Origin of the sequence: Sphingobacterium sp. 40-24, from assembly GCF_001899705.1 — a bacterium.
In the GTDB taxonomy this organism is placed as follows: Bacteria; Bacteroidota; Bacteroidia; order Sphingobacteriales; family Sphingobacteriaceae; genus Sphingobacterium; species Sphingobacterium multivorum.
This window is the reverse complement of record NZ_MKWH01000037.1, coordinates 1-57671: the sequence shown is the minus strand read 5'-3', so window position 1 is coordinate 57671 and position 57671 is coordinate 1. Positions and strand designations below refer to the sequence as shown.

The 57671-nt window shown below is 40.8% G+C and carries 54 protein-coding genes and 1 other RNA gene (1 of these 55 running past the window's edge); 20 read left to right on the top strand and 35 right to left on the bottom strand.

The features are described 5' to 3' along the window. The 5 genes from BGP15_RS15020 to BGP15_RS15000 form a co-directional block, all read right to left on the bottom strand. Positions 1–1087: the start of an efflux RND transporter permease subunit gene (locus BGP15_RS15020; protein ID WP_201638576.1), read on the bottom strand. The gene continues 2021 nt to the left of window position 1, outside the view; 1087 of the gene's 3108 nt are visible here — the first part of the coding sequence; its start codon is at positions 1085–1087; the stop codon falls past the left edge of the window. Between the two features lie 21 nt (positions 1088–1108). After that, the gene (locus BGP15_RS15015) at positions 1109–2200 is read right to left on the bottom strand and encodes an efflux RND transporter periplasmic adaptor subunit (RefSeq protein WP_286753152.1); all 1092 of its coding nucleotides are present in this window, start codon (positions 2198–2200) and stop codon (positions 1109–1111) included. Next, positions 2190–3524, bottom strand: coding sequence for a TolC family protein (locus BGP15_RS15010; protein ID WP_286769986.1), 1335 nt, complete (start codon positions 3522–3524; stop codon positions 2190–2192). The genes BGP15_RS15015 and BGP15_RS15010 overlap by 11 nt, the downstream gene beginning before the upstream one ends. 175 nt (positions 3525–3699) lie before the next feature. Further along, positions 3700–5079 carry a HAMP domain-containing sensor histidine kinase gene (locus tag BGP15_RS15005; protein WP_070562859.1) on the bottom strand — a complete coding sequence of 460 codons (1380 nt, stop codon included), beginning with the start codon at positions 5077–5079 and terminating at the stop codon, positions 3700–3702. Then, on the bottom strand, positions 5076–5762 hold the full coding sequence (locus tag BGP15_RS15000; protein ID WP_204990845.1) for a response regulator transcription factor: 687 nt from the start codon (positions 5760–5762) through the stop codon (positions 5076–5078). Before BGP15_RS15000 ends, BGP15_RS15005 begins: the two co-directional genes overlap by 4 nt. Positions 5763–5922: 160 nt before the next feature. Here BGP15_RS15000 and BGP15_RS14995 point away from each other — a divergent pair, with 160 nt between their 5' ends. Continuing rightward, complete coding sequence (locus BGP15_RS14995) at positions 5923–8436, top strand: phosphocholine-specific phospholipase C (RefSeq protein WP_286769984.1); 2514 nt, start codon at positions 5923–5925, stop codon at positions 8434–8436. Positions 8437–8533: 97 nt separating this feature from the next. Here BGP15_RS14995 and bioD read toward each other — a convergent pair whose 3' ends face one another. Genes bioD through bioB form a run of 6 tightly spaced genes read right to left on the bottom strand, consistent with a single transcriptional unit; the run spans position 8534 to position 14234 of the window. Further along, complete coding sequence (bioD, locus tag BGP15_RS14990; protein ID WP_286769983.1) at positions 8534–9166, bottom strand: dethiobiotin synthase; 633 nt, start codon at positions 9164–9166, stop codon at positions 8534–8536. Positions 9167–9213: 47 nt separating this feature from the next. Further along, a complete protein-coding gene (gene bioC / locus BGP15_RS14985) occupies positions 9214–9972 on the bottom strand; it encodes a malonyl-ACP O-methyltransferase BioC (protein ID WP_286769982.1) in 759 nt (252 codons plus the stop codon). 5 nt (positions 9973–9977) lie between these two features. Then, positions 9978–10676 (bottom strand): DUF452 family protein, encoded by a 699-nt coding sequence (locus BGP15_RS14980; RefSeq protein WP_286769981.1) that lies wholly within the window; start codon positions 10674–10676, stop codon positions 9978–9980. After that, on the bottom strand, positions 10673–11833 hold the full coding sequence (locus tag BGP15_RS14975; protein ID WP_286769980.1) for an 8-amino-7-oxononanoate synthase: 1161 nt from the start codon (positions 11831–11833) through the stop codon (positions 10673–10675). Before BGP15_RS14975 ends, BGP15_RS14980 begins: the two co-directional genes overlap by 4 nt. Then, positions 11830–13146, bottom strand: a complete 1317-nt coding sequence (bioA, locus tag BGP15_RS14970; protein WP_286769979.1) for an adenosylmethionine--8-amino-7-oxononanoate transaminase — start codon at positions 13144–13146, stop codon at positions 11830–11832. Before bioA ends, BGP15_RS14975 begins: the two co-directional genes overlap by 4 nt. Positions 13147–13154: 8 nt before the next feature. Beyond that, the gene (bioB, locus tag BGP15_RS14965) at positions 13155–14234 is read right to left on the bottom strand and encodes a biotin synthase BioB (RefSeq protein WP_286769978.1); all 1080 of its coding nucleotides are present in this window, start codon (positions 14232–14234) and stop codon (positions 13155–13157) included. A 142-nt stretch (positions 14235–14376) separates the two neighbouring features. Between bioB and BGP15_RS14960 the strand changes: the two genes are divergently transcribed. After that, a complete protein-coding gene (locus tag BGP15_RS14960; protein ID WP_286769977.1) occupies positions 14377–15861 on the top strand; it encodes an aminotransferase-like domain-containing protein in 1485 nt (494 codons plus the stop codon). Here BGP15_RS14960 and BGP15_RS14955 read toward each other — a convergent pair. From BGP15_RS14955 to BGP15_RS14935, 5 genes are all read right to left on the bottom strand, one after another. Next, complete coding sequence (locus tag BGP15_RS14955) at positions 15858–16391, bottom strand: MepB family protein (RefSeq protein ID WP_286769976.1); 534 nt, start codon at positions 16389–16391, stop codon at positions 15858–15860. The genes BGP15_RS14960 and BGP15_RS14955 overlap by 4 nt on opposite strands. Next, positions 16381–16932 (bottom strand): dihydrofolate reductase family protein, encoded by a 552-nt coding sequence (locus BGP15_RS14950; RefSeq protein WP_286769975.1) that lies wholly within the window; start codon positions 16930–16932, stop codon positions 16381–16383. Before BGP15_RS14950 ends, BGP15_RS14955 begins: the two co-directional genes overlap by 11 nt. A 391-nt stretch (positions 16933–17323) precedes the next feature. Next, positions 17324–19294 (bottom strand): DUF3858 domain-containing protein, encoded by a 1971-nt coding sequence (locus tag BGP15_RS14945; protein ID WP_286769974.1) that lies wholly within the window; start codon positions 19292–19294, stop codon positions 17324–17326. Between the two features lie 180 nt (positions 19295–19474). Then, positions 19475–20746 (bottom strand): TonB family protein, encoded by a 1272-nt coding sequence (locus BGP15_RS14940; RefSeq protein WP_286769973.1) that lies wholly within the window; start codon positions 20744–20746, stop codon positions 19475–19477. Next, positions 20733–21311: an RNA polymerase sigma factor gene (locus BGP15_RS14935; protein WP_070565798.1), complete on the bottom strand. Its 579-nt coding sequence runs from the start codon at positions 21309–21311 to the stop codon at positions 20733–20735. Before BGP15_RS14935 ends, BGP15_RS14940 begins: the two co-directional genes overlap by 14 nt. 80 nt (positions 21312–21391) lie before the next feature. Between BGP15_RS14935 and BGP15_RS14930 the strand changes: the two genes are divergently transcribed. Genes BGP15_RS14930 through BGP15_RS14920 form a run of 3 tightly spaced genes read left to right on the top strand, consistent with a single transcriptional unit; the run spans position 21392 to position 23898 of the window. Beyond that, complete coding sequence (locus tag BGP15_RS14930; RefSeq protein WP_286769972.1) at positions 21392–23254, top strand: vWA domain-containing protein; 1863 nt, start codon at positions 21392–21394, stop codon at positions 23252–23254. A gap of 16 nt (positions 23255–23270) precedes the next feature. After that, positions 23271–23432 carry a hypothetical protein gene (locus tag BGP15_RS14925; protein ID WP_286769971.1) on the top strand — a complete coding sequence of 54 codons (162 nt, stop codon included), beginning with the start codon at positions 23271–23273 and terminating at the stop codon, positions 23430–23432. Between the two features lie 55 nt (positions 23433–23487). Next, entirely contained in the window at positions 23488–23898 is a 411-nt protein-coding gene (locus BGP15_RS14920) for a hypothetical protein (RefSeq protein WP_070565800.1), read from the top strand. A gap of 241 nt (positions 23899–24139) precedes the next feature. Here the strand turns inward: BGP15_RS14920 and BGP15_RS14915 are convergent, their stop codons facing one another. Both BGP15_RS14915 and BGP15_RS14910 read right to left on the bottom strand, forming a co-directional pair. Next, positions 24140–24559 (bottom strand): DUF6266 family protein, encoded by a 420-nt coding sequence (locus BGP15_RS14915; protein ID WP_286769970.1) that lies wholly within the window; start codon positions 24557–24559, stop codon positions 24140–24142. A gap of 284 nt (positions 24560–24843) precedes the next feature. Beyond that, complete coding sequence (locus BGP15_RS14910) at positions 24844–25338, bottom strand: hypothetical protein (RefSeq protein ID WP_112375554.1); 495 nt, start codon at positions 25336–25338, stop codon at positions 24844–24846. A 179-nt stretch (positions 25339–25517) separates the two neighbouring features. On the opposite strand from BGP15_RS14910, the gene BGP15_RS14905 reads away from it, so the two are divergent. Then, a complete protein-coding gene (locus BGP15_RS14905) occupies positions 25518–26570 on the top strand; it encodes a hypothetical protein (RefSeq protein ID WP_286769969.1) in 1053 nt (350 codons plus the stop codon). Here BGP15_RS14905 and BGP15_RS14900 read toward each other — a convergent pair. Together BGP15_RS14900 and BGP15_RS14895 are read right to left on the bottom strand one after the other, a co-directional pair. Then, positions 26567–27055 carry a helix-turn-helix domain-containing protein gene (locus tag BGP15_RS14900; protein ID WP_286769968.1) on the bottom strand — a complete coding sequence of 163 codons (489 nt, stop codon included), beginning with the start codon at positions 27053–27055 and terminating at the stop codon, positions 26567–26569. The two genes, BGP15_RS14905 and BGP15_RS14900, sit on opposite strands and share 4 nt — an antisense overlap. 439 nt (positions 27056–27494) lie before the next feature. Then, entirely contained in the window at positions 27495–27677 is a 183-nt protein-coding gene (locus BGP15_RS14895) for a hypothetical protein (protein ID WP_070565808.1), read from the bottom strand. A 263-nt stretch (positions 27678–27940) separates the two neighbouring features. Here BGP15_RS14895 and BGP15_RS14890 point away from each other — a divergent pair, with 263 nt between their 5' ends. Together BGP15_RS14890 and BGP15_RS14885 are read left to right on the top strand one after the other, a co-directional pair. Next, positions 27941–28828: a sugar phosphate isomerase/epimerase family protein gene (locus tag BGP15_RS14890; protein ID WP_286769967.1), complete on the top strand. Its 888-nt coding sequence runs from the start codon at positions 27941–27943 to the stop codon at positions 28826–28828. A 117-nt stretch (positions 28829–28945) separates the two neighbouring features. Further along, positions 28946–29764 carry a universal stress protein gene (locus BGP15_RS14885; RefSeq protein ID WP_070565812.1) on the top strand — a complete coding sequence of 273 codons (819 nt, stop codon included), beginning with the start codon at positions 28946–28948 and terminating at the stop codon, positions 29762–29764. Positions 29765–29822: 58 nt separating this feature from the next. Here the strand turns inward: BGP15_RS14885 and BGP15_RS14880 are convergent, their stop codons facing one another. Together BGP15_RS14880 and BGP15_RS14875 are read right to left on the bottom strand one after the other, a co-directional pair. Next, positions 29823–30266 carry a hypothetical protein gene (locus BGP15_RS14880; protein WP_286769966.1) on the bottom strand — a complete coding sequence of 148 codons (444 nt, stop codon included), beginning with the start codon at positions 30264–30266 and terminating at the stop codon, positions 29823–29825. 84 nt (positions 30267–30350) lie between these two features. After that, a complete protein-coding gene (locus BGP15_RS14875; RefSeq protein WP_286769965.1) occupies positions 30351–30854 on the bottom strand; it encodes a GNAT family N-acetyltransferase in 504 nt (167 codons plus the stop codon). Between the two features lie 565 nt (positions 30855–31419). On the opposite strand from BGP15_RS14875, the gene BGP15_RS14870 reads away from it, so the two are divergent. Both BGP15_RS14870 and BGP15_RS14865 read left to right on the top strand, forming a co-directional pair. Beyond that, positions 31420–32613: a DUF5009 domain-containing protein gene (locus BGP15_RS14870; protein ID WP_286769964.1), complete on the top strand. Its 1194-nt coding sequence runs from the start codon at positions 31420–31422 to the stop codon at positions 32611–32613. An 86-nt stretch (positions 32614–32699) separates the two neighbouring features. Beyond that, positions 32700–33731, top strand: a complete 1032-nt coding sequence (locus tag BGP15_RS14865; protein ID WP_286769963.1) for a glycoside hydrolase family 18 protein — start codon at positions 32700–32702, stop codon at positions 33729–33731. A gap of 35 nt (positions 33732–33766) precedes the next feature. Here BGP15_RS14865 and ssrA read toward each other — a convergent pair. The 3 genes from ssrA to BGP15_RS14850 all read right to left on the bottom strand — a co-directional run bounded on the left by ssrA (position 33767) and on the right by BGP15_RS14850 (position 37850). Continuing rightward, positions 33767–34134: a transfer-messenger RNA gene (gene ssrA / locus BGP15_RS14860) on the bottom strand. A 305-nt stretch (positions 34135–34439) separates the two neighbouring features. Next, positions 34440–36473, bottom strand: coding sequence for a M3 family metallopeptidase (locus BGP15_RS14855; protein WP_286769962.1), 2034 nt, complete (start codon positions 36471–36473; stop codon positions 34440–34442). A 171-nt stretch (positions 36474–36644) separates the two neighbouring features. After that, a complete protein-coding gene (locus tag BGP15_RS14850) occupies positions 36645–37850 on the bottom strand; it encodes a pyridoxal phosphate-dependent aminotransferase (protein ID WP_236560274.1) in 1206 nt (401 codons plus the stop codon). 267 nt (positions 37851–38117) lie between these two features. Between BGP15_RS14850 and BGP15_RS14845 the strand changes: the two genes are divergently transcribed. The 4 genes from BGP15_RS14845 (at position 38118) to BGP15_RS14830 (ending at position 42625) form a co-directional block, all read left to right on the top strand. Then, complete coding sequence (locus BGP15_RS14845; protein WP_286769961.1) at positions 38118–39107, top strand: cation diffusion facilitator family transporter; 990 nt, start codon at positions 38118–38120, stop codon at positions 39105–39107. A 146-nt stretch (positions 39108–39253) separates the two neighbouring features. Beyond that, complete coding sequence (gene lepA / locus BGP15_RS14840; protein ID WP_046672392.1) at positions 39254–41044, top strand: translation elongation factor 4; 1791 nt, start codon at positions 39254–39256, stop codon at positions 41042–41044. Between the two features lie 64 nt (positions 41045–41108). Beyond that, positions 41109–41996, top strand: a complete 888-nt coding sequence (locus tag BGP15_RS14835) for a bifunctional 5,10-methylenetetrahydrofolate dehydrogenase/5,10-methenyltetrahydrofolate cyclohydrolase (protein WP_046672391.1) — start codon at positions 41109–41111, stop codon at positions 41994–41996. Between the two features lie 86 nt (positions 41997–42082). After that, positions 42083–42625 (top strand): hypothetical protein, encoded by a 543-nt coding sequence (locus BGP15_RS14830; protein ID WP_070566155.1) that lies wholly within the window; start codon positions 42083–42085, stop codon positions 42623–42625. A gap of 95 nt (positions 42626–42720) precedes the next feature. Here BGP15_RS14830 and BGP15_RS14825 read toward each other — a convergent pair whose 3' ends face one another. Then, the gene (locus BGP15_RS14825) at positions 42721–43590 is read right to left on the bottom strand and encodes a serine hydrolase (protein WP_286769960.1); all 870 of its coding nucleotides are present in this window, start codon (positions 43588–43590) and stop codon (positions 42721–42723) included. Between the two features lie 156 nt (positions 43591–43746). Here BGP15_RS14825 and BGP15_RS14820 point away from each other — a divergent pair, with 156 nt between their 5' ends. Then, positions 43747–44289 (top strand): DUF1543 domain-containing protein, encoded by a 543-nt coding sequence (locus BGP15_RS14820; protein WP_286769959.1) that lies wholly within the window; start codon positions 43747–43749, stop codon positions 44287–44289. A gap of 75 nt (positions 44290–44364) precedes the next feature. Here the strand turns inward: BGP15_RS14820 and BGP15_RS14815 are convergent, their stop codons facing one another. From BGP15_RS14815 to BGP15_RS14790, 6 genes are all read right to left on the bottom strand, one after another. Further along, entirely contained in the window at positions 44365–45840 is a 1476-nt protein-coding gene (locus tag BGP15_RS14815; protein ID WP_046672387.1) for an amino acid permease, read from the bottom strand. A gap of 132 nt (positions 45841–45972) precedes the next feature. Continuing rightward, positions 45973–46620, bottom strand: a complete 648-nt coding sequence (locus tag BGP15_RS14810; RefSeq protein WP_046672386.1) for an NAD(P)-dependent oxidoreductase — start codon at positions 46618–46620, stop codon at positions 45973–45975. A gap of 7 nt (positions 46621–46627) precedes the next feature. Further along, positions 46628–47041, bottom strand: a complete 414-nt coding sequence (locus tag BGP15_RS14805; protein WP_112375580.1) for an RrF2 family transcriptional regulator — start codon at positions 47039–47041, stop codon at positions 46628–46630. Between the two features lie 115 nt (positions 47042–47156). After that, positions 47157–47843 carry a peptidase associated/transthyretin-like domain-containing protein gene (locus tag BGP15_RS14800; RefSeq protein WP_053003519.1) on the bottom strand — a complete coding sequence of 229 codons (687 nt, stop codon included), beginning with the start codon at positions 47841–47843 and terminating at the stop codon, positions 47157–47159. Between the two features lie 121 nt (positions 47844–47964). Then, positions 47965–49911: a M1 family metallopeptidase gene (locus BGP15_RS14795; protein WP_239468752.1), complete on the bottom strand. Its 1947-nt coding sequence runs from the start codon at positions 49909–49911 to the stop codon at positions 47965–47967. A 169-nt stretch (positions 49912–50080) separates the two neighbouring features. Continuing rightward, on the bottom strand, positions 50081–50428 hold the full coding sequence (locus BGP15_RS14790) for an ArsC family reductase (RefSeq protein WP_070566141.1): 348 nt from the start codon (positions 50426–50428) through the stop codon (positions 50081–50083). A 328-nt stretch (positions 50429–50756) separates the two neighbouring features. On the opposite strand from BGP15_RS14790, the gene fbaA reads away from it, so the two are divergent. The 3 genes from fbaA to BGP15_RS14775 all read left to right on the top strand — a co-directional run bounded on the left by fbaA (position 50757) and on the right by BGP15_RS14775 (position 53571). Further along, on the top strand, positions 50757–51836 hold the full coding sequence (gene fbaA, locus BGP15_RS14785) for a class II fructose-bisphosphate aldolase (protein WP_046672381.1): 1080 nt from the start codon (positions 50757–50759) through the stop codon (positions 51834–51836). Between the two features lie 158 nt (positions 51837–51994). Then, the gene (locus tag BGP15_RS14780) at positions 51995–52669 is read left to right on the top strand and encodes a head GIN domain-containing protein (protein WP_286753175.1); all 675 of its coding nucleotides are present in this window, start codon (positions 51995–51997) and stop codon (positions 52667–52669) included. Between the two features lie 233 nt (positions 52670–52902). Next, positions 52903–53571, top strand: a complete 669-nt coding sequence (locus tag BGP15_RS14775) for a sterol desaturase family protein (protein WP_236585996.1) — start codon at positions 52903–52905, stop codon at positions 53569–53571. 104 nt (positions 53572–53675) lie between these two features. Here the strand turns inward: BGP15_RS14775 and BGP15_RS14770 are convergent, their stop codons facing one another. Next, on the bottom strand, positions 53676–54089 hold the full coding sequence (locus tag BGP15_RS14770) for a group III truncated hemoglobin (protein ID WP_286769958.1): 414 nt from the start codon (positions 54087–54089) through the stop codon (positions 53676–53678). 167 nt (positions 54090–54256) lie between these two features. Here BGP15_RS14770 and BGP15_RS14765 point away from each other — a divergent pair, with 167 nt between their 5' ends. Further along, complete coding sequence (locus tag BGP15_RS14765; RefSeq protein ID WP_286769957.1) at positions 54257–54823, top strand: hypothetical protein; 567 nt, start codon at positions 54257–54259, stop codon at positions 54821–54823. 188 nt (positions 54824–55011) lie between these two features. On the opposite strand, the gene BGP15_RS14760 is transcribed toward BGP15_RS14765, so the two are convergent. Further along, the gene (locus tag BGP15_RS14760; protein ID WP_286769956.1) at positions 55012–55548 is read right to left on the bottom strand and encodes an ExbD/TolR family protein; all 537 of its coding nucleotides are present in this window, start codon (positions 55546–55548) and stop codon (positions 55012–55014) included. Between the two features lie 388 nt (positions 55549–55936). After that, complete coding sequence (locus tag BGP15_RS14755; RefSeq protein ID WP_286769955.1) at positions 55937–56479, bottom strand: hypothetical protein; 543 nt, start codon at positions 56477–56479, stop codon at positions 55937–55939. 171 nt (positions 56480–56650) lie between these two features. Here BGP15_RS14755 and BGP15_RS14750 point away from each other — a divergent pair, with 171 nt between their 5' ends. Then, a complete protein-coding gene (locus tag BGP15_RS14750) occupies positions 56651–57541 on the top strand; it encodes a winged helix-turn-helix domain-containing protein (RefSeq protein WP_286769954.1) in 891 nt (296 codons plus the stop codon). Positions 57542–57671: the final 130 nt, after the last annotated feature.

Here is a 57671-nt window from a genome sequence, read left to right as displayed (position 1 = left end):
CCGTCGTGCGCCAGTCTGCCATAAAGAGCAATACCATCAAGGTGACGAGGACAATACCTTCAATCAAGTTGTGCATAACGGTATGGGTCGTGAAATCCATGAGATTGTCACGGTCATAGAAGGTTTGCATTTTGACATCTTTGGGAAGGATTTTGTTGTTGAGCTCGTCTATTTTCGCTTTTACAGCGGTCAAGACCTCTCTTGGATTTTCGCCTTTCCGCATCACGATGGTTCCTGCTACCACATCATCATTCTTACCAAAACCAGCTTGGCCCACCCGAGGCATTGCGCTTTCTCTTACCTCGGCTACATTTTTAACAAAGACCGGATTTCCCTTTTGGTTGATTACCGTGATGTTTTCGATATCATTGATCGAGTTGACCAAACCAATACCGCGTACGACGTAGGACTGGCCACTTTTTTCGATGACATCTCCACCGACGTTCAGGTTACTTTTGCTGACAGCATCAAATACCTGTAACGGGGTCAGATTAAATTTGTCGAGTTTGATGGGGTCGGTACTTATTTCGTAAACCAAATCCTGTCCACCAAAAACGTTGATATCGGCTACACCAGGGACACCACGCAAAGCGCGGTCAATGACCCAGGTCTGCAAAGTAAGGAGGTCGCGCGAATTGCGTTGATCGCTATGCAATGTATAACGGAAGATTTCGCCTGTAGGGCCGTAGGGGGGCTGTACTTCAGGGTCGACATTGTCTGGCAGGCTCACAGACCGCATGAGGTTGTTGACCTGATTGCGGGCAAAAGTGTCGTCGACACCATCATCAAAGATGATTTTAACAATAGAAAGGCCAAACATGGTCGTGCTCCGTATGCTGGTTCTCTTTTGGACTGGACTCATGCCCAGTTCGATTGGTGTCGTTACGAAGCGTTCGACTTCCTCCGCACTCCTTCCGTTCCACTGGGTAATGATGGTTATTTGTGTATTGGTCACATCGGGAAATGCCTCAATGGGCATGCTTTTGAAGCTAATGAAACCAGCAATAGCCAAAATACCGACCCAAATAAAGGTAAACGCTTTATTTTTAATGGAAAAGGCGATGATATTTTTAATGAATTTGTTCATTCGTGTAAATGCTAAGACCGATTAATTATTCAATGCTCTATAGATCAAAAGTTTATTGTTGACAACAACTTTTTCACCTTCCTGTAGCCCCGTAGCCATGTAAGTTGTTCCTTCGTTTTGTTTGATCGGCAGTATTTCGCGAATCTTAATATCATTTTGGGATTTATAGATCAATACGAAATATTTGTTTTGATCGAAAATGACCGCATCAGAAGGAACTGCGAGCGCTTCCGTATTGGAGCGATGCAACACTTTAATGGTCGCTTTACTATCCGGAATAAGTAAACCATCCTTATTGTCTAGCACCACGCGTGCCTGCATTGAATTCGTTTGGGGGTCGATGATCTTAAAGATTTTATCAATACTGCCCTGGAATTTTTTGTCCGGGTAGCTCAGGGTAGACACAATAGCCGGCATGCCCATACTAATCTTGTCGATATCCGTTTCGTTGACGTTAAGAATTGCCCATACATCTTTTGTATTGGCCACATCAAAGATGTTGTCGCTGCGGTCACTACGCAACTGCATGTCCTTATTGATGTTCTTTTGGACGATGTAGCCATCGATTGGAGATACGACCGAATAAATATTACCTGTACGCACATTGTAGATCTGACTGACGGCCTCTGAACGACGTAGTTGCTCTTTGGCTTTGGTTAATTGCCCCTTTGCTTCCAGCATGTCTTTGTCTGTACTCAGTTTACCATTATACATGTCTTCGGCCACACGGTAGTTTTTCTCGGCGAGTAACACATCGGTTCTGGCATCGGAAAGATCCTTTTGTATACCGGCAACTTCCGTACTTCTGATTGTTGCCAATACCTGACCTTTATGGACATAATCACCCAGAGAAACATTAACGGAGACCACATTCCCCCCAACGAGCGGGAAAATATCAATGTAATTGTTTTGATCGGCCGATATCTTTCCAAAGAAGTTGAGTTCTTCGGTCACATTTTCTTTTTTTACCGTAGCAAAACTTGTCGATTTAAGCATCGTCTCACTAATTTCGAAACCTTTGACAATGGCTGCATTATCTGTTTCTTTATGGTTTTGGCAAGAGTAAAGTAGTACTACTGCCACAGCGGCTATAAGAAGTTTTTTAGTTGACATGAGTTGAATTAAATATAGAAGTTTGAGCCAGGTAGTTTAATTGTTCGGCGTTGAGAATAATTTCCTTTTTCATATCGTATAGCTTAAGAATGGATATGCGATAGCTGTCCATAAAATCCGTGAACTCAACTAGAGAAATATTCCCTTTTTTAAAATTATTGAATATGCCATCATAGACCACAGCGATGTTATGCAGGTCGTCTGGTGTGATGGTAAAATATTGGGTATATTGATTTTCCCAGGACTGATAGTTTGAACGGATCTGTGATTCCAGCAGCTGCCGTTGGACTTCAATATTTTTCTTTGCCTCTTCTTCGGCGTATTTCGCTTTGATCACATTTCCTTTATTTTGTTTCCACAACGGGATCGGAATGGCGGCTGTGACATTGAGCTCATTGCGAAATACACCTCCATTTTGGCTGTAGGAAAGGCCAAGGTTGATATCCGGTGTGTTTAAAGACTGTTGCCATCTGGTAAATAACTGTGAGCTTTCAGAGGTCTTTAAGGCAAATTGATAATCGGCATTGTTTTCCAAGGCCAATTGATAGATTTTGTCCAAAGCCATTGTTGGCTTTACGGCAAGTTCCTGATCTGCTTCTTGATCTGTTAACTTCGGTAATACATCTTCCTGACTGGAAATAAGCACACGTAATTGTTGCTGTAGATTGATGCTATTATTGATCGCTGTCGTTTTTTCGTTGTTGAGATCGATGGCCATTGTTTGAAGACGAACCTGATCTTTTAAAGAAACGTTTCCTTTTTTTCCTTGCTCTTTATAAGCCGCAAGCAGATTGTTGAGGTAATCCAACTGAATTTTAATATCGGCCAACTTATGTTGCTCAAAGTAAAGGGAGTAGAAGGTTGTACGCAGTTGCGCACGAAGGCTTGCCAGTAATTGACTGAATTGCAACTTAGCAAGTTCAACATTTGATTTAGCAAATTCAACTTCATTCTTCTTTTTTCCACCGAGATAAATCAATTGGGATACGCTTGCTTCCTTGGATTGACCAATATGAAATGCTTTTTTGTTCTGTGGGTCGTAAGCATTGGCCGATAGCTGCAATTGTGGTAGATCCCATATTTTGGCTTGTATGACGTCAGCCTCGGCTTGGCTGATATCATATTGCTGTGCGAGTAGGGAGAGATTACTTTTAATAAAGGCTTCTTCGCATTCTTGAAGCGTCATCTTTTTTCCCGAGATCTCACTTTGCTTTATTCCAAATGTACTTTCATGAATGCTCAAGTAATCTGCCTGTGGTGGTTTTTGTTGAGCAAAAGCCATGCTATTGCAAAGCAATAAAAATATAAGGGGTGTCTTTGTCATGTGTTTCAAAACTTATGTAACAAAATAACTGGTCGAAGATTAAAGACCCCTTAATAAATGCTTAAAAAAAGCTTAAAAAAGCATGTTTTTCAGATCGGCGGATAGCTATGGATAGGTATAATAATATATGCGTTTATTGCTCATAGACTTGACATTGTCTACCGCACTTAAGCAACTATACTTCCCGGTTCGGAAACAATTTAAATAGTAATACAAAAGTATGCGTAGATTGTTTTAGATCGGCCTGATATGCTATTGTTGCTTGATGCGATTGCATGATACGCTGAACGATACGTAACCCTAGGCCCGATCCTGTTGTTTCACTTGCGTTTTCACCGCGGCTGAATGCATCAAAAATTCGTTTTTGGTCGATTGTACTCAAGGCCGGGCCAGTATTGCTGACAAGCACTTTAAGTTCCCACGTTGATTCTACAATCATTACTTTTACCTCCTTGGTATCGGAATAAAGCGCGGCATTTTTAAATAAATTCACAAAAGCGATTTCAATCAATTGAGCAGAACAGAAAATACTCAGTTTGGGATCTTCAATTCCGCCAATTGAAAAATCCAGTTGTAGGTCGGGGAATACCTTGGCTACCTTTTCATAAGCCGTAAAGATAATTTCATCAATTCTTTCCTCCGCATAAGTCATTTTCAAACGCTCGGAGTCGAATTTTGAAAGTAACATCAACGAATCGGTTACCTCCGAAAGATGTAAGGTTTCTTTGGATATATTACGCAATACCTGCCTTACTTCTTCGCTCAACTGATTCTGATGATAAAGGTTCTCCAGCTGGAAGGACATTCGGGCAAGCGGTGTTCGCAATTCATGAGAGGCGCTGGAATTAAATTCTTTCTGCGATTCGAAAGCAGCCGAAAGCCGTAGCAGCATGGTGTTAAATGCTCGGGTTAGTACAGCAATCTCATCTGTTTTACCGGTATACTCGACAGGTTTGGTCAGTTTGCTGGCATTGATCTGGGTGATATTATCTTTTAATTTATCGAGTGGGATCAATAAACGTTGGATAAGGTTATAACTGAATATCCAGACCAGCACAGCGCTCAGTACAAATAATATGGTTAGGACGAGCGCCAGATGATCCATTTTTTCATTCCCGGAGTAATCCTGTGCTTTTACGATAATATAATAAGGTAAACCGTTGATGCGGTAATATTTGGCCAAGGTTTCGTATTGATCCTGATAGTAGAAAATCTGTTTTTCCTGATTTAGCCGATTGACAATCGAGGCATTCCAGGTAATGGTCTGATCCTTTACGGTGCTGAAGACCAGTTGTTTGTTTTTGTCAAGGATGATCACATCTTCATAGAAGAGGCCATCTTCGTCATCGTGGAAATAGTTTTTGTAAGACTGACGGTTGAAATAAGGATTACTGGCGATGTAATGGGAGATATTATCCAATTTATCAATCAGTCGCTGGCGAAATTGATCTTTCCGAAAATCGAAACTAGCATAGTAGATAATCAACATCGCCATACCGAAAAGGACGGAGAATGCAATGCTAAAGCTAATCGCTATCTTCTTTTTTAAATTCATTTTTCTGCCGATAGGTAATAACCAAATCCAGGTCTTGTATGGATTAGTTTATTTTCAAAGTTTTTATCAATTTTCTTTCGTAAAAAGTTGATGTAAACTTCAATTGTATTCTGTGTTGTTTGAAATTGGTTTTGCCATACTTCCTCCGAAATATGTTGCTTGGATAAGGTGCGGCCCTTTGCCTGCGCTAAGATAAGCAGCAGTTGAAATTCTTTTTGAGTAAGATTAATTTCTTCATTTGCACGTAGTACACGGGCCTCATCAGGATAAATGATCAGATCATCGACTACCCATGTTTTTGTTTCATTGCTTTCGCTATGTTGTTGTCGACGCAGCAATGAATAGATCCGCATCAGTAACTCATCTAAAACAAAAGGTTTGACCAAATAGTCATCCGCGGCCCGGAGAAATGCCTCCTTTTTATCATCTATATCGTCGTATGCTGAGAGAATAATAATTGGGGTAAAGGCGTCATGGCTTCTTATCTTTTTACAGATCTCCAGTCCATTGATTTTGGGCACGTTGATATCCAATAGATAAAAACCATATTTTTTCTGGTGCGTTTTGGCCAAAAACTCAATACCGTCAAAGGCTTGATCACAGGTAAAACCCTGGCTTAACAGAAAAGAGCGAATCTCCTTAGAGAGTACCTTGTCGTCTTCGAGCAGCAAAATGTCCACCATATGTATATCTGTTGTGTTTTCGTAAAAATAAACAAATTTTTGTCATCCTATCATGGAGATATTTTCTTAGCGCTTAATTTGGTAACATAAGATTTACATGAAGAAATATGAAACAAAAAGAAATCTAAGTAGATTCAAATCGAAATTATAAATAAGTATTATGGAAAGCAGAAGAGAATTCCTCCGAAAGACCCTACTATTTTCGGGAGCAGCAGGTATTGCCAGCTTTATGCCCGCATCGATCCAGAAAGCCTTTGCGATAGACCCTGCCCCAGGAAGCAGTTTTTTAGATGCCGAGCATATTGTCATCCTGATGCAGGAGAACCGCTCCTTTGACCATACGCTAGGTAGTCTTTCGGGAGTTCGGGGGTTTAATGATCCCCGTTCGATACGTTTACCAAACGGTTTACCCGTCTGGTATCAAACGGATAAAGCGGGAAAAACTTATGCTCCTTTTCGATTAAATCTGAAAGAAAGTAAAGTGACCTGGATGGGTTCGCTTCCACATAGTCGAGCAAGCCAGGTGGATGCCTTTAACCAAGGACGTTACGATCATTGGCTGTTATCGAAGCAATCAGGGAATAAACAATATGCGGCGATGCCACTGACATTGGGATACTTTACACGGGAAGATCTACCTTTTCATTATGCCTTAGCGGATGCTTTCACAGTATGTGATCAGAATTTTTGCTCGGGCATGACAAGCACGACGCCTAACCGTTCCTTTTTCTGGACGGGTAAGATTACAGAGATGAAAGATGGTCTGCAAAAAGTGAATATTCGGAACGATGACTTTGGCTATGGTAAAATGACCTGGGAAACTTTTCCGGAATTGCTTGAAAAGAACGGCATTAACTGGCGTTTCTATCAAAATGAGACCAGCTGTGGCGGAGGTTTTTCTGGACAGGAAAGAGCATGGTTATCCAATTTTGGGTGTAATCTACTGGAGTTTTTTCAGGCTTATCAAGTTAAATTTAAGGAGAACTATATCAGAAGCCTGGAAACACAGGTTCGGGATTTGCCCATGCAGATTTCTAAGTTGGAAGAGAAGTCACCTTCTTCCGAGGAACAAGCAGAAAAGATACGCGCTGATATTCGCAAAAAAAGTGAAGCACTGGAGCGAGCTGAGACCGAACTAAAGGAATTCAATGCAAACAATTATAACAAGCTAAGTGATTTTACGAAATCATTAAATGAGCGGGCGTTTACGGTAAACAAGGGGGATAAAAATTACAGATCGCTTGATACCTTACGTTTTAAGACACAGGGAAAAAAAAGCACGCTGGAAGTCCCTAAAGGAGATATTCTTTATCAATTCCGTAAAGACGTTGATACCGGGAAACTGCCTGCCGTATCCTGGTTGGCCGGTCCGCAGAATTTTTCGGACCACCCGAGTGCGCCCTGGTATGGAGCTTGGTATGTATCTGAAGTCTTAGATATCTTAACGAAGAACCCCGAAGTTTGGAAAAAAACAATTTTTATCATTACCTATGATGAAAACGATGGTTACTACGACCATGTTAAACCTTTTCTGGTGCCAGATTTAAAGAAGAAAGATACAGGTGCATGTTCTCCAGGGATCGATACGGAGGTGGAGATGGTTCGTTTAGAAAATGAGCTAAAACAGGGGATTCCTAAAAAACAGGCACGCGAAGGGGCTGTGGGCCTAGGTTTTCGTGTTCCCATGTATATTGCGTCGCCTTGGTCGCGCGGTGGTAAGGTCTGCTCTCAGGTATTTGATCATACCTCTACTTTGCAATTTTTGGAATCTTTCTTTAATAAAAAGCTGAACAAGAATCTGCATTTGGAAAACATCAGTGCATGGCGTAGAACAATCTGTGGGGATTTAACAAGCGCCTTTACACCTTTTACGCAGCAAAAGGAACAACTTCCTTTTCTTGATCGGGATCAATATATCGAAACGATATACAATGCGCAGTTCAAAGAAGACCCGCGAGGCTTTGTTGAGGTTAAGGATCCTGATCTAGCAACTAAAAACGGATGGATTCCGGGATTTGACCGAATACAGGAGCGGGGGATTCGTAAATCCCTGCAATTGCCTTATGCGCATGATGCGGTGGGCTATGTGAAAGATGGACAGTTTCATCTGGCGATGACTGTAGACAACGAGTTTTTCGGAAAAAAGACTTCCGGTACAGCTTTCAACGTGTATAGTCCGTTGGAATATCGTGATGAACAGGGGCAAAGTGAAACCTACCGCAATTGGAATTTTGCGGTGAAGGCCGGTGATCGTTTGACATATCAGTGGGATCTGGAACGATTTGAAGGAGATCGCTATGCTTTTGAATTACATGGTCCAAATGGTTTTTATCGAAAATTTTCTGGACAGAAAGGAGCTGTGGCGCTAGCGGCAGCCGTTTCTCCCGAACTCAAAGCGCTGACTCAGGCGGCAACAGGAAAATTGCAATTGAAACTCAGGAACAATAGCGACCAGCGGGTAACCGTAGTTGTCGAGAGCCTTAGCTATGGAAAATATGCCGTAACGAAAGAAATCGCTCCCGCCGAAGAAGTGCCACTGATCCTCGATGTTGAAAGGCAAGGGAATTGGTATGATATTGCTGTACGACTCAAGGAAGACAGCAGCTTCCTCATTCAGCTCGCAGGGCGATTGGAAACAGGTGTCGAGTGTACAACTGATCCATTATTAGCATAACCTATACTTGTTTCCGCAGGAATGGCGGCCAATTCTTTTTGACTGGTCTACCTGCTGTTGCTCTATCGGTCTAACAATCGTATCCGGTTGACCTTATTTACAAGCGGACAAATAAGGCCTCCGGATGGTGTTTTTCTATATAACGACGAAGATATAATTCCGTATCAGAACTTATGGTGCGGTCTTTATGAACGGGGAACGTGTTGTAAACCAGGGTGTGTAGATCGATCTTGCGCTTGGCGATAGCTTCCAGACTTAGTAAGGTGTGATTGATACTCCCTAATTTTCCCGATGTGACAAAAATAAGAGGATATTGCATTTCTTGGATGTAATCAATAATCAGATAATCTTCTTTTAATGGAACCATCAATCCACCTGCGCCCTCAATAAGCACAGCATCGTAGCGATGGCTTAATGTCAAGCTTGCCTGTCTGATCTTGGTAAAATCAATTTCACGATTATCTAGGCGCGCTGCCAGATGCGGGGAGGCCGGGTAGGTGAAAATCTCCGGCATGGTGATTTTTTGATGATCTTCCACCGTTAATGGGATTTCCATGAGTTGGCGATGCAGGACGATATCTTCGGAAATAGCTGTATTTCCAGTTTGTACCAGCTTTTGAGTAATGGTGCGTATACCACTTGTATTCCATTGTTTCGCGAGGAGGCCAGTAGCATAACTTTTTCCGATCCCGGTGTCTATGCCGGAAACAAAATAGATATTTTCATTCATTGCTATGTTTCTTTTGTTGGTTGTCCGATTGTTGGTGATTGGCGTGTTCAGCTGATGTTTTTTTTTGCAATAATATAGATGGGATGGTAGGTTAGCGATACGCCTTTTTCTGTCCCGTAACGAGCAGTATACTGGTCGCAGAAAGCCCGGAGCGTGCCTTTTGTCCACCGGTGATTTTTTATTCCCGTCACTCCCGTTTGCTTCAGGTGGAGCAGAACTTGTAAAGGGCTTTCAAAGTATAGTTGTAAATGTTCTTCTTGTGCAACGAGGATCGTATAATTCAATGTTAAAAGTTCGGCGATAAGTTCGGATTTAGATCGATAGCTTAGTCCAACATCTGCAGTAGCATTGATCTCGTGCATATTGTCATGACCAAAAGTACTGAAGGCAAGGATACCCGAGTTCGGTAGCGATACATAACAGTTCTCAAAGAAAGCGCGGGGATTGTTGAACCACTGAATCGTAGAGCAGGAAGCGATTAGATTGATATCTTTGGGAAAAGCATAGGTTTCTGCATCAGCACAGCTGAACGTGTGCGGCGAGGTCAAAATATCCATTACTTCGGGCATCATTGCTGGACAGATATCATTTAAAACCATTTTTTGAGGTTTGAGATGCTGTAGCATCAACCGCGAAAAAAGTCCCGTGCCGCAGCCAATTTCCAATACTTTTTGCGGTCTGAGCGGTATGTACTCCTGCATTAAGCTGATCATTTTTTTTGCTATTTCGTACTGAGCAGTCGCTGCCGACTGATAGTTCCGCGCAGCTTTAGAAAAACGGGCCATAATCCTTTGTTTGTCCATCATGATGATCATTTTAAAAGGTGCTTAAATAATTGTTCGGGATAATGCGTAGCGTCAATTATCGTATATGCGGTATCGGACCAGGCACGTTTTTGATTTTCTACGTGGAAGATTCGGTCTTCTTTACCGATATATGCCTGATGCCATTGAAATGCTGTTGCTGATTTTGTACTTGCGGTTTTTTCAATGGCGATGAGCTCTGTGCGAAGGTCTTCGATGTCCCGTTGGGGCGCTCTCTCAAGAAAGCAGTTAAAAAGGTCCTTAGAGCCACACATGCGGAATCTGAATTTTTCCAGTGTTTTATCGCTCAGTGTATCCAATGTTCCTTTGAATAACTGGGCTGGAATTCCTTTTTCGTCATCTATTGGAAATGGTGTTCCATTGATTGCGGTACACGTACTGATGGGGTAATTGCTGTTTTGGAGCTCGGGCAGTACCGTTGCTGCTGCCCATACCCCCATAGACCAGGCGAAAACCTCAATTTCCCGGTATCCTGCGAGCAGACTTTCGTCCAACAGTAAATCCGTATAGCTATAGGCAACAATAAGATCTTTGCCCACAGGAGAGTAGTGCAAAAAAGGCTGTTCATCCATGCCCCAGCCTGCAAAAAATAAAAGCAGTTTTTCGTTGGATTTTGGGTGAAGATACTGCCTTGGGAAATTATCGGCTGAAGTGACCCGTTTAGGGGAGATTCTTTTAAGTATCATAAGCTTGCTGCGAGTTGTTTGATCATGGCCGAGGTCATTGTTGCTGTCAATGAAAGCCGGATTCTTGAAGTTCCTTCTGGTACTGTCGGCGGACGTATGGGAAGTACGTAAAATCCCTTTCGCTGCAGGTCTTCTGCTTTCAGTATCGTTTCCTTATTATCACCGATAATGACTGGTAGAATATGGCTCTCTGACGGACAATTAAAGCCTTTGGCAATTATTTGCTGTTGAAGTAATAGGCTATTTTTGTGCAGCTGTTGGCGCCGGTCAGTGAAGTCGCTTAAGCGTTCCAGAATAAACGCGGTCCATAAAAGGTTGATCGGGGGTAGCGCGGTTGTAAAAACTAGCGTACGAGCCTTATTGATCAAATAATTCCGGATGGGTTCTTTACATAGCAGGTAGCCACCAAGCGATGCTAGCGCTTTTCCGAAGGTGCCTGTCAGGAAATCAATTTCGGTAATACAGTGCTGTTCTTCTGCGCAGCCAAGCCCCCGTATTCCGCGTACCCCTACGGCGTGCGCTTCATCGACATAGAGTAAGGTATTGGGGTAACGCTGTTTTAGACTGACCAGATAGTGGAGGTCAGTGCAATCACCATCCATACTAAAAATACTTTCTGTGACGATGATGATGCGTGTGAAGCGATGGGCATATTTTGCCAATAATTGCGTTAAGTGGGTGTAATCGGAATGGCGGTACCTGTAGCAGGCCGCATTGGACAGTCGGATGCCATCAATTAGGCTTGCGTGGATACCCTTATCGGCGAGAATTAGTGTCTGTGTATCACACACTGCAGGAAGTAAGCCTACATTCATATGATAGCCACTGTTAAAGACCAATGCACTCTCTGTGCCAAACATACGGCATAGCGTTGTTTCCAATTGCGTATAGCCTGCATGGTTTCCTGTAAGTAGACGCGAAGAGGAGGCACTGAATACTGCATTATCCTTTGTCACCGAGTTTAGGAATTCTTGACGAAGTATCTGATCTGTCGCTAGGCCAAGATAATCGTTAGACGAGAGGTTATGATGCTCTTTTTCATGCTTCTGTCCTATGTTGCCCTGCTGTGTGATAAGGGGGAGTTTTCGTATATTTCCTTGTTTTTCAAGGGTAAATAATTCGTCTTCAATGCGCTGGATTAAACTGTTTTCACTCATTGGATTGTGCTGATTACGGCTAGTAATGCCTGTGTTAACTTGTGTAGCTCACCTTTGTTTATGATAAAAGGGGGCATGATATAAATCAGTTTTCCGAATGGCCTAACCCAAATTCCTTCTTCGATAAACCGCTGTTGTATGCGGGATAGATCGACGGATTTTTTCATCTCGATGACAGCAATTGCACCTAAAATTCTGAGCTCCTCAACTTGGGGCAGCATTGTAGCAGCGCTAAGTTCCCGCCTCAATTGTTGCTCGATTAACGTTACTTTCGCTTTCCAGTCCGTTGCCAACAGTAATTTGATAGAAGCGTGGGCTACAGCGCAAGCCAAGGGGTTGGCCATAAAAGTTGGCCCATGCATAAATGTACCCGGTTTACCGTTGGAGATTGTAGTTGCAACGTGATCTGAAGTGATCACGGCTGATAGCGTCATATAACCTCCGGTCAGAGCCTTACCGATACACATGATATCGGGCACTATTCCGGCATGCTCCCAGGCAAAGAGCTTTCCCGTGCGCCCAAATCCGGTAGCAATTTCATCAAAGATTAATAGCAGCTGATTTTCTTTGCAAAGATGTGCTGCCTGAAGCAAGTACTCCGGATGATAAAAACGCATACCACCGGCTCCCTGAACGATAGGTTCGAGGATGAGAGCGGCCAGTTCGTCCTTATGCGAGCAGATCAGGTCTGCTAAGGGTTGAATGTCATTGGCATCCCATTTTTGGTTAAACCCTATTTTTGGGGCAGGGGCAAAATAGCGTTTGGGTAAAGCATGGTCAAAGATGCGGTGCATGCCAGTAATGGGATCACAGACCGACATCGCGTTCCAGGTATCGCCATGGTATCCCGAACGAATCGTGACAAAGTTTGTTTTATTGGTCTTTTTTTGTGATACCCAGTATTGAGTAGCCATTTTAAGCGCAACTTCCACTGCAACAGAACCCGAATCGGCATAAAATATTTTGTTGAGTGAAGCAGGGGTGATATCAAGCAGTATTTTACCGAGGGCAATTGCTGGTTCGTGTGTAAGTCCGCCAAACATCATGTGTGACATGCTGCTGAGCTGTGCTGTGACCGAAGCGTTCAGGACGGGGTGATTGTAGCCATGGATGGCGCACCACCAAGAGGACATACCATCGATAAGTTGCTGCCCATTTTCCAACTCGATTATACAGCCATCTGCCCGTTTAACCTTGTAGGCAGGTAAGGGATTAGTCATGGTTGTATACGGATGCCATAAATGCGCTCTGTCAAAATCATCGATAAGGTCTTGTTGGTTGATTTCTTTTCCTTCCATTATGGTTTGCTGCATAGGGTTTGTTATTTGTCTTGCTGTTTAGCGATGTTACGCTGGATTTTATGTTCTGGTCTTGACCATCTTGGTCTTTCACCAAGATCATGGTAATGCGCCATCTCCGTTGCGATGGTTTCGGGTTGATTTTTTTTCTCGAAAGGCTGCTGTGCCACTAACCCCAGTGTTTTAAACATATCCATATCTTCGTTGATAGCGGGATTGGGCGTGGTGAGGAGTTTGTCGCCCGAGAAAATCGAATTGGCTCCTGCGAAAAAGCATAAAGCTTGTCCCTCTGTACTCATGTTGGTACGCCCTGCAGAAAGGCGAACCTGTGTGGTGGGTAATAAAATTCGGGCTGTAGCGACCATGCGTACCATTTCCCATATCGAAACTGCTTCCATGACCTCCATTGGAGTACCGGGTACAGGAACGAGTGCATTGATCGGTACCGATTCGGGTTGTGGAATGAGCGAAGCAAGCGTGACCAACATCGCTGCACGGTCGGCGATACTTTCTCCCATCCCAATAATACCACCGCTACATACCGTTATGTTGGTTTTACGGACATTTTCGATCGTTTGCAGGCGATCATCATAGCTTCTGGTCGAGATAATTTCCTTATAGTAGTCGGCAGAGGAGTCGAGGTTGTGGTTGTAGGCGTATAGTCCGGCTTCTGAAAGACGATGTGCCTGGTTTTCGGTCAGCATACCTAGTGTGCAGCAGACTTCCATGTCAAGTCTATTCAATGTGCGGACCATCTCCAGTACATGATCAAACTCAGGACCATCTTTAACATTACGCCAGGCGGCCCCCATACAGATTCGTGAGCTACCGCCAGCTTTGGCCGCCAGTGCCTGCTCCTTTACCTGCTCTAGGCTCATTAGGCCTTCCGCTTTTACATTCGTATGGTAACGTGCGGCCTGTGGACAATAGGCACAGTCTTCGGGACAGCCACCTGTTTTTATTGAGATCAATGTGGACACTTGTACTTTGTTGGGGTCGTGATATTTCCGATGTATCGATGCCGCTTCATAAAGAAGATCCATTATTGGTTTGTTGTATAAAGCAACAACTTCTTCCTGCGTCCATAGTGGTTTTGTTTCCATATTATTGCTAATTTTTATGCTAAAGTCAGGTCTATTTTGCTCAATGACCATTGGGATTGAGTAAATCAACGCGATTATTTTTTCTTGATGATTGCAAAGATTATAGTTTAAATGATAACTTTGGTAGTCCGAAATAAACATAATGAGTAGTCCGGTTAGTATAGGTTTTCATTCCATTATTAAGATAGATCGCCGTAAGGAAGATGCCATCTATCTGCAGATTGTTTATCAATTTATCAATGCCGTCAAACGCAATCTATTGGAAGATGGTGATTTGTTGCCCGGAAGTCGGAAGATTGCTGATGAACTAAATGTGCACCGAAAAACCATTGTAGCTGCTTTAGCGGAATTGCAGGAACAGGGCTGGGTGAAAATTTTACCTAATCGCGGAACTTTTGTGAAAAATCCTGAGCGTATCGGTACCTCCAGGTCTGCAGTTAAGGCATTTAGACAGCCGCCTGATTTTGCACCTTACTTTTTTAGAAAGGAACTCATCTTAGATATGCCCATTTCAGAGGTTCCCGAAAGGTACTATTTTACGGATGGAACACCGGATTATAATGTCATTGGAACGGAGGAACTGGTGCGTTTTTATGCATCCATGGTGAAACGGAAAAAGAAAAGTGATGATTTTCCGACGACGACTGAAGGGAATTTGTTTTTTAGGGACCAGTTAAGCTATTATCTGAATTTAACAAGAGGATTTCATCTTTCCCGGAATTTCTTGTTGCCTATTGCCAGCCGCGAGCAGATTTTTTCAATTTTATCCCGATTATTGATCCGACCAGGTGATATTGTGCTGGTGGAAAATTTAAGTTATTTTTTACCTAACATGATCTTTAGTCAAGCTGGGGCCAAGCTAAAAACCATTCCGGTAGATGCGGAGGGGATGAATGTAGATAAAATCGGAGATCAATTTAAACCCGGAGAAATCAGGTGTGTTTACCTCAATACCAGATGTCAGTATCCAACGACGGTTAACCTTTCCGAGCGGAGGAAAATTCAATTATTAGCGTTGGCCGAGCAGTATAACTTTATCATTATTGAGGATGATGTGGATTTTGAGTCTTCTTTTTTTAAGGAGAAAGGCGAATCACTTTTTCGGAAAAATGGCGGTAACCGCGTGATTTATACAGGTGCTTTCGGTAGTTTCTTTGATCCTGGTTTCCAAATGAACTTTTTGATCGCACCACAGGATCTGTTGGATGAAGGTAAAAAGTATTTGAATATCTTCGGAAAACCGAATTTTATGATCGAGAAAACCTTGGGTGAAATTATCCATCAGGGTGATATCTTTCGGTATCAGCGTAAATTTCAGAAAACAATTGCTGAGCGAAAAGAATTGTTTGCCCAATTGCTGTTACGGCATTTTGAAGATCAGATCCGGTTTGAAATCCCGTCCTCGGGACTGGCTTTTTGGATACAGTTTAATCGGGTTGTTTCGCTGACAGCCTTGCAAGAAAAAGTGCGGTTGCTAGGACTCTTGTTGCCGAGTAATTGCCTTTATCAAAATAAAACCGTTACAGCATTGCGGTTGGGGTTTGCCCATCTTGACGAACAAAGTATGGTGACGGCAATTTCTTTGTTGCGTGCTGCTTATGCCGATTTGGTCGGAAATATCGACTAGTTGCTTTGCAGTATATGGGTCAATTTGTTTTTGGCTTCTTGAGGAGACCCACAGCAATCCACAAAGTATGTGTGCTGCCATTGTTTGCTTTTGGTAGCCTGTTTGTTCATTGGGATGCTCCAATCTGGGTAAATTCGGAACCCGCGTTTACCCTCTTGGCAACCTGCTGTGAGGATTTCATGTTCAATGAGCATCTGTTTTGGAAAAACAAATAAGCCGCAATGCTGGTCTTGCTCAACCAAAATAAGGTAATAATCGAAAGGATCATCTGCAGTAAAGGGGATGGTCTGACCATCGCTGTCACGTTTCCAAAGAGCAACGAATAACCCCACTTTTTTTGGTGTTATCTTAGCCTTCCTAAATTTGAAGTTTTTGTTGCCCAGTTGAAAATTAAAACCATAATAGGCTCTGCCTGGTTGATCTTCCGATAGGAGCGAGCAATGGGGCATAAATATACTTTCGAGCTGATCTAGTACTTTCCTAATCATCTGGTCAGCGATCTGTGGGGCAGCCTGATGGTTAAGATTCATGTTGAGGGATATAGATTAACTGAACAACACCCGATTTGAATGTGACGCTTTGGACAAGTTTTAGGGATAGTCGTTCAGGTAAGTTTTCAAATAAAGGCTTGCCACTTCCCAGGGCAATGGGGTGAACGGAAATGCGATAGACGTCAACAAGGTTGGCTTGGATGAATGTTGTGATTAGACGTGCTCCCCCATATAGCCAAATATCTTTTCCGGGCTGTGCTTTTATTTCCTGAACATGTTCAGTGATATCAGTTTGGATGAAAGTAGCGTTTTCATCTTGTCTTGCTTGACAGGAAAAAACATATTTTTTCTTCGCATGGACATTTTTCCAAAGATTTATTTCCGTTTCATCGGCCGTAGCACCCGGTTGGAAATTACCCCAGGCATCATAGCTCACCCGGCCATAAAAGATGGTATCGACCGAAGCCAAAAAGCCATCGAAATCCATGTCATCATCCATAATGCACCAGTCAACCTCTCCCTGTGAGCCTTCAATAAAGCCATCTAAGGTCATGGCCAGATCCAATATTATTTTTCTCATGTGTGTTATTTGCTTTAAACCTGTTACTTGCGTTCCCGTAAAAATAGGAGCTGGGTTAGCTCAACGGCGGATTGTCAGGATAACATAAAGATAGGGAAATAATAAGGTTTGGCCAAATTGCTGAACAACGGAGCAAAGAAAAAGCCCAGCAAAGAATGTCTGGGCTTTGAGATTATATAAGGGGAATAATACTTGCTAAAAAAGTGAAGACCTAGTCTTCATCGGTGATAATATCATCACCATCTAATTCGAAACCTTCACCAAGGAAGGTATTCTCTAGTTCGAATAAATCTGAATCTTTAATCATTTTACTATTTTTTGATATTCAAAGTTATCACCCTTATTTAAGCTAATCGTCAATATAAAATGAAGTTTGTGTTAAGTGATATCGTTATATTTTTTTGAGTACAACATCTAATTTTTCTGCCTGGATGATCCGACTGAAAAACTCTTTTAAATCAAAATACTCTTCCGGCATAAACAAGGGTTTGTTTAATTGTGTTGCAGATTCGATGATCAGAACATCCGGTGTTGTATTATTGATTTTGAAAATATATCGGGCCGCACGTTCAGGAAGAGCCATACTGATGTTTTTTAACTTTCCTTTCGTTGGATATGCATAGCCTTTTGGCAGTTTGATTTCAATGTAGCACTCTTCTTGGACTAAAGAACCAAAGTCGATCGGATAATTCCGCTCCGTAAGGTTGAAGGGATTCTTGGACATTTTGGTGTCAATATAAGGATTGAATAGAAGTTGTTCATTTTGCAGGGTTGCAAAATTCTTAATCTCAATTTCAAACTCCTCCGTTAGCGGTTTATCAAGGGATTCCCGATTCGATACTTTAAAACTATTGATTTTGATGCGATTGTTTTCTTCATCTATTTTTTCGTAGAATTCTTCTTCAGAATTACTTCCTTGAAGGCGCTCACGCATTTTGGAAGCACCATAACCGTTACGTGAGGTAATCCATTTTCCTTTTAATGCACCATCTTCCGACAGTTCACCGTAGAAGAAGTTACTGTAAGTAGATGCAAGATTTGCCTCGAGCTTTACCCAGTCAGATTCGCCTTCCAGAGGAATTGATCTTCCCTGAAAGTTGACACATTTCATTGGAATATTTCCAAACATCTCATAGGGAGAGGTCGCATCCAGCAGGTAGTAGTTTTCACCTATTTTTACCTGGGCAATGACATGGTTGAACTCTGATATCGCTGGTGCATAGAGCCCTGCATAGCCATTCTCACGTGTCGATAAAATAACAGGGATGGCATCTAGTTTCGCATAACGTAAGGCATTGACCAGTCCAAGGTTAATATCGGCGCTATTGCCTGTTCTTTTTTCGATGGCTTCTTTGATATTTTTTGCGTAGATCGAATGGCGGTTATTCCATTTTATTTGTTTCTGGAAGTAGGTATACAGTCGTACCGCTTTCTCCAGGTCATCTTTTGAATCCTGCAATACCGGTTCAATGAACTCTTTCAATGCCGTTTTTCGCTTTACCTGTCCACCAAAACTTTCGTCCTGTACGAGTTTATCTCTGACATTTTCCCACGTGAGCGAAAAGTCTTTTGTCGGTCCCATTGGAATGCTATACCGACCAAGCTCAAAGAAAATGATTGACCTAAAATTTTTGGAAGAGGTCATGTAATCTTCGGTATGGAAAGCCGGAATATTTTCCATGGTATAGGTGGTTTTATTGCCTAAGACTTCTCCAACTTGAGAATCCAGGCCTGTGTTGTAATTTTCTACCTTCCGGTCACTGACGGCTAATCCCCCCTTTAAATTGGCTTTGTAATGAAAAACTTCGGGAATACGCGTGACGTATTGGCTATAAAGTTTTGGGAGATCTTCCTGAAATTCCCAGGCATTTAAGTTAAAAATAAATGGCGATTCTGTGCGGTAGCGGTATTCAATAATTGTACCTTCTTGGACCTGCGGAATGGCCGCTTTCGTTACCGCATAGTTTTCTGAGGCGTTTTCGTTAAAAATATTCGCTTTCGTCATCTCTGTTTCTACAACCTTATCTCCGACGAGGTGATAGGACGCTCCCTTGATGTCCATAAGGACTTCCCGGTCGTTGCCGCTTTTATATAAAGGGATACTGAAATTAGCGTAATTATAAGCTTCCTTATTTAATATTTTAATGCGGACGTGTCTGAAAAATTGAACAACCGGACCTTTGTTTTTATCATAACTTACTTCGGCTGATCCATATTCGCGTAAGACAAAGGCATTTGCTGCTGTATCTATTTTGTCAACAGTAATGGCAAAATCTTCCTTTTTTATTTTACCGAACGAAAAATCTTGCGCTTGTAGGTATACACCACTAAGCAGGAGGAGGCCAGTGAAAAAACTTTTCATAAAAAATGACTGTATGGTTAAGAATTATAACACTAAAGTATGAAATAATTTTAAATCCAAACCCTTATAAATTAAATTGGTTGAAAAGATAAATGGATCGATCAATTGCGATTGCTTATTTGTCCCGATAGCGAGATAAACTTGTGTTGTAATTAGATAGGATGTGCTCAGATCGCATCCTTACAAGGTGAATTCGAAGCTTAACGTGACATAGCGGTAGTCTTCCCCTTTCCATTTTGGTCCCGAAAGTAGAATCTCTTTGGCTTTGGCATCGAGGTAATCATTTGCACTTTGGAGAACGCTGATATTTGTTGGGAGTCCATCTTTATCGATATAGAAGCTTAAACGGACAGTGCCCTCATAACGGCTTTTAGCTGTTTTTTTCTTGATATAATTGTTGAACGATCTCCAGCCCCAGATAGGTTCGGCACTTTTTGACTTGCGTGAAGACATCGTTGTAACGACGACTTCATCAAGTGAGGCGCCGGAAGGTTGCATTTTGATCGTCGTATTTTTGCTGCGACGCATATTCAATGCGACAGAATTGTAGCCCAGAGCCATGATGTCGACGAGTGAATCCATTGTGCTGGGTTGGATGGTAGCTTGGCCCTGTGCGTCGGTATTTGTCGCAAACTTGCTATTGGGTTGAATGATTGTCACTCCCGAAATAGGTAAGCCTGTCTCTTTGTCCCGAATTGTAAGTTGTAGCGGGGTACCTTGTTGTTGTGGCATCGCAATACCCGGAGCTCTGCCTGCAAGGGTATTGTTTAAACTTGATGTTCCACGAATCATAATGGTTTGGGAAGCATCTTTTTTCTTTGCCATTGGTGCATAACCGATAACAATTGTACTGTCTGCAGGTCTTAATCCAAATACAGGGCGATCATTATTGAGACCTTCCTTCATTTCTTCCAATGATTTTACACGCAGGGATGGTTCCCGGGATAAAACGGTCACCTCTTCGAGTGGATGCTGTTCATGAAGCCGCGTTCGGTTATTATCGGCTAATTGTGGCAAATGATCTTGAGGTCCTATTTTTGATGCAATATCATCTGAAGGAATGATAGAATCTGCTGCTGTAACCTTTGTTTTGGGTTTTTCCTGCGTAATACTTACTTCGGCGGTACGCCTCGCTTCGGATGAATTTTTGTCCTGTTGACGGTAAAGGAGGAGCCCAATCCCCAATACGATCACTGCCGCTGCGGCGATGGCAAGTCTCTTCCAATCAAAGACCTTTATTTTAGCGGTATTATCTTTCTGAACACGTTGTGCAATTTGGTTGTTGATTGTTGTAAGTACGGTTTTATTCTGATCCATTTCCATACCCATAAGAATATCGGCCAGCATGGGGTCACGCTGTGCCTCACGTTCAAGCGCGTACATCTCCGTAGGAGATAATTCGCCGTTGACGTATTTCTTTAAGTATGCTATGTCGTAATTACTGTTGCTCATTCCAAGCCTCCATGCAATTTTTTAAATTCCGTTTCCCATTCTGTATATAGCTCTTTACTTCGTTCAAGCTATAACCGGTAGATTCGCTAATCTCTTTGTAACATTTTTCCTCTAAGAAGAAGAGTCTGACCGACTGCTGCTGTTTGTCTGGCAACTTTTCCAGACAGCCTTCCATGGCTGTTAGCTGTTCTTCTTTTTCATCATATTGTTCATACTGATGCACGTCGCCTGGAAATTTCACAAATTCATCCAAAGAAATTTGAGATTTGTTCTTTTGAGACCTTAAATACATCAAACAATGGTTCTTGCTTAGTACATAAAGCCATCTTGGGAAGTCCTTGATTTCTTGCTTGTTGACTTTATATATTAATTCTTCAAAGATATTCATGACAGCATCTTTGCTCAATTCGGAATCTTGGAGATACCGTAAACAAACATAGTATACCATCTCGGTATGTCGCTGGTATAGATCCCCCAATACCTGGAGCTCCATGGATTCCTGGTAGTGCAGCAAGAGCTCGTGGTCTTGTGCTGTATCTATTTTTGACGACTTGAATGCGAACATTTTATTGGCTAAAAATATTTTTTTTTTCTGGTTTATGGAAATTTAATATTTGTGGCATCCCTTGGCAAAAATGTAAAGATATGAGAGCAATACTTTTTGTAATAGGCTTGTTGCTATCCTTAGGTGGACATGCCAATCAGGGATATGAGGTCAGCGGTAAGGTTGTCGATGCGAATACAGGGACTGCCCTTGCGGGCGTACAGGTGAGCAATGTTGCTACAAAAGCGCTGGTGCGGACCGACGATAAGGGAAACTATCGTATTCAAGTCCTTGACGGTAAAAATACCTTGATTTTTAGTTATATCGGATATCTTGAGCAACGGATAGCGGTCAATCATGGGACAACGATTGATGTGGCCTTGGCGCAACAAAACACCACACTGGATGAAGTTGTGGTGACCGGATCTGAGCGCAGGGCGAAGCGTCAGACGGCGTCGGTGATGAATGTTAATGCAGCTTTGTCAGGGCAAGTATCGGGTCTGTATATTCGAGGGACGGGTTATGTGCCTAATCAGAACCTAGAATCTTATCAAAAAATAAAGGAAAACAAGTTTATCAATCCACGAAAAGAACCTTTATCAACATTTGCGGCCGATGTTGATGCTGCTTCCTATAGTAACGTACGTCGTTTTATCAATTCAGGAACACTACCTGAAAAAGATGCGGTACGGGTTGAAGAGATGATCAATTACTTTCAGTATCAAGTGGCCGGACCTAAGAATGGCGAACCTGTAAATATCGTCACCGAATTGACCAAGGCACCCTGGAATACTACACATCAGCTCATGCGCGTAACATTAAAGGCGAAAGATATACCGACGGCGAATCTTAAAGCTTCCAATCTGGTGTTTTTGATCGATGTGTCGGGATCAATGATGGGACCGGGGCGTCTGCCTTTGGTGAAAGCTTCGCTGAAGATGTTGGTTGATCAACTACGTGCTGTAGACCATGTTGCCATTGTGACCTATGCTGGATCGGCAGGGGTAAAACTGGAGAGTACGCCCGGTGATGAAAAGATGAAAATTAAATCGGCTATTGAGGAGCTGGAAGCCGGTGGAAGTACGGCTGGAGCTGCAGGAATTAAGAAGGCTTACGAAATTGCGAAGCAACAATTTATCAAAGGTGGAAACAACCGGATTATTTTGGCTAGTGACGGCGATTTCAATGTTGGGGAAAGCAGTGACGAATCGATGGAAGAGCTGATTGCCAAAGAAAGTAAATCGGGGGTTTTCCTCACAGTATTGGGGTATGGCATGGGGAATCTGAAGGACAGTAAGATGGAAATCCTTGCAGACAAAGGGCATGGGAATTATGCGTATATCGACAACATTTCTGAAGCACGAAAAGCGATGGTGACCGAATTCGGGGGAACCTTGTTTACCGTTGCGAAAGATGTCAAGATCCAGGTCGAATTTAATCCCAGTTATGTGCAGGCATACCGTTTAGTGGGGTACGAAAACCGCTTGTTGGAAGCTGAAGATTTCAATGACGATCAAAAGATGGGAGGTGATATGGGGGTAGGTCATGTGGTGACAGCCCTATATGAAATTGTACCGGTCGGTGTGGAGTCTGGGATGGTCGGAACGGTAGATCCCTTAAAATATCAACAACAAGCGGATCAGGTAGCTGAGCGGAGAAATGCTGAACTGGCAACCGTGAAATTTCGGTATAAGGAGCCCGAAGGGGAGAAAAGCAAGTTGCAACAAAAGGTGATAGGAACTACTGTTACGGAATTGAATCGCGTGAGTGAAGATTTACAGTTCGCCACTGCGGTAGCGGAACTTGGTCTATTACTTCGTGATTCTGATTTTAAGCAAAAGGCCAGTTTTGATCAGCTCATCGCGCGCGCAAAAGCTTCCAAAGGCAAAGATGAGGAAGGTTATCGTGCTGAATTTATCCGTATGGCAGAGAATGCACGGGATTTATCGAGATCGAAAGAATAACTAAAAATGGCTAAAGATGAATTTTTCAGTAGCAGCAATCGAAATGCGGCTACTGGAAATAAGTTTAGTTTGTGGGGCAATAGGTAAAAAAGTAAATAAAATCTATATTTTTAGTTCATCAATAAAAGGAACGTATTTTGCTTCTGCTGCTTTGCGCTATGTGATATTTGGTGAGTAAGTGCAATCTGAGCGATGTGTTGTTATAGTATATGGAAATAAAAAATGTTAGATAAATGAAGAATTTTTTCTTGTGCTTTCTTTTGGCTATTGGTATTACAGTGCCATCAGTAGCCCAAAATGCGAGCTTGAATAAACAACAGACCATGGCTTATATTAATAAGCTATATAAGGTAGCTTACCGTTATAAGGATACGAAAATTGACACGGTAACGGTAGATGGGAAGGTGTTAACAGTCTTTCTTTCCAGTGGCCAGCATTTTAGAAGTGATATTGCCAAATCAGATGTACTTGTCATTGCAAGAGTAAAATCCGGTTATCAAATTCGATTTAAGTCTTCGCCAAGCACGGATGAAATTTTATGGGCGATCCAAACGGAAGAAGATGCTAAGCGTCTGAAAAATGCATTGGAGCATTTGGTTAAAATCGTAAAGACCGAAAAAAAGACAGATCCTTTTGGAAGTTAAATCGTAATCGGGGATCCGTTGGGTAATAGAATGTTCGGCAAGGTATGAGCTTGCCGAACTGAATAGAGAAAGTAGTAGGACTTGCACATGGATATGTGTTGAGGATTGCTGAGGGGGTAACCAAATGCCTACTAGATATAAAGACGATTGGCTTCATGGCCGAAATTGATGTGGCTGTTGAAACCATCGATTGTAAATCATATCGCTTATACGAAGTAAGCATATTAACATGAATTCGGTGTTAAAATGTTGTTATCTTATTGTGATTAAGTGTGTTGTGTGTTTGTTTTTGAATTATTTTATTTCTCCTGTTGATGAATTTAATTCCCGGGCTTATGGCAATCTTTTCATAATCGATATGAAAACCTTCATCGTCTTGTTGCATGGCATGGTGAAGGTTATAGGACATCGCTGCATTAAATGCTGTCATATTTTTGGCGGAGGTTGAGAAGCCGAGCCGTATGACTTTTGTGTAAGGACTTAAGAATTGTTGCATAAGTCCAAATTTGTTTCGGTTGTTCACTTCCTTTTCAGAAAGTGCTCTTTTTTTATTCACCCTCGGAAGAGACCTGACATAATTGATCTCTTTCCATTTACAAAAAACAACTGCCCCCACTTTGCCCGAGGGAGGACCATTTACACCCTGTGTTACATTTGCCATAGTATTAAATTAAATGTGTAGGGGTACTAACACACAACGAATAGATAAGTTTAGTTTAATCTGTTAAATAATTGTAAATAAGGTGTTACGTAATAGGGAGTTAATAGGTAGTTAAGACGGCTTCATCCGAATGAGGTCCCTATAAGGTCCCTACCAAATCCCTTTAATTGCATTATTTTTTTTGGGATGAGATCGCTTGTTGCTTACTTAATGGTTTGCACAAAAAAAGCAGATCCGAGGAGTGATCTGCTTTGACTGATATATATTAGAAGTTGGCTGCTACGTTAACCTAGTAGTAAGGTAAATAGTGGGATCAGGGCAACTATAGAAACCATCATTGTAATACGTTTTTGAAGATATAAACTAATAGACAAGATCAATTCGCTATGTTCAAAGCTTTCTATTTTCCCTCCATTTTTGAGCGAAGAAGGTTTGATTTCGACAACTTCCCCTTGCTCGTTCTCAATTTGCCAGGAGGTCATCCACATATTTTTTGATCTCCACGTGTATTTTTTATCGATTAGGCTAATAGTGGCTTTAGTTGTCCAGGTATCATATTCAATATCGCCGATCAGTTCATTGTTTTGATTGCGAATCTCCGTGTATGGGTTGAAAAATCCCCTATTTTTGAAACGGAACTGATCGTTGTGGATAGAAACATGAGCGTCCAGATTCCAATTGATAGATTCTAAACTTCCTATAACTGCTTCATTGCGGTAGAGGGTTGATTTAGTTCCGAACAAATTATTCTTCCAGTTGTAAATTGATTTCTTTTCCATACCTGTTTATGTTTATAAGTTTATTTTAATTCATTAGTATTAGCCCCGTTCGTTTTGTTACAGTTTTTGGAAATATTTTTTAGAGCCTATTATGGTTATTAGTAGGTGGGGGCATTCTACCTAACATGTCAGATGTCTGCGAAAAAATCCTTATTTTTACCAATTAAATCACATCGAATTTGACACATCAGGAAAAGTCGAGCCAGATTAGGAGGGAAATAAATCTTTCCTACCAGCAGCTTAAAGGAATGTATCCTATCTTAAAAAGTCAGAACAGTATCGGAATGGCTCTATTCGCACTGGCGATCCTGGCAATTGTCGTTGTATCGATAGCTTGGTTTCGCGCTGTTGTTCCGACTTGGCTTATGATTGTTAGTAATGCGTTTTTTATGGGCGTGTTGCATGAAATAGAGCATGATCTGATTCATTGGCTTTATTTTAAAAGACAAAAGGCAATTCATCATTTTATGCTTTTTAGTGTATGGATATTACGTCCATTGACGGTAAATCCTTGGATACGCAGGACCTTGCATCATCATCATAAGTTTTCGGGTACATTACATGATGTTGAGGAACGCAGTGTTACGAATGGCGAGCAGTGGTCGATCAAACGTCTGTTAACAACTCCCGATGTTGTGTTGGGTGGGCTCTTTCGACTGCATCGCATGTTTAACGATATGGACAGCGAGGTGAAAAATGGAAATCTAAAGTTGGAGACTTCTTCAAAACTAAAACGGATTATGTTTTTGAGCATTGTTCCAGTGACGATTTTTGCACATGTGATTTTATATTTCTTTTTTGCAGACCTTTTATTTGGTTGGTTAAGTGAGGTTTTTGAGTTAGATTTGAGTTTTCCACACTATGTTAATAACATGTTGATAAGTCTGCACGGGATCATTTATGTTATTCTATTGCCAAACTTATTACGTCAGTTTTGTTTGCATTTTATTACATCAAACATGCATTATTTTGGTGATGTTGAAGCTGGAAATGTTATTGAGCAGACGCAAGTATTGACAGTTTGGTGGACTTTTCCGATGCAATTGTTTTGTTTCTTTTTCGGTTGGACACATAGCATCCATCATTTTGTCGTCAATGAGACATTTTACGTACGTCATATTGGGCGCAAGAAGGCACAAGAAATTTTGCGCAAGTATGGGGTTCGTTTTAATGATTTGGGAACGTTTAGAAGGGCAAACCGTTTTCGTGAACTTTCCAACAAAGAAGTTTAGTCCTTTTTATTTACCTTTTTTTTACGATAGGTTTTATAGTTACCATGCTGCTGATAGACGAGGGCTCCCTCTTCACAATAGTTGGTAAGATAAACAGAGAATTTGTTGCTTTGGCTCTTGTCAATACCCAATTGGACCAACACTTCCGAAACACGTCGTGCTGAATGGAAAAAATCCGAATGATAGACGAGGTCATCCAGTTTTTTGCTTAGCGTGATTCTTTCCTGCGCATCAGGAGGTAGGGAATAGGGCGAATTAAAAACAATATCATGCTGAAAAAATACCGTCGGTTGGATTTCCAGGCTGCGGCATAAGGTTAAAAAATTTGTGAGCGTTAAGTCTTTTCCTTTTTCTATACCATTGAGTGTTCCTGTTGAAATGCCTGTTAGATGGGATAGATCCCGTAGTGAATAATAAAGATCATTTCGTTTCGCGCGAAAGCGTAAACCAATTGTTTCCAGTAATGCTTTGTCTTCATCCGTCATACAACGAATTGAATGACAATTTGCGCAAAATATAGTTCATTATTTTGTTTAAAAATTTGTACTTATTATTTTTTCTTTTATATTTGTTATAACAGATGATTTAATCGGTACTGAGATTTGTTTAGTAAATAGACTCTACGTCACCGTCCTGTGTAAACCAATATAAAAAGTTATTATCTAGTAGCACACAGGCGAATGAAAAACGAAATTATTTAAGCAGATATTGTCGATTTACCTGGCTTCGGTTTCCAAGAATCCGTCAAGTTCCACCGGAGCCGTGGTAAATTGTCGAGTACGTCGGCACAATGACCGAAATTTTGGTCAGATTCTACCAGATTGTGTATGACGACAAAAGTCGACTTGCCCGGCTTCGGTTTCCAAGAATCCGTCAAGTTCCGCCGGAGCTGTGGTGAGTTGCATGGTTGCGGCTATTCGCCTGTTATTGTCCACTCATAAAATAATAGATCAGATAAAACACAATCAACACACATACTGCAATAATAAGTGTACGCTTGAGATTTCGACCGGCAGGTTCATCATCTTTTTCCTCAACGGCAACATCAGGTAGTTTCTCTTCCTGTTTTTGATCGCTATGTTCGGGGGTTTCATATTTATTTTCCATCACTCAACTTGTTTGTTATTGTAAATAGAACAGTTGCAAGTTGTAAATCGTTGAGTTGGGTATATTTTTATTCCTATAAAAAAGCATGTTATGGAGCGCTGAGCACGCGACGTGAATAAATAAAACGGTAAAGCATTGTGTTTTTTCGAGTATTTGCATACATTGCGGCTATAATTAACGCGACAAACCTAAACAACCTGTAAACCTGCGTTTACAAATAATTTTGCGTTAAACGAAGTCTGTAATAAATAATTGAGCACTAAATGAAAAGAAGAACTCTTATCGGAACATTGGTAGCTGGATGTATGATGTTGGCTGTTAGTCCAACATTTGCACAGCAGAAAGCTGCAAAAAAGGAAATTGGTCTACAGTTATATTCTGTACGTGAAGAAATCGGTAAAAACGCCAATTTCGACCAGATTCTGCAAAAGATCTCAGCATTGGGTTATACAGGAGTGGAAGCTGCTGGATACAAAGATGGTAAATTATATAACTTGAGCCCACAAGAGTTTAAGGCAAAAGTTGAAAAAGCTGGAATGAAAGTGATTTCATCACATGCAACGAAAACGCTATCAGAGAAAGAGTTAAGCTCTGGAGATTTTACAGAATCCCTAAAATGGTGGGACGAATGTATTGCTACGCACAAAGCAGCGGGAATGAAATACATCGTCACGCCTTGGATGGATGTACCTAAAACACTTAAGGATCTGGAAACGCAATGTCGCTACCTGGATGCTGTGGGTGCGAAATGCCGTCAGCAAGGAATCATTTACGGATACCACAACCACTCGCATGAGTTTAGAAAAGTGGAAGATAAAGTGATGTACGATTATATGTTAGAGCATACAAATCCTGAAAATGTATTCTTCGAGATGGACGTCTATTGGGCGGTCATGGGGCAAGTTAGTCCGGTTGATTACTTCAATAAATATGCGGGCAGATTCAAGGCTTTGCACATTAAGGACCACCGCGAAATTGGCCAAAGTGGTATGGTCGGTTTCGATGCAATTTTTAACAATTCAAAAGTTGCTGGCCTGCAATATATTTTTGTTGAGCTGGAAGAAACACGTAACGATATTTATACCGGTTTACAACAAAGTATCGATTATCTGAAAAAAGCATCTTTTGTAAAGGCTAGCTACTTAAAATAGCCAAAAATCGGGAGAAAATTGACCCAGTTGAGACAATTCTCCGTTTGATAGATTTATTATTTTTCGTTAACTTGAATGTAATAAAAAGGGATTTTTTATTGAATTAAATTAGACCATATGAAACGGATTATTGTTGCCACAGACTATGCTGAAGAGGCCGAACATGCCTTAAAGTTTATTATGGAAGTTTTTGCAGGAAAAGAATACGAGCTCGTTTTATTTTCTCTTCAAAATCCTTCCATTCATGCAATGAACGCTCGACTTTCTCCCGATTCTATGTTCAAGATTTTTGAACATCAAAGTAAGGTTTTACGACGTAAAGCCGAGGCGATTACGGCCGAAAGTGGTGTTTTGACTATTCCTTATCTTGCGGCAGGTTTGTTTTATGACCAGATGACAAAATGCATCCAGGAGACGAATGCGGATTTGTTGGTGATGGGAATGGCCAAACGTTCCTTTGATCAGGACATGCTGGGGAATACCACCACGGCAGCAATCAGTAAGTTAAAAATACCTATTCTTTCCGTTCCGCTGGGCGCAAAATTTACGGGACTGGAGCATATTCTTTTTGCCTGTGATATTGTTCGTGGTGTACAAAAGGAAATTCTTGAAAAAGTCAAGGATTTTGCCGCTGAATTTGGTGCGGTACTGGAGGTTCTCAATATTCGAAAAACTGTTGAGCAGCTGAATGAGGAAAAAGGAAAAGAAACACGTGAAACCATCAACGATGTGATGGGAATCGTAAGTTATTACTACAAAAATGTAACCTCCAATGAGGTTGTAAAAGCGATCCGGGACGAAGTAAAAGAGAGCAGTACGGATCTGCTGGTCATGATCCCCTATAAGTACGGTTTTTGGAGCTCATTGACCCACCGCAGTAAAACACGTATGATGGCCTCAGGCCTGGATGTTCCTTTGCTGACTATCTCGATCTAATTTTTTTTAATAAAAGCCCAGGTGAGCTGAGATCAGCTGGGCTTTATCTTGATTGTACTTATTGAAATAGGGGGAGTATCCTATCCCAAATTTGCTGGTAGGCTTTATTGTCCCGGACGATTCCCTTATCTTCATCATAATAATTAGGTGCATCAAAGCTCCCGCCTTTACGCCTCTCTATTGAAAATATATTTAAAACTATTTTTGCTCTTTTAGCTTGTAAAGGGCTGATCAGGAAGTTGAAAATTAATTTCTCTCCTTCTTTGTTGCTTAGGAGATTATTGTTTTCGAGATACGTACTAGTTTGAATAAATCCCGAAGGCCGATCGAGTTGTACAATAAAATAACCGCCATCTTGAAGCACTTGTATTATCTTGCTGTATGCCGAATCACTTGCGATAGGGATGGTTTTAGTACGCTCTGGATTTTGTGCCAACAGGGGGCTGGAAAAGAAGAATACATAAGCAATCAACATCAAGGAGAATTGGATAAAATGTTTCATATTGCCGAATTAAAGATCTTATCTAATGAATACTGTAATTTAACAATTTTATTTTTGATGACGGGTAATTAAATTGTCACGCTGTTATTTAATTCGTATACCTAATATTTTTAGACTACGTTCTTCCTGATCCAAGGTTGCTATATTGGGTAAGTTGGCCCATTCCTTGAAACCCATCTTTTCAAATAATGCGATACTAGGCAAGTTGTGTGCAAAGATAAATCCCAATAAGGTATGTACGCCTAAACCTGGGGCTTTATCAATGCAGTACTGGAGAATCTGTTTACCCAGGCCCCGGCCGCGTTGCTGTTCGTTCAAATAGATACTAATTTCTACTGTTGCATCATAAGCTGGACGACCATAGAAAGATTGAAAACTTACCCAGCCAAGTACCTGGCTATTTACATCTTCTATCATCCACAGGGGTCTTTTCGAAGCGTTGTGTTCGTCAAACCATTTTTGTCTACTGGCGACAGATACGGGACTAGTGTCTGCTGTGACCATGCGAGAGGCTATGGTAGAATTGTATATTTCTACGATGCGTGGTAAATCTTGTTGCGTGGCGTCACGAAATTTTAATTGATTCATGGTTTGTACTGTTTATTTGTTGTTTGGACGACGCTGATATTCTGTCCGAAGATAGCTTGTGTTGCGAAGAACAAGCAGATAAAAAGAATGAATTTCATGTAGATCGGCTGTATCGTAAATTTGTTTTTGTCAAACTTAGATAAATTGCTTTTTATATGCAATACAATACAGATCATAAAAGTAACAATTCGAGCATGTATGACATTTCTTTTTGTGCGTTGACTGGCTTGTAAGTTGTCGTTTATAAGGATCACTGCAGTAAAGTACACGATTTCTGTGTTTTATGAGTAAAATTTACACTAATTTGAACAAATATTTCACTATATAGTGTTATTTTTTTCTCATCTTAGATTATTCAAAGATATCTCATTAGCGTTACTGATGATAAATCTTAGCGAAATAGCCTGTCTTTTCGTTTCGTTATACAGGAATTTTTCTATGCGGGAATTTTTCACCAGGTTCCGGTCGCCATAAAATCACTAAAAAATTATCTAAGAAGGATCCAGGAAAGAGATGGGCTAAGCAGCTACGCTGATAGCTACTTTTTGAACACAACGAATCAATTATGAACGCATTGCAAGCTGTACCTACAATCCGAATCCGTTCAATGGATGTTATGCGTGGTCTTACGCTATTCCTGATGTTATTTGTTAATGACCTGTTTATTCCAGCTGTGCCTAAATGGTTGGTTCATACAGAAGCAGATGAGGACGGAATGGGGTTGGCGGACTGGGTTTTCCCGGGATTTCTTTTTATGGTTGGAGTGGCTGTTCCTTATGCTGTGGCAGCCCGGGAAAAGTTAGGATCGTCGACAACGGTTATTTTTGTTCATATGCTGATCAGAACATTAAGTTTATTGCTTATTGGGGTATTGATATTGAATGGTTCGCGAGTTGATCCACAGCTGACGGGAATGTCGCATTTGTTGTGGTTGGGACTGCTGTATGTATTCGTTTTTCTGATTTGGAATCATTATCCGAAAGATTCTACCTATCAGCTCTTTTTTAAGGGGATGCGTCTTGTTGGTGTAGTGGGTATTATTTATCTCGTATACATGTTTAAAGCCTCTGATGGAAAGGGGCTGGAAGTAGGATGGTGGGGGATTTTAGGGCTGATTGGATGGGGATATTTTGCCGCGGCTTCTATTTTCTTGTTGAGTCGGGGTAGGATAATCGTTGTTGTATGTGGCTGGCTGATATTTTTTCTGCTCAATATTTTGGCTCACACCGAATTAAAAATTGAACTTTCTGGCATTGGACGGTATCTGCATGTCCTATTATCCGGTAATATACCCTGTATTGTGTTAGCCGGAACACTTGTGGGAATGCTTATGAAACGATATGCGGCAACGCCGCGCATCTTGTTGCGTATCTTGTTTCTCCTTGCCACGATCTGGCTGGCTATGGGTTTTGTTTTGCGTTTTTGGTTTATTTTATCCAAAATCCATGGTACGCCGAGTTGGGCATTGGTTTGTTGCGGGATTAGCGTATTGCTTTTGATACCGCTTTATTATTTCATAGACGTGAAAGGCTACCAGCGGGGTATGCGGGTTTTTGAGGAGGCTGGAAAGAACTCATTAACGACCTATCTTGCTCCCGATCTAATCTACTTTATCTGCTGGGGTTTTCATCTTCCCCTGTTCTTCTATAAACAATCGGAGTATATGGGCTTAGCTATTGCCGGTTCATTGCTTTGGGCTTTTGCGATGTTGTGGTATGCGATCTTGCTGAAGAAGCTACCTATTTATCTGAAACTGTAGGTCGCCCATAAGCATCGAATGCGCATACTTTAACGACCATATTTTAGGACAATCAATATCATCTTGAAACAAAATAAAAAGCTATTATGGAATCTAAATTGAAATCAATACTTTGTCGGGCCTTCACTGTTCTATTATTGACCTTACTATTGTACCCTAGTGTAAGTCGTGCACGAGCAAAAAACAAAAAAGTTGTTATCGCCTATGTCACCTCCTGGTCTAAAGTGATGCCTGATCCGACCTATCTGACGCATATCAATTATGCCTTTGCACATGTCAGCGATAGCTTTGATGGCCTGCGTATAGATAATGAATCTAGATTGAAAGCTATTACGGATCTTAAGAAAGCACATCCACATCTAAAGGTATTGTTGTCTATCGGTGGTTGGGGAAGTGGCCGATTTAGTGAAATGGCAGCTGATGAAATGAATCGACAGAAGTTTGCCAAAGACTGTTTACGTGTCGTAAAGGAGTTTAATCTTGATGGTATTGACATCGACTGGGAATATCCAACGAATTCTTCTGCGGGAATTTCGTCTTCTTTAGCCGATACGGAAAATTTCACCTTGCTCATGCACGATATTCGCAAGGCTATCGGTAAGAAGAGACTGTTGACTTTAGCTTCTGTGGCGAGCGGTAAGTATATTGCTTTTGACAAGATTGAGAAGGATGTGGATTTTGTGAATATCATGACTTATGATTCGGGGCACCCGCCGTACCATCATGCGAGTTTGCATCGTTCCGCTATGTCGGGTGGTACAACCTGTGTGGAGGCTGTAAAGGCGCATGTCGAAGGCGGTATGCCTGTGGAAAAATTGGTGCTGGGAATTCCATTCTATGGTCGGGGCAATAAAACTGATGTCAAAGGTTTTATAGATTATAAAGATCTGCTTGCCTTGCAGGGCTTTGAGCAGAAATGGGACGATGAAGCGAAAGCACATTATCTTGTCAACGATAAAGGGGAGTTTGTGTTGACCTATGAAACGCCAGAGTCGATTGCACTTAAATGCGATTACGTACACACGACGGGGCTGCTCGGTGCGATGTATTGGGAGTATGCAGGAGATACAACAGGTGGTGTCTTACGGGATGCAGTCTACAAAGGTATTATGCAATAAACAACAAAGCCGAACTTTAAGTTCGGCTTTGTTGTTTGTGGAGCTGGAGAGATTCGAACTCTCGTCCAGTCATGGTACTGTATACGCTTTCTACATGTTTAGCTTCTCTTTAATTGTCGAGCGAGGGAAGGTGAGTCGCCTACCTATACCGTACGCCGTAGTTGCTGTTTCTCACAAGTGCTTAGCAACATCACACTTGCCAGTTCTATTGTTCGATGCCCCGAATGTTAAACCAAAGAACAGGATCTAACGGGACAAATAGCTATGTTAAGTCTAACTTAAGCAGCTAAGGCGTAGTTTTCTTCGCCAGTTATAATTCTGAAAGTTCAGATTAAAGTGCTCTACTAACAACGCACTACATGCTTACATAACCGTCTCCATCCTGTCAATTCCGGTCAACCCCAATTATGTCCTACAAAGGTACTATTTTTTTGCTAAATGGGCAAGATATACACGATTCTTGTTTAATGCCCTGGTTTTGAATGGAAAACAAATGACGCTTTTATAAAATTACTTAGGATCAGGTATGGCCAGTATAAAACCTATGGAATTCGTGCAATATTAATGTTGCTTGCAATTATACAGTGCGAAATAAAAGTTATTTGATCGGCTGAATGCTCGGTATTTTCACAGGGACTTTGATAGGCAAGGAAGTTCTTGGTATACCTATGTTTCCAATAAAAAAGCTGGATTTTACATCCAGCTTTTTTATAATTTGATCAATCCAGCTCTTTTCAATAGGGGTTCTACCGAAGGCTCCTGTCCGCGGAAGCGTTTGTATAGCACCATTGGATGTTCGGTTCCACCTTTTGAAAGGATATTATCCTTGAATTTAGTCGCGATTTCCTTATTGAAAATACCGTTTTGTTTAAAGTAGTCAAATGCATCGGCATCCAGGACTTCGGCCCATTTATAGCTGTAATAGCCTGAAGAATAACCGCCATTGAAAATATGGGAGAAGGCCGTACTCATGGCATTTTCCTTGACATCGGGATAGAGTTTTGTTGAGGCAAACTGTTCGTCTTCGAATGCTTTCAGATCCGAGATCGAAGTTGGATCCTGTCCATGCCAGCCCATATCCAATAGCCCAAAGCTCAATTGGCGCATAGTCGCCATCCCCTCAAGAAAGGACGCGCTTACGCGGATCTTTTCGACAAGTTCCATCGGAATCACTTCGCCAGTTTCATAGTGTTTGGCAAATAGCTCAAGGGCTTCTTTTTCATAGCACCAGTTTTCCATCACCTGACTCGGTAACTCGACAAAATCCCAATACACAGATGTTCCGGATAGTGTAGGATAAGTGCTGTCAGCGAGCATACCATGTAGGGCGTGTCCGAATTCGTGAAATAATGTTGTCACTTCCTGAAAGGTCAACAGCGAAGGTTTTGACGCTGTAGGACGCGTAAAATTGCAGACAATAGAGACATGAGGACGTTCTTGTTTACCATCTTGAATGTACTGTGGTTTGAAAGAGGTCATCCATGCCCCATTTCTCTTGCCCTTACGCGGGAAGAAATCGGCATAGAAGATAGCCACTAATTCACCATTGTCTTTACTGACTTCAAATGTTTGTACTTCTTCGTGGTAGGTATCTATTGTATCGACTTCTTTGAAGTTGATGCCAAACAAACGATGCGCTACTTCAAAAGCGCCTTGTAAGACATTTTCGAGTTTGAAATAAGGTTTGAGCTTTTCATCGTCCAGATTAAAGCGTTCTTGTTTCAGCTTTTCGGCATAATAGGCGCCATCCCATTTTTCCAGTTGGTCTATGCCATGTAAGTTTTTTGCAAATTGGGATAATTCTGCAAATTCTTTTACTGCTGCTGGTTTCGCTTTTCCCAGTAGGTCGTTTAGAAATTCCTTGACTTTGCCTGGGTCTTGTGCCATACGTTCGGCAAGGACAAAGTCGGCATGGGTAGCGTAGCCTAATAATTTGGCCCGTTCGAAGCGAAGTTTTACAATTTTAAGGACATTGTCCACGTTGTTGTGCTCGTTATCTTGAAATCCTTTGCGGCCTGCCGCGAGGGTAATTTCTTTGCGAAGTTCCCGATTGTTGGCATACGTGACAAAAGGAAGGTAGCTTGGAAAATCCAGGGTAAAAAGCCAGCCTTCTTTTTCGTTGGCTTTAGCCAGAGCATGTGCAGCTTCTATGGCACCCTCTGGAAGTCCGGCAAGATCTTTTTCGTCTGTTACCAACAGCTGGTAGGCATTGGTTTCGGCGAGGACGTTCTCGCCGAATTTCAATTTTAAAAGCGATAGCTCGGCATCTATTTCGCGGAGTTTTCCTTTTTGTTCATCATTCAAAAGAGCTCCGTTGCGTACAAAATCCTTATAGGATTTTTCCAATAGAGTCGTTTGTTCTGCCGTCAATGTCAGTTGATCTTTCTGATCGTATACAGCCTTAACTCGTTTGAAAAGATCGAAATTTAAGGTGATATCATTTCCTAAAGCAGATAATTTTGGGGCTACATCCTGTGCGATTTTTTCAAGATCGGCGTTGGTTTCAGCGGAATGAAGATTGAAAAAGATATTGGACAAGCGGTCTAGTGTTTGTCCTGAGTAAGACATCGCAGCGATCGTATTGTCGAACGTTGCCGTTTCGGGATTGTTGACGATTGCATCGACTTCATCTTTTGTCTGCTGAATAGCTTCATCAAATGCGGGAATATAATCTTCGTTTTTTATCTGTGAAAACGGAGCCGTGTCGTGCTGCGTTTTAAATTTCTCTGTTAAAATACTCATAGGAGTAAATGTAATAAATATTTATTTCAAGCGATAGCATCTACTTAAATTATGGAGCTGAGATGATATTTGACCGAATCGGCGTTTAAGCTGTGTCGAAAACGTATGGGGAATTGGCACTGCATAAAAAAAGAGCTCCTATGAGCTCTTTTTTTATATTGGGATAAGCGACTAGGCTAGTTTTCCTAATGCTTCCTTGATTCTTTTTAAAGCTTCGATCAAACTTTCATCTGAAGCTGCATAGGACAAACGGATGTAGTTGTCGTTACCGAATGAATCTCCACCTACAGTGGCTACGTGACCAACATTCAATAAGTACAATGCCAAATCAGATGAGTTTTTAATGACATTACCATCTTGGTCTTTTTTACCAAAGAACGAAGAGATTTCAGGGAAGAAATAGAATGCACCCTCTGGTAGATTTGTTCTTACACCTGGGATTTCACTCAATAGATCGTATACCAATTGGCGACGACGAGCGAAAGCTTCTTTCATTTTGTTGACAGATTCTAATCCTTGTTCATAAGCGACGATACCCGCACGTTGAGAAATTGAACAGGTACCTGAGGTTGTCTGTCCTTGTAATTTATCATTTGCGGCGGCAATGGTTTTGTTAGCAGCGATATAACCTAAACGCCATCCCGTCATTGCAAATGCTTTTGAAAAACCATTGATGATGATCACTCTATCTTTGATGCTTTCAAATTGTGCGATGGATTCGTGTTTGTCTACAAAGTTGATATGTTCGTAGATCTCATCGGATAGGATAAATACCTGCGGATGTTTTTCGAAAACTTCAGCTAATGCAGCCAATTCATCTTTGCTGTAAACTGTTCCAGTAGGGTTGTTTGGCGAAGAGAACATGAACAATTTGGTTTTTGGTGTAATTGCCGCTTCCAATTGTGCTGGTGTAATCTTAAAGTTATTGTCGATCTCTGTATTGATAAATACCGATTTTCCTTCTGCTAAAACGACCATTTCGGAGTATGATACCCAATAAGGTGTTGGGATAATTACCTCATCACCGGGGTTGATCAAAGTCAAAATTACATTAGACAGGGATTGTTTTGCACCTGTAGAAACAACAATTTGAGAGATATCATAATCTAAATTGTTTTCTGTCTTCAACTTGTTTACAATTGCCTGGCGCAATTCAGGGTATCCCGGTACCGGCGAATAACGCGTCCAGTTTTCATCTAGGGCTTTCTTCGCTGCATCCTTTACATGCTCAGGGGTGTTGAAATCAGGTTCACCTACGCTAAGGCTAATTACATTAACGCCTTTTGCTGCTAATTCGCGGCCCAACTTGGTCATTTTAAGTGTAGCCGATTCGGACAAATTATTTATCCTGTCTGATAAGTATGATGATGTGCTCATGGTAAGACAAAGATATTACATACGTTGCAAATAATCTTCTTTATTTTTGAGAATTTACAAAGAAAAGTAGCTCTTTTATTGGGCTTTTTTAACAAAAGGGCTATTGAAGCGATTTAGCACAGTTATTTAATTGATCCCCGACGTTGGATGTTCAAAACTAATCGTTCTGATTTGTCGTTATATCTTTACCTTTGCGCTCACAAAAATGTTGGCTAGTCCTCATTTCATCATTTGCTCATAAACGGTTTCATATAGAAGATAAGCATCATGTCAAGACAAAGAAGATTGGTTTTATTATCGCTTTTTACGGGAATAGGTCTGATGATCGTGAAGTTTTTTGCCTACTTCTTAACGGACTCCAGTGCAATCTTTACAGATGCGGCAGAGAGTATTGTTAATGTGATTGCTTCGGGTTTTGCATTTTATAGTATTTATCTTTCGGCACAGCCTAAGGATGAGAATCATCCTTACGGGCATGGTAAAGTGGAGTTCTTTTCGGTGTTTTTGGAAGGTGGACTTATTTTCATCGCTGGAGCCATTATCTTAGCCAAGGCTTGTTACAATCTTTTCTTTCCTGCAGCGTTAACACACCTCGAACAAGGGATTTATCTGATTGGTATTACATCTGTGCTAAATTTTGCTGTCGGATTCTATATCATGAAGCGCGGGCGTGCATTGGGCTCCATTACCTTGGTGGCAGATGGAAAACATCTGCAGGTCGATGCCTATAGTACGGTCGGATTGATACTGGGGTTATTGTTGATGAAACTGACCGGTTTCCTGTGGATCGATGTAGTCATCTCCATTGTATTGGGGCTTTTTATTCTCTTCAATGGTTATAAGCTACTTCGCCAATCGATCGGTGGATTGATGGATGAATCGGATACAGCACTTGTGCAGGATGTTGTTGAAATCTTGGAGCGCAATCGGAAAGATGAATGGATTGATGTCCATAATCTTCGTGTACAGCGCTATGGGAACGAACTCCATGTAGATTGCCACCTTACACTTCCCCGTTACCTTGACCTTACCCAGGTGCACGATGAAATTTCTGCTGTGGATAAGATTGTCAATAAGGAGATGTCGGTACGAACCGAATTTTTTGTTCATGCGGATCCTTGTCTTCCACAGTGCTGCCAGTATTGCCAGGTTGACAATTGCCCAATTCGTACGGAGCAATTTCGGGTAAGAATTTCTTGGGATACGGAAAATGTTACGCGGAATCAAAAACATTTTTTATATGCTATTGCCGAATAGGGAATACTGTTTCTTTCTCCTAATTAACAGGCATACGGTATCGTCTGATTTCTTCATGTATAGTAAACTAAAAAAAAGCTAGGTTATATAAATATATATAAAAAAAGGTATCTTTGCCTTTTAGCAAAAGAGTTTAAAAATCCTATATGAAGCACATTCGTAATTTCTGTATTATTGCGCATATTGACCATGGCAAAAGTACTTTGGCAGACCGCCTTTTAGAGTATACCAATACCATCAGTCAGCGTGAGGCACAGGCACAATTACTTGATAATATGGATTTGGAACGTGAACGTGGTATTACGATCAAGAGTCACGCCATCCAAATGAATTATAAAAGAGATGGTCAGGAATATATCTTGAACCTAATCGATACCCCGGGACACGTGGATTTTTCTTATGAGGTGTCGCGTTCAATTGCTGCCTGCGAGGGCGCTTTATTGATCGTTGATGCATCTCAAGGTATTCAGGCCCAAACGATTTCAAATTTATATCTGGCGTTGGAACATGATTTGGAAATTATCCCGATCCTCAACAAAATGGATCTTCCAGGTGCTATGCCAGAAGAAGTCAAAGATCAGATTGTGGATTTGATCGGTGGTGACCGTGATGCGATTATTCCTGCATCCGGTAAAACAGGTCTTGGGGTTCCGGATATTTTGGAAGCTATTGTAGACCGTATTCCACATCCGGTGGGTGATCCTGACGGACCTTTGCAAGCCTTGATTTTTGACTCTGTTTTCAACTCATTCCGTGGTATCATGGCTTATTTTAAAGTTGAAAATGGTGAAATCCGTAAAGGCGACCGCGTGAAATTTGTTGCCACTGGGAAAGAATATTTTGCCGATGAAATTGGGACGCTGAAGTTGAATCAAGTACCCAAAGAAGTCATTAAGACCGGTGATGTTGGTTATATTATCTCTGGAATTAAGGAGGCACGTGAAGTGAAAGTGGGGGATACCATTACGCATAAAGATCGTCCTTGTTCTGAGGCTATCCAAGGGTTTGAAGAGGTGAAACCGATGGTCTTTGCGGGTATTTATCCTGTAGATACGGAAGATTACGAGGAGTTGCGTGAATCTATGCACCGTTTGCAGCTGAACGATGCTTCTTTGGTGTTTGAACCAGAGTCGTCAGCAGCCCTGGGTTTCGGCTTCCGTTGTGGGTTCTTGGGTATGCTTCACATGGAGATTATTCAGGAGCGCCTCGAGCGCGAGTTTGATATGACGGTTATCACGACAGTTCCCAACGTATCTTATAAGGCCTATATGACCAAAGATAAAGAGGAAGTGATCGTACATAATCCTTCAGATCTACCAGATCCAAGTAAATTGGATTCAATCGAAGAGCCCTATATCAAAGCTAATATTATTACGAAATCGGATTTCGTAGGACCAATTATGTCTCTTTGTATCCAGAAACGTGGTACGATCATGAATCAGCATTATTTGACGTCAGATCGTGTTGAATTGGTTTTTGAAATGCCAATGGGAGAAATTGTATTTGACTTTTATGATAAGTTGAAAACAATCTCTAAAGGTTATGCTTCATTTGATTACCACCAGATTGGTTATCGCAAGTCAGACTTGGTCAAATTGGATATCCGATTGAACGATGAACCTGTAGATGCCCTGTCGTCGTTAATTCACAGAAGTAATGCCTATGATTTTGGTAAAAAGATCTGTGAAAAACTAAAAGAACTGTTACCACGTCAACAATTTGAAATTCGTATCCAAGCGTCAATCGGCGCAAAGATCATCGCACGTGAGACGATCTCCGCTTTACGTAAAGATGTTACGGCAAAATGTTATGGTGGTGACATCTCCCGGAAGCGTAAGCTTTTGGAGAAACAGAAGAAAGGTAAGAAACGCATGCGTCAGGTTGGGAACGTAGAGATTCCGCAATCTGCATTTATGGCGGTATTGAAATTAGATTAATCAAAATAACACTATAATAAAGGAGCTCTTGGGCTCCTTTTAAATACAATAAAATCTCCTAAACATGAATCTATTAGATGGTAAACTAGTTTCCGAAAAAATTAAAGAGCAAATTGCGTTAGATGCGGCTGAATTTACGACACAGACTGGCCGCAAACCTCATCTGGTTGCTATCCTTGTGGGGAATGATGGTGGTAGCGAAACCTATGTGGCCAGCAAAATGCGCAACTGTCAACTGGTCGGTTTTGAATCAACAAACATTCGTTATGATGAAAACATTACCGAGGATGAATTGATCGCTAAGGTCAAAGAAATCAATCAGGATGAGTCTATTGACGGTTTGATTGTTCAGCTGCCTTTACCAAAACATATTGATCCGGATAAAGTTACCGAAGCAATTGATTACCGCAAAGATGTGGATGGTTTCCACCCAATCAACCTCGGGCGCATGCAACGTAATCTTCCTTGTTTTATTCCAGCAACACCATATGGTATTATGCTGATGTTGGAATATTATAAGATCGATACTGCAGGCAAGCACGCCGTTGTGGTTGGAAGAAGCAATATCGTAGGATCGCCAATGAGTATCTTACTGGCACGTAATTCCAATCCAGGTAATTGTACAGTGACATTAACACATAGTCGTACAAAAGATCTTAAAACGGAGGTTCTGAGAGGCGACATCGTTGTTGCAGCAATTGGTAAGAAAAATTTTGTTACGGCCGACATGGTTAAAGACGGTGCAGTAGTGATCGATGTGGGTATCAATAGAGAAACTTCTACAGCAACGAAATCTGGTTTTAAGTTATATGGGGATGTTGATTTTGAAAATGTTGCTCCTAAGGCCTCGTGGATTACACCTGTTCCAGGAGGCGTAGGTTTGATGACGATTGTTGGTTTATTGAAAAATACGCTCGAAGCTGCGAAAGGAACGATCTATCCAAAGCAATAATTTTGTCTATTTGGCATAGAAGTTGTAAATTGATGGAAGCGCGCTCTGATGAGCCGTTGAAAACTACACTCATAAATCAATTTATAATGAAAAAAATTGCACTTTTAGCAGTCGTAGCAGGAGCATTGGTGATGTCTTCTTGCAACAATTCGGAGAAAAAAGACACTACAGCGACAGATTCGGCACAAACCGTCGGTGAGCATGTAGATGCGGCGATCGCAGATTTGAAAAATGCGGAAGAAAATGCGCGTTTGAAAGCAGAACAAGCAAAAAAGGATCTGGATGAAGCTATCGCAAAAGGTGATAAAGCAGCTGAAGAAAAAGCTCGCGCTGCTTCTGAAGAAGCTAATACTGCCTGGGAAAAAACCAAGGCTGCGCTACGTAATGCCGGTGAGGATGTAAAAGAGGGATTGAAAGATGCAAAAGATGCGACAGTGGATGCAACGAACACGGCTGTTGATAAAACAAAGGATGCTGCAAAAGATGTCGCTGACGGTACGAAGAAAGTTGCAAATGATGTTGCGACTGGAACGAAAGAGGCCGCTAAAGATGTAAAAGATGCTTCCAAAAAAGTAGGTGACGATATTAGCCGGAAAGCAAAAAATGTAGGTGAAGCGTTAAAGAATTAGTCGACGTATTTCATTTTAAAGATAGGGAAGGTGGGCACTTTTTTGAGTGCCCACCTTTTTTATATCATATCGTTATCATATTGACTTCAATACGCTTATTGGTAATAATCCCATAACAATTTGGAGAGCTTACGGGTAAGTGCCTCTGCTTCATTTGTTTTACCCCAGCTTTTGTCCGTGTTGTTCTTGGTGAAAATACTGAAAACGTAATCTCCTTTCGGCGCATTGACCAAAATGACCTCATTGCGTACGTCATCTAAAGAGCCTGTTTTTGAGGCTGTTTTGATAGTGGAAGGGATTTGCGATAGCCCTCTCTCGTCATAGAACATGTTGCCCATAAAACGATACATCTGATCGGAAGATTTTGAGGACACAACTTTGCCTTGTCGGATTAGTGTGACCAAGTCGGCCATTTCTTTTGGTGTAGTCTGGCCCCAACCATATTTTTCCCAATCCGGTTTCCGCCCCTCTGTCTGCGAGTTGACACGTGTATGGGGCAGTTGAAGGCTACTCATTAATTGATTGATTGCGATACCTCCTCCTGCTAGCTTTTGATTCCAAATGCTGGTTACATTATCACTATACGATAGCATAAGTGCGACCAAGGTTTTCAGGTCAACTTGTGTACTATCCTTAAAGAACTGCATAAGTCCTGAGCCACCATAGCGTTGACTCGAACGGTAGAGTAGTTGCTGATCAAGTTGTAGTTCACCTTTTTCAATTTTATCAAAGATACCGACTAAAATGGGGATTTTGACAATGCTTGCTGTAGGGAAAATGCTGTCGCCCTGAATGTTGACTTCTTTATTTTTTTTAAGATGGTGTACATAAATGCCAACATCGCCTTGAAAACCCTGAATGAGCTGTTTTATCTGTGATTTGAGTTTTTTATCGGTAGCGGCTTTTTGTCCAAAGGACAGTAATGATAAGAATAGTAACGTAAATGATAGGAATATTTTGTGCATTGTGAAGTTATAATGTATGTTAAATGTGGTGGATAATAGTTATTTTTATTTTATATAGGGCTTAAGTTATGAAATATCCATGATTCGTACGCATAAACATCGCTGAAAAATAAACTGGATATTCTAGTATGGACATTGAAAGACTGGTTTTTGACTATGAAGTTATTTATGATTTTGATCGGTTGTAAGCCGAAAAATAGACGGACAGAACAGCATGACATTTTCTTTGGCATTGGGAATGAGCTCAAGGATTTTGTTGATCCCATTAAAGATTTTTGGCCTGAGGCTGATGGTAAAATCCATATTGATGCCTACCGTATTGTCCATAAGATCGGGGAATATGAAATTAAGGTTACTGAAAGGGGGAATGGACAGGCTGTTGATTCGGAAGTGAAATTGTTTTTTGTTAATTTAGGGGGATACAAACCGAATGAATTTGATGAGTTCCATTACAAAGAGCTTATTGTTGCATCGAGTTTGGCCAAGGCTACTGAAAAGGCAAAACGAACTGTTTTTTGGAAGCACCACAGTTCGGCACACATCGATGATAAGTATGGTTTGGATGTTGATGATATTTATGAGATCGAAGATTTGCTATTACCTCATGATAAAGAGCAGTATAGTATTCAAATTACCCCAAAGACCGGTTTGGAAGAAGATACCATTGCGAATGGCTATTTTAAACTGAGCGCGTTATAGAGGGAATGCGCTATTCGATTTCTTAAACATAAAAAAGGCTTCTCTATAAAGAAGCCTTTTTTATGTTTAACCAGCTTATTGTTGGTTCTGATGTTGTTTTCTAATGACACTATGTTTTTTGCCGTATACAAAATAAATCAATAAGCCTATACCAAGCCAGACGGCCAAACGCTCCCAGCTTTCTATTGGCAATGAAGCCATCATTAAAATACAGACCAAGATTCCCATGATCGGAACGAAAGGAACCAGTGGTGTTTTAAATGGGCGCTCCAAATTGGGGTCTGTTTTACGTAGTACTAAAATACCTACACATACGAGGGTGAAGGCAAATAAGGTACCGATACTTACCATATGGCCAAGGTCTGAAACTGGAACGAAACCTGCGAATATACTGACGAATACCATGAAAATAGCGTTTGTTTTCCAAGGAGTCTGTCTTTTGGATAAGTCTGAGAATATCTTTGGAAGCAAACCATCCTTACTCATCGAATAAAATACGCGGCTCTGACCAAGTAACATCACGAGAATAACTGAAGTGTATCCTGCAATAATCGTAATAATCAACGCTGTATTTAAGAAATGGTAGCCTGTTCTGGCAAAAGCTGTCGCAACTGGCTTAGCGTCCCCCTTAAACATCGTGTAATGTTCGATTCCGGTCATTACGTAGGAGAATAAAACATACAAAAGTGTACAGATTATTAATGAACCGATGATACCTATAGGCATACCTTTTTTTGGATTTTTTGCTTCTTGGGCAGCTGTACTCACCGCGTCAAAACCGATGAATGCAAAAAATACAACGCCTGCAGCACGCAATACACCGCTGATGCCAAAGTGGCCAAAGTCATCACTCTTTAGAAATGACCAGAAGCTTTGTTGCCCACTTTTTACAAGCTCTTCACCTGCATTTACAGGAATAAATGGATCGTGGTTTGCAGGATTGATAAAACTCCAACCCAAGGCGATAAAAATCAATACGACGCCGACTTTTAGAATTACCAAAATATTGTTTACACGGGATGATTCCTGTGTGCCACGCATCAGCAATAGCGAGAGTAAACAAACAATAATGATCGCAGGTAAGTTAACCACGCCACCTTCCCAAGGGCCTTTGAGTAGGGTATCGGGGAGTTGGATATGGAATATCATCAGGAGCTGGTTGAAATATTGGGACCAGCTGACGGCTACTGTAGCTCCTGCTAGTGCATATTCGAGGACGAGATCCCAGCCGATAATCCAGGCGACAAATTCACCCATTGTGGCATAGGAATACGTGTAAGCACTTCCTGCAACAGGAATCATAGAGGCAAATTCGGCATAACAAAGACCTGCGAACCCACAGCCTACTGCTGCGATAATGAAAGATAGGATAACAGCTGGCCCTGCATTTTCAGCAGCGGCAATTCCTGTTAGGGAGAAAAGTCCTGCCCCAATGATGGCCCCAACACCGAGGGCGATAAGGCCCGAGCTGGACAGTGTCCTCTTTAGCGTGTGTTCACCATTTTCATTTGCTTCAGCAATGAGTTGAGGAATCGATTTTTTAAATAGCATAGGATTAATTCTTTACGATTATTTAGCTTTTTAATTGTTTAATTAATGTCAAATATAAATGATCTCAATGAAAAAAGGGAAGATTGCTCCTCCCTTTTGTAATAAAATCTGAATCAAATGCTTGTTTGGGTACTAATATGCTGCTGTAAAGCGTTTATTGAGGAATTGTTTGTTCTCAATTTCGTCTGCTATTGCTACAGCAAGATCCTCTACTGATAACCTAGATCGACCTTCCTGGTCAAATACAGGAGCATCAAGGCCTGTACGGTATTTTCCTGTACGGGTTCCACCAGCATGGGAATTCATTTCTATAGCAGGACTAAACATGGTCCAGGTAAGTTGATCTTCTTTTTGGATGGTTTTCAGGTAATCTGCTGCAGCTAAAGCCCCAGGTTTAATTTCTTTTGGAAAATCCGGTGAATCGACCAGTCTATTTCCATCAATCAATAAACTTCCTGCACCACCAATAACAATGAAACGATTGATACCGGCATCCTTAACAGCCTGTTGGATTGCCAATGCACCTTTTGTAAAATCTTCATAAAGATTAGGGTTGGTCCATCCGGCATTGAAAGCCGAAACAACAACATCAACACCTTTTAGAGCAGAAACCAATTGATTATTATCATTGATATCTACTTGGAGTTTGGTTACTTTTTCACTCGATGGAATATTTTCGGTGTGGCGGGCGATCGCAACGACGTCATAGTTGCGGTCTACCAATTCTTTTACGAGATGAGATCCTACGTATCCTGTGGATCCAATTACTGCTACTTTCATGTTTCCTTTAATTAAATGTTTTGCTAAAATCAGCTAGGGTTATCTTTTCCAAACGCTGTACAATATCAGTGTCGACTTCCTGATACAGATCCTGGAGTTTGGAGTTGATATTTTTGCCAACAACACAGGCCGGATTGGGATTGTTAAATTTCCCGCCGAAATCGCTTTGCTTGGTGCTGATATAAATATCAGCCAAGGTAATCGTTGGATTCTCGGGATTTATGCGAATACCGCCGCCCTTACCTTCTTTACTCGTGAGTAAAGATGCTGTTTTAAGAGATGCAATTTCTTTGCGAACCACACTTGCATTGACCTGAATGCTTGACGCAATATATTCAGAAGAAAGCCATTGATTTGCCTCCTCTAACTGTGCCAGAACCATAATGTGTAATGCTGTTGCGAACCTCAAGTTGTGTAACATCCTATGCTGATTTTTCTAAATTATAACACAAAGTAACAGAAAAGGTTTTAAACTGAAATAAAAATTATTACAGTTTAAAACCTTCTGACAATCACGTGATAAAAGTGTATGTTTTTTATTTTTTCTCGTTAAATTTTTTATAACTATCCATGATATAGACCTTCAGCGTCTCTTGGCTACTGTTTTGGATAAATTTATAAGATGGTCTAAATCGTTCCTTAAACAGGGCTAGATCCGAACCATTGAGCGGAGTCAATTCTTTGATCAGGTTTTCTGTGAATTTTCGATCAACTGCTCTTTTTTCGAGTTCATCGACCAGAAGTTTATAGTTTGAACGGGCTTGTTTTCCCTCTTTGCTAAATATGCGGCTTGGAGAAATCCGTACTCCACCGCGATTTTGACTGGCGTCAGAATACTTTCCTAAAGTCTTCTCGCGCTGGATTTCAGCAGCAAGTCTGCTGTCTGTCATCCGTTCGACGACAACTTCACTCAGTTCGATAACATTATTCATTCTGTTCAAATAGATTCTGCGTAAGCTTGTATCATAAATGAAGACTGTATCCTGTTCGTATCCGACGGCCTTGATCAACAAGAGGTCGTTTATATTGGCGTCAATAGCAAAGGAGCCATCTCTATTGGTCTGTACTTCAACCTTGGTTCTTAAATTTTGGATCTGTGCAGCCTCGATTTTCTCACCGCTGACAAGTTCCATAATAATCCCCTTGGTTTTTTCCTGTGCAACAAGATGTCCACTCATTAGCGTAATAAGTAAGCAGCTTAGAATCGTTTGTAAGATTTTCATGCGAATAAATATAGTTATGTATTTTCAATCTATGAATGAACAGGATATTTGCTGTTTTGTTTACGCCGTACGTTCATGATTGTTCTCTAGCCAAAAATAACGAATAGATTTTGAAAATTTGCTAATTTGCTTTCCACGAATTATTGTCTGGATTCTTGTCTGGCATAACCATGTCTGGATCTAACTGTACGGATTGCAATGATTCTGTGGTCGGTATTTTAAATTGCCATACATCGTTTCTTTCCCAGATTTCCACCGGTAGTTTTTTTCGGATCTTCTTGCCCGATACGGTTGTCGCTTCAATAATAACTGGCATCGGTAATTTTTCGAGATTTTCCACGGTGACAAGTGCGCCAAATTTTGGCTCGTTGTTGACATAGGATACTGATTTTATACCTTGGTCCATTTGCCAGTTGTTGACAAACCACCCGCGCCAGAACCAGTTTAGGTTTTCTCCAGCACCGTTTTCAATGGCTTTGAAGAAATCCTCTGGAGTAGGGTGTTTGTAAGCCCATTCTTGGATATATTTTTTAAAAGCGTAATCGAAGCGCTCAGGACCGATGATTTCGTTTCGCAATAATTTCAGTCCATAAGCTGGCTTATAGTAGACCAAAGCACCAATATTACGTTCTTTCATGTTTTGCGGAGTACTCATGATCGGTTCAAGATTACGGGCAGTAAAGATGTAGGATCTGCTCGCCTGATTACGGTAATATTCACCATTATTGAATTCCTTTGTAGCGAGTTCGTTAATAAATGTATTGAACCCTTCATCCATCCAGCCATGTTCACGTTCGTTGGATGCGACAATCATTGGGAACCAATTGTGACCAAACTCGTGGTTAGTAACCCCCCAAAGTGAACCTGCTTTGGCCCGATTGCCACAGAACGACAAGGCTGGGTATTCCATTCCACCAACATTGGAAGCTACATTCACAGCTACAGGGTAAGGATATTCAAACCAGCTTTTTGAATAGATTTCAATTGCGGCTTTTGTATATTCTGTCGAGCGTTCCCAGGCATTGTTACTGTTACTTTCAATTGGATAGGCTGACAAAGCAAGGGATTTTTTTCCGCTGGGCAGATTGATCTTCGCACCATCTACTATAAATGCCGTAGAGGAGGCCCAGGCAATGTCTTGCGCATTATTAAGTTGATATTTCCAGGTTAAGGTTTTCTTGTCAGGTCTGGAGTTTTTTGCGGTAACTTCTTCGGCGGAGCGGATGATTACGGTTTCATCGCTACGTTGTGCCTGTTGGTATCGTTTGAGTTGCTCAGCTGTAAATACTTCCTGTGGGTTTAACAATTCGCCACCCAAGACAACCATGTGGTTTGCTGGAGTAGTGATCTCAACCTGGTAATTTCCGAATTCACGATAGAACTCTCCTGGTCCTGTATAAGGAAGCGTATTCCAACCTCTAATGTCGTCATAGACACACAGTCTTGGGAACCATTGTGCAATGGCATAGATTTTTCCGTTTTTTGTATCAAGTATACCGGTACGATCAGCTCCATATTTAGGAACGGTGTATTGGTATTTAATCTTAAAAGTTATTTTTCCGCCCTTGCTCTTTAATGCCGTCGGAAGTCGAAGCTGCATGCGGGTATCGTCAATAATATGTTCGATCGTATTTCCGTTTACGTCCGTAACCGATTGTATCTGATATCCACCATCAAAAGTGGAGTTGCCATCACCGTAACGGCTGTCGGTCAAGGGGGAGATCAATTGACCACGGCCATGTTGTGAAAACATATTTTGATCTAACTGCAACCACAGATAGTTCATATTGTCCGGACTATTGTTACTATAAGTAATCTCAACAGCTCCTGTAATTTGATCATTTTGATCATTCAGGGAAGCCTGAATTTTATAATCGGCTGCATTTTGCCAGTAGGCAGGGCCCGGTTTTCCGGCTGCGGAACGATATTCGTTACCATTATTTTTAAAAAACAAGGGTGCAAAGGCCTCAGTATAGCTATAATTGGATGTTTTCTCCTGTGCAAAGGCCGGATAAGCATAGCTCAACGCAACAAGGCTTAAAGAAGCCAGTGCAATTCTTTTCATCATACGTTTACTTAAATTATGTTTATTTGCTCCAATATACAATGAAAAGTACATTGAGCCAAAAAAAACGAAAACGACGTCTTAAAAGTTAAGGGAAAAAGGGGGACTTTAAAGGTGTATTTGGTACAATTGGAGGCTTTTTAAGACCTCCATTCCAGGGAGCTTTCTGGAACTATTTTAAATTTGTTACGTACTCTGTTTCATTAAAACCAAGTAATATGCCTTTATTGTATTCAATAACGGGACGTTTAATCATACTCGTGTTTTCCTGAAGCACCTTATTGGCGCTATTACTGTCTACGACTTGTTCTTGAGTTTCCGGAGATAGTTTTTTCCATGTAGTTCCCTTTTTATTCACTAAGGCCTGCCAGTCTACCTGTGTTTCCCATTCTTTTAATTTATCCTCACTGACACCTTCTTTTTTGAAGTCATGAAATTGAAAGGGGATATTGTTGTCTTCCAACCATGTAAGTGCTTTTTTTACTGTGTTACAATTTTTGATACCGTATACCTGTAGCATAATAGTGACAATTTGGTGAATCCAAATTTAATCAATCTCGACACAATATTTAAAATAATTCGTATTTCTGAATACATTCAAGATGCCTTATCTGTGATCCAATGATAATTGCGGATATCCTGTTGTTCATGGTATTGGGAAAAATAGGGACAAGTGGACTATTCTATTCAAAGGAATAATCAGAGGTTTATGATTTGTTAAGATTCTATATTCCCTATGGATTGATAGTGTATTTAGTACACTATAAAAATTAGGAAGTAATAATAATTTTTAATAATTTAGTAGCTTCAAGTATAATGAAAGATTAAAATAAATCAATAACAGAAATATGAGCCTAAAAGATTTTAAAGGTGTATTGACAGGAGATCAAGTACAAGAGTTGTTTGAGGTAGCGAAGAAACATAAGTTTGCTTTGCCTGCGGTAAACATTATCGGAACAAACTCTATCAATGCGGTTATGGAAACTGCGAAAGCAGTAAATTCTCCTGTAATTATTCAATTGTCAAATGGTGGAGCGCAATTCTACGCTGGTAAAACCTTGAACAACGATAATTTACAAGCTTGTGTATTGGGAGCGGTATCTGCAGCACAACATGTTCATTTATTAGCTGAGCATTATGGTGTAGCGGTTATTCTGCATACAGATCACGCAGCTAAGAAACTTTTACCTTGGATCGACGGTTTGTTGGACGCTGGCGAGAAATTCTTTGCGCAACACGGAAAACCATTGTTCTCTTCTCACATGTTGGATTTATCGGAAGAGCCAATTGAAGAAAATATTGAAATTTCAGCTAAATACTTAGCACGTATGAAACCACTTGGTATGACCGTGGAGATCGAGTTGGGTGTTACAGGTGGTGAAGAAGATGGTGTTGACAACTCGGATGTAGATAGTTCAAAACTGTATACTCAGCCGGAAGAGGTTGCCTATGCTTTTGAAGAACTGTCTAAAGTATCTGACAAATTTACAGTGGCAGCTGCATTTGGTAACGTTCATGGTGTTTACAAACCAGGTAATGTGAAGTTGCAACCAGTTATATTACACAATTCACAAGAATATATTCGTGAGAAATATAATCTTACTGCTGAAAAACCAGTAAACTTTGTATTCCACGGTGGTTCTGGTTCATCTCCTGAAGAAATTGCAGAAGCGATTTCATACGGTGCAATCAAAATGAACATTGATACCGATATGCAATGGGCGTTTTGGGATGGTGTGAGAGCCTATGAAGCGAAAAACCACGATTATTTGCAAGGTCAAATCGGTAATCCTGAAGGAGCTGATTCTCCGAATAAAAAATATTACGATCCACGCGTTTGGTTACGTAAAGGTGAAGAAACTTTTGTTGCTCGTCTGAAAGAAGCGTTCGCTGATTTGAATGCAGTAGATGTCAATAGCAAACTATAAGTATAAGCTAAAAAATAGATTATAAAAACGTCTTTAGTGCCCCCAAAAAGTTAAACACTTTATGGGGGCATTTTTTTATGTCAAAATAGGTTAAAAATATTGTTCTTAGTAGGAATTGGCTTATTTTTTGACGAACAACAATAAAAAGTCAAGTAAATATGAAATTTTTAGGAGTCAGTGTAATTCTTTTATTAATTGCCCAAATGGGGTTTGGGCAGGTGAAGCAAAATGTTGGCGATTTTTCTTCGGTTGTAGCGACAGACAAGATTCAGGTGGAGTTGATTAAGTCCGACGAGTCCTTGGTGACGTTTGAAGGACAGAATCACGAGAATGTTAAGGTGGTCAACACAAATGGATCCTTGGTTTTGAAAATGAATACGTTGAACATGCTGCAAGGGGGGAATATCTCTGTGAAGGTGTATTACAAGAGTTTGAACAATGTGGAAGCAAAAAAAGGGGCCAAGGTATTTGCGACCACAAATAATACAGTTGCTGCTGATCACTTAAAAGTATATGCTTCAGAAGGTGGTCTGGTCGATCTCTATACAGCGGTAAAAACAGCTGAAATAAAAGTGACCTCAGGTGCTACAATCGCTTTGTATGGAAAGGCAAACAAACAGGAGATCATTTCGAATTTTGGCGGTAAATATGAAGGAAAAGATTTTAAGACGAACACCACGGTGGTCACCGTCAATGGTGGTGGTAAAGCGGATGTTTATGTTACTGATTCCATCGAAACCAAAACACGTGGCGGTGGCGTCATTGATGTTTATGGAAAACCAGAACAACGTGTAGAAAAGAAAATGGCTGGTGGAACAGTCAATTTTAAATAATTGAACTGTCTTGGATTTGTCAATTTTCTGATGCTTAGATTTTAGGTGATTGAAGCGAAAAGAGTGAAATTTAGGGTAGGAGATGGAATAAAAAGGGTTTAACTTAACCGGGGTAATGATCGTCGTTTAACCTTTTTATTAAAAAGGTCAGTTATTTTGTTTTTCTCATCAGAAACCTTCTTCATTTGTGCTTAAAATATCTATTTTTGTAAGGGAATAATAAAAATAGTATTATGGCAAAGCGTAATTATGTTTCAAATTCTACGGAATCTACGCGCATGTTCAAGAATGACTTTTTAGAGTCTTTGACGAAGGTGCATTGGAGTGTACCTTTGATTTTCTATGTACCCGTGGTTGTGTTCTTTTCGTATAAAGCGCTAGTTTGGGGAGAGGTTTCCTTCTTAACATACATGGGGTATTTTATTTTTGGTTTAGCTTTCTGGACTGCTTTTGAATATGCATTACATCGTTGGGTATTTCATTTTCACCCGACAACGGAATGGGGAAAGCGAATTGCTTTTATTTTCCATGGTGTGCATCATGATTACCCAAGAGACCGTATGCGTTTGGTGATGCCATTGTCAGCGAGTATTCCACTCGCTCTTTTGGTGTATCTTGGTTTTACATTGTTTTTCTCGAATGAGTTTATCCTGGCCTGCTTTTTCTCAGGTTTTATGGTGGGGTATTTGATCTATGACGAATGTCATTATGCGATGCACCATGCTAATTTTAAAAGCGGCATTTTCAAACGCATCAAGCAGCACCATATGTTGCATCATTATTCTGATCCCGAAAAAGGCTTTGGAGTAAGTTCTTCCTTATGGGATGAAATTTTACGCTCAGGTTTCGAAGAAAAGGAACCCAAAAAAGAATCTACTTCCTTAAAAGAAGAAAAAGCATAAATTGAATCACATCAACTAAAAAAGCCCTGGATAGTTTCCAAGGGCTTTTTTTATGGATTAATTTTTATTTATCAATGTGATCAAGTGGGCTTTGTAGGCCAACTTTAGATCAAGGGTTTCTTGTTGGGATTGGCCTGCAGGTATTCCAGTTTGAACTGAAACATTTGGGCCATTTTCTGCGCACGCCATTTGGCCTCTTCGGCCTTTTGTCCAATGTATAAGCAATCTACTGTTGCTTCGAATAAATTGAGCCATTGACCAAAGTGTTGTGCATCAATGGGTAAATTGATATGGGGTGGAAAAGGGCTGCCGAAATAACTATGTTCATCCAGCAGGATAGTCTGCCAGAAACTATACATCTTTTCAAGATGTATAGCCCAATTGTTTTGGATTCGTTCTTTAAAAATAGGTCCGAGCAAAGTATCTTTACGTATCGTCGTATAGAATTGATCTACTAATACTTTAATGTCATCGAGTGTCTGAATATCCTGTTTCATCGGCGTATGATCTATGCTCATGAATAAAGGCCTATAGCTGGATCAAAAACTTTTTCATGATGTTTATCTGGATTAAATGTAGTGACATTTATAGAGAATCGCATCACTTGGATGTAAAGATGTCTCGTTGAAATTTTGTAATTCTCTTTTATTGTCAGTAAATTGACTCAATACTAAGGGAAAAACATATGGGAAAATACGTTCTTTTTATCCTATTATCGATGGGATTTTATGCTGTTGAGGCACAGGTTACAACAATTTCGATCAATAAGGAAAATTTTCAGTCTTCTGGTTTTCCATTTAAGGGGAAGCGTGTGTTACAAGTGGAACGCCTTCAGACTCCAAAAGAAGATAATTATATTGTTTTTTCAAAAGAGGAACGGGGTGCTGATCCCGACAAACTTTATGTACAACAATTTCAGCAGATCGATGGAATGTGGCAGCTTGTTGCTGATGAATTGATATCCGAAGAAGGGATTGTTACGTCGGTTTGGGAATCTCGAAAGGCATTTTTTGATGCGGATAGGGATGGTAAATTGGATGCATTATTTATCTATTCAAGGCATCCAAAGGATGACCTGCAAAAGCAGCTAAGCTGTATTGGACTAGTTCTTTATAAGAATAAGTTTTACCGTCTCCGTGCAGAGGAAGCAGATGGTTATAGCCAAACAACGTTTTCGGACAATTATGCATCCCTACCGGTTGAGGTAAAAGAAAATGTGGAACGTTATTGGAATAATCTGGATAAAAGATAATATAGGCTACGCGTCTGGAATCTACCGAAAGATCGATGGATCATACGATCTTTCGGTAAACTTGTTATTGTATATTTGATCAAATAGTAAGCATTTCCGCATTTTTTGATCACTAATTGATTTTACCTATGAAAGGCTCATTCAATAGGTTATCTCAAAGCATGGACAAGATATCGTTTAAATCAATGTTACTGGAGTGCAGCGAGCAATTGCTTTTCTTCTTCGATTTGCGTTTTACTGATTACGTAACGTGAGATATGCTGGTCCTTCAAATGGTCTATCGTTTGAATAACATCTTTCGTGCGCGCTTCTTTGCTAGGTTTAATCAATACAATCATGTCCTTTGTATTGGGCATGGTGCTAATCTTAGCTTTTAACTGTGCAATAACAGCCGAGAGCCCTTTGTCGATATCTACCGGTATTTGTGAAGAGCTGATCGGTTTTTTGAAATCCCCATGATACCACATGAATTTTCCTTCGCCCAGGATAAGAGTTGCCGTGCGGTTTTCATCAATAAGAACCGAACTTTCTATAGCTGATTTAGTTTTGTCTGGCATGGCGATATCCATTGCAGATGGTTTATTTAATGTTGTGGTCAACATAAAAAATGTAATGAGAAGAAATGCGAGGTCTACCATCGCTGTTAAATCTACTTTAGGGGCCATTTTCCTGCTTCTTATTTTTTTCTTTCCCGTTTCTTGCGTTTTTTGATTTAATTCTGCCATGATCGTCATCTTTAGGTTAACACGTTGTTGTTACTCCTTATAATGATGGCAGAAAAGAATGGATTCCACAGTGTTTTTTAAAAAAAAAATGAAGTTTTTTTTAGATACTTTCTGTGTTTTTTTTCTTAACTGTTGGTAATCAGTTTTTTTACCTGGTGTTTTGGTTTGTTCGTTGTTGATCAGATTTGTTTAATTCGCTTGTTATTTTTCCTTTCATCCAATTTAGGTCGGTTGCTAGGCTGTCGAAATTTATCGAGTTGGTTTGGTGACTTAATTTGAGTAACAAGGTTACTTTCGTTGTGATTTTAATTTTTGTACAAATAGTTGTGTTTGCAAAAAAGCCCTTCAATGCTGAAAGGCTTTTCTTGTGGAGTGGTTGTTACGTTACTCAGCAAGCGCCTTGGTTAGGTATGCGTTTATAAATTATTTTGTTATCTCTTTGTACATAGTCGCCCGCTACTATTGGATACGAATACTTAGGCGCGTACATGACACCACGACCCCTTATCGTTATTTTGTCGTTTACTTTCAAGCTTCGCAATTGTTGAAATTCATTGGAATTTTCCAGGCCAAAACTGAGAATATAGTCTTCACGATTAATTCTAACCATCACACCGAAACCTAACTGTGCTCCTAGTGGAAGATAAAGCGAAGTTACAACTGCGGCTATGTCGGCAGAATTCTTTATCTGATTTTTTATTTTCGCCGCGTTGTCAAGTACTTTTATGCCTTCGGGAGATTCTTGCCATTTTTTGAACTTTATACCATTAGGAGTCGCTTCCCATTTATTCCTTTCGGCGGTCATTTCAGAACGAGTGCGTGATTTCGCAGCCGATTTTTTAAAAGTTTCATTTTTGATTTCGCGATTGGCAAATGCCAAGCCGCTTCCTATGGCAAGCGGTAAGACCAATACATAGATAATTTTTTTCATATTTTTAAAAGTTTAATGAAGATTCGATTTATCACAGTAAATTAGATCCGTTCAAACTTTTTTCTCGTATCCTTTTTAGCGTGATGTAACAAAAATACGTTGATGATACTTATATAGTGGGATTTAGACTGTAAATAGTGATGTAATCTTTGTAAATAAATTGTAAATCGTATGTCTGAAAGCCGAAATATTTTCTCAGGGAACCGGAAGTACTTGTATGGCGGGATAATGCTCTTGTTTATTGCAATGGCCTTTATCGCTTTTGATAAGACTGGTACAAACGATTTTGATAGCGCCAGGAGAGAAGTTTTGCTTCGGCGGATAGGGGATGAACTGCTTACACAGTCGGGTGACAGTAGATCAAGGGTGCTTCCGATTGAAAAGATTCAAGAAAATGAATATCAGATCAGGTTTGAGAATGAAATCACCTTTAAACCGGACTCGCTGGTGAGTGCTATTCAGCGCCTGTTGGTCAATGATCCTCTTGCCAGTGATTACGTTGTTAACGTCCTGAATTGTGGCAACTCAAGCGTAGCTTATGGATATGCTATTTCCAGTAATAAAAAAGATGATATTATTGCTTGCAGAGGAAGAGTGCAACCTAAAGGATGTTACATGGTTAACATTAAATTTAAACCTACCGGAATAAACACGGCAGCGAGTAGCCTTTTTTTGATTATTCTGTGGTTTTTAGTATTTGCTGGATTCATTTTTTTGAAAACGGATCGGAGGCGAAGTGCTGTGTTGTACGATCGAAATAACTCTGTTTTAGCCTTTGGGTCAGTTTTGTTTAATCCGCAGGAGCGAGAAATGGTCATTCATGACAACACGATTGATCTCACCGGAACGGAAACTCGTCTGTTGCATATTTTCGCCTTGTCACCTAACCAGACGATAGCACGAACCCGGCTGCAAAAAGAGATTTGGGAAGATGAGGGGATTATTGTCGGGCGCAGTCTAGATATGTTTATATCAAAACTTAGAAAAAAATTGGAGTTTGATCCGACTATCAAAATTACGGTTATACGTGGTAAAGGATATAAACTTGAGGTTAGTTCTTAAGAAGAGTAAGGGGACGGATTGGGCTAAAATGCAAAAAGCCTTTCATTTCTGAAAGGCTTTTTCTGCGGAGAGTGAGGGATTCGAACCCCCGAACCTGTGACAGTTAACGGTTTTCAAGACCGCCGCATTC

Bases quoted from the DNA above. Each gene is read 5' to 3' on its own strand.
- BGP15_RS15015 (WP_286753152.1), bottom strand. From the start codon at position 2,200: ATGTCAACTAAAAAACTTCTTATAGCCGCTGTGGCAGTAGTACTACTT.
- BGP15_RS15010 (WP_286769986.1), bottom strand. From the start codon at position 3,524: ATGACAAAGACACCCCTTATATTTTTATTGCTTTGCAATAGCATGGCT.
- BGP15_RS15005 (WP_070562859.1), bottom strand. From the start codon at position 5,079: ATGAATTTAAAAAAGAAGATAGCGATTAGCTTTAGCATTGCATTCTCC.
- BGP15_RS15000 (WP_204990845.1), bottom strand. From the start codon at position 5,762: ATGGTGGACATTTTGCTGCTCGAAGACGACAAGGTACTCTCTAAGGAG.
- BGP15_RS14995 (WP_286769984.1), top strand. From the start codon at position 5,923: ATGGAAAGCAGAAGAGAATTCCTCCGAAAGACCCTACTATTTTCGGGA.
- bioD (WP_286769983.1), bottom strand. From the start codon at position 9,166: ATGAATGAAAATATCTATTTTGTTTCCGGCATAGACACCGGGATCGGA.
- bioC (WP_286769982.1), bottom strand. From the start codon at position 9,972: ATGATGGACAAACAAAGGATTATGGCCCGTTTTTCTAAAGCTGCGCGG.
- BGP15_RS14980 (WP_286769981.1), bottom strand. From the start codon at position 10,676: ATGATACTTAAAAGAATCTCCCCTAAACGGGTCACTTCAGCCGATAAT.
- BGP15_RS14975 (WP_286769980.1), bottom strand. From the start codon at position 11,833: ATGAGTGAAAACAGTTTAATCCAGCGCATTGAAGACGAATTATTTACC.
- bioA (WP_286769979.1), bottom strand. From the start codon at position 13,146: ATGCAGCAAACCATAATGGAAGGAAAAGAAATCAACCAACAAGACCTT.
- bioB (WP_286769978.1), bottom strand. From the start codon at position 14,234: ATGGAAACAAAACCACTATGGACGCAGGAAGAAGTTGTTGCTTTATAC.
- BGP15_RS14960 (WP_286769977.1), top strand. From the start codon at position 14,377: ATGAGTAGTCCGGTTAGTATAGGTTTTCATTCCATTATTAAGATAGAT.
- BGP15_RS14955 (WP_286769976.1), bottom strand. From the start codon at position 16,391: ATGAATCTTAACCATCAGGCTGCCCCACAGATCGCTGACCAGATGATT.
- BGP15_RS14950 (WP_286769975.1), bottom strand. From the start codon at position 16,932: ATGAGAAAAATAATATTGGATCTGGCCATGACCTTAGATGGCTTTATT.
- BGP15_RS14945 (WP_286769974.1), bottom strand. From the start codon at position 19,294: ATGAAAAGTTTTTTCACTGGCCTCCTCCTGCTTAGTGGTGTATACCTA.
- BGP15_RS14940 (WP_286769973.1), bottom strand. From the start codon at position 20,746: ATGAGCAACAGTAATTACGACATAGCATACTTAAAGAAATACGTCAAC.
- BGP15_RS14935 (WP_070565798.1), bottom strand. From the start codon at position 21,311: ATGTTCGCATTCAAGTCGTCAAAAATAGATACAGCACAAGACCACGAG.
- BGP15_RS14930 (WP_286769972.1), top strand. From the start codon at position 21,392: ATGAGAGCAATACTTTTTGTAATAGGCTTGTTGCTATCCTTAGGTGGA.
- BGP15_RS14925 (WP_286769971.1), top strand. From the start codon at position 23,271: ATGAATTTTTCAGTAGCAGCAATCGAAATGCGGCTACTGGAAATAAGT.
- BGP15_RS14920 (WP_070565800.1), top strand. From the start codon at position 23,488: ATGAAGAATTTTTTCTTGTGCTTTCTTTTGGCTATTGGTATTACAGTG.
- BGP15_RS14915 (WP_286769970.1), bottom strand. From the start codon at position 24,559: ATGGCAAATGTAACACAGGGTGTAAATGGTCCTCCCTCGGGCAAAGTG.
- BGP15_RS14910 (WP_112375554.1), bottom strand. From the start codon at position 25,338: ATGGAAAAGAAATCAATTTACAACTGGAAGAATAATTTGTTCGGAACT.
- BGP15_RS14900 (WP_286769968.1), bottom strand. From the start codon at position 27,055: ATGACGGATGAAGACAAAGCATTACTGGAAACAATTGGTTTACGCTTT.
- BGP15_RS14895 (WP_070565808.1), bottom strand. From the start codon at position 27,677: ATGGAAAATAAATATGAAACCCCCGAACATAGCGATCAAAAACAGGAA.
- BGP15_RS14890 (WP_286769967.1), top strand. From the start codon at position 27,941: ATGAAAAGAAGAACTCTTATCGGAACATTGGTAGCTGGATGTATGATG.
- BGP15_RS14885 (WP_070565812.1), top strand. From the start codon at position 28,946: ATGAAACGGATTATTGTTGCCACAGACTATGCTGAAGAGGCCGAACAT.
- BGP15_RS14880 (WP_286769966.1), bottom strand. From the start codon at position 30,266: ATGAAACATTTTATCCAATTCTCCTTGATGTTGATTGCTTATGTATTC.
- BGP15_RS14875 (WP_286769965.1), bottom strand. From the start codon at position 30,854: ATGAATCAATTAAAATTTCGTGACGCCACGCAACAAGATTTACCACGC.
- BGP15_RS14870 (WP_286769964.1), top strand. From the start codon at position 31,420: ATGAACGCATTGCAAGCTGTACCTACAATCCGAATCCGTTCAATGGAT.
- BGP15_RS14865 (WP_286769963.1), top strand. From the start codon at position 32,700: ATGGAATCTAAATTGAAATCAATACTTTGTCGGGCCTTCACTGTTCTA.
- BGP15_RS14855 (WP_286769962.1), bottom strand. From the start codon at position 36,473: ATGAGTATTTTAACAGAGAAATTTAAAACGCAGCACGACACGGCTCCG.
- BGP15_RS14850 (WP_236560274.1), bottom strand. From the start codon at position 37,850: ATGAGCACATCATCATACTTATCAGACAGGATAAATAATTTGTCCGAA.
- BGP15_RS14845 (WP_286769961.1), top strand. From the start codon at position 38,118: ATGTCAAGACAAAGAAGATTGGTTTTATTATCGCTTTTTACGGGAATA.
- lepA (WP_046672392.1), top strand. From the start codon at position 39,254: ATGAAGCACATTCGTAATTTCTGTATTATTGCGCATATTGACCATGGC.
- BGP15_RS14835 (WP_046672391.1), top strand. From the start codon at position 41,109: ATGAATCTATTAGATGGTAAACTAGTTTCCGAAAAAATTAAAGAGCAA.
- BGP15_RS14830 (WP_070566155.1), top strand. From the start codon at position 42,083: ATGAAAAAAATTGCACTTTTAGCAGTCGTAGCAGGAGCATTGGTGATG.
- BGP15_RS14825 (WP_286769960.1), bottom strand. From the start codon at position 43,590: ATGCACAAAATATTCCTATCATTTACGTTACTATTCTTATCATTACTG.
- BGP15_RS14820 (WP_286769959.1), top strand. From the start codon at position 43,747: ATGAAGTTATTTATGATTTTGATCGGTTGTAAGCCGAAAAATAGACGG.
- BGP15_RS14815 (WP_046672387.1), bottom strand. From the start codon at position 45,840: ATGCTATTTAAAAAATCGATTCCTCAACTCATTGCTGAAGCAAATGAA.
- BGP15_RS14810 (WP_046672386.1), bottom strand. From the start codon at position 46,620: ATGAAAGTAGCAGTAATTGGATCCACAGGATACGTAGGATCTCATCTC.
- BGP15_RS14805 (WP_112375580.1), bottom strand. From the start codon at position 47,041: ATGTTACACAACTTGAGGTTCGCAACAGCATTACACATTATGGTTCTG.
- BGP15_RS14800 (WP_053003519.1), bottom strand. From the start codon at position 47,843: ATGAAAATCTTACAAACGATTCTAAGCTGCTTACTTATTACGCTAATG.
- BGP15_RS14795 (WP_239468752.1), bottom strand. From the start codon at position 49,911: ATGATGAAAAGAATTGCACTGGCTTCTTTAAGCCTTGTTGCGTTGAGC.
- BGP15_RS14790 (WP_070566141.1), bottom strand. From the start codon at position 50,428: ATGCTACAGGTATACGGTATCAAAAATTGTAACACAGTAAAAAAAGCA.
- fbaA (WP_046672381.1), top strand. From the start codon at position 50,757: ATGAGCCTAAAAGATTTTAAAGGTGTATTGACAGGAGATCAAGTACAA.
- BGP15_RS14780 (WP_286753175.1), top strand. From the start codon at position 51,995: ATGAAATTTTTAGGAGTCAGTGTAATTCTTTTATTAATTGCCCAAATG.
- BGP15_RS14775 (WP_236585996.1), top strand. From the start codon at position 52,903: ATGGCAAAGCGTAATTATGTTTCAAATTCTACGGAATCTACGCGCATG.
- BGP15_RS14770 (WP_286769958.1), bottom strand. From the start codon at position 54,089: ATGAGCATAGATCATACGCCGATGAAACAGGATATTCAGACACTCGAT.
- BGP15_RS14765 (WP_286769957.1), top strand. From the start codon at position 54,257: ATGGGAAAATACGTTCTTTTTATCCTATTATCGATGGGATTTTATGCT.
- BGP15_RS14760 (WP_286769956.1), bottom strand. From the start codon at position 55,548: ATGGCAGAATTAAATCAAAAAACGCAAGAAACGGGAAAGAAAAAAATA.
- BGP15_RS14755 (WP_286769955.1), bottom strand. From the start codon at position 56,479: ATGAAAAAAATTATCTATGTATTGGTCTTACCGCTTGCCATAGGAAGC.
- BGP15_RS14750 (WP_286769954.1), top strand. From the start codon at position 56,651: ATGTCTGAAAGCCGAAATATTTTCTCAGGGAACCGGAAGTACTTGTAT.